Annotated in this window: 36 protein-coding genes, 1 tRNA gene and 1 other annotated feature; of the genes, 6 read left to right on the top strand and 31 right to left on the bottom strand. The window is 27.5% G+C overall.

Annotation, left to right across the window (positions count from 1 at the left end; all coding sequences use genetic code 11):
- The first annotated feature begins 263 nt into the window (after positions 1 to 263).
- Entirely contained in the window at positions 264 to 530 is a 267-nt protein-coding gene (rpsT, locus tag KGF52_RS09430; RefSeq protein ID WP_227432754.1) for a 30S ribosomal protein S20, read from the top strand.
- Between the two features lie 189 nt (positions 531 to 719).
- Here the strand turns inward: rpsT and holA are convergent, their stop codons facing one another.
- The 4 genes from holA to KGF52_RS09410 form a co-directional block, all read right to left on the bottom strand.
- A complete protein-coding gene (holA, locus tag KGF52_RS09425) occupies positions 720 to 1,763 on the bottom strand; it encodes a DNA polymerase III subunit delta (protein WP_227828195.1) in 1,044 nt (347 codons plus the stop codon).
- Positions 1,726 to 3,006: a ComEC/Rec2 family competence protein gene (locus tag KGF52_RS09420; protein ID WP_227839985.1), complete on the bottom strand. Its 1,281-nt coding sequence runs from the start codon at positions 3,004 to 3,006 to the stop codon at positions 1,726 to 1,728. The genes holA and KGF52_RS09420 overlap by 38 nt, the downstream gene beginning before the upstream one ends.
- A gap of 129 nt (positions 3,007 to 3,135) precedes the next feature.
- Positions 3,136 to 4,320 (bottom strand): GNAT family N-acetyltransferase, encoded by a 1,185-nt coding sequence (gene eis, locus KGF52_RS09415; RefSeq protein ID WP_227828193.1) that lies wholly within the window; start codon positions 4,318 to 4,320, stop codon positions 3,136 to 3,138.
- Between the two features lie 8 nt (positions 4,321 to 4,328).
- A complete protein-coding gene (locus tag KGF52_RS09410) occupies positions 4,329 to 5,234 on the bottom strand; it encodes a DUF2156 domain-containing protein (protein ID WP_227828192.1) in 906 nt (301 codons plus the stop codon).
- Positions 5,235 to 5,420: 186 nt separating this feature from the next.
- Here KGF52_RS09410 and KGF52_RS09405 point away from each other — a divergent pair, with 186 nt between their 5' ends.
- Positions 5,421 to 6,257 (top strand): ComEC/Rec2 family competence protein, encoded by an 837-nt coding sequence (locus tag KGF52_RS09405; protein WP_227839984.1) that lies wholly within the window; start codon positions 5,421 to 5,423, stop codon positions 6,255 to 6,257.
- A gap of 126 nt (positions 6,258 to 6,383) precedes the next feature.
- Here the strand turns inward: KGF52_RS09405 and KGF52_RS09400 are convergent, their stop codons facing one another.
- The 5 genes from KGF52_RS09400 to KGF52_RS09380 all read right to left on the bottom strand — a co-directional run bounded on the left by KGF52_RS09400 (position 6,384) and on the right by KGF52_RS09380 (position 9,770).
- A complete protein-coding gene (locus KGF52_RS09400; RefSeq protein ID WP_227839982.1) occupies positions 6,384 to 7,091 on the bottom strand; it encodes a tRNA threonylcarbamoyladenosine dehydratase in 708 nt (235 codons plus the stop codon).
- A gap of 169 nt (positions 7,092 to 7,260) precedes the next feature.
- Positions 7,261 to 7,357 (bottom strand) — tRNA-Sec (locus KGF52_RS09395).
- Between the two features lie 245 nt (positions 7,358 to 7,602).
- Entirely contained in the window at positions 7,603 to 8,442 is an 840-nt protein-coding gene (locus KGF52_RS09390) for a 3D domain-containing protein (protein ID WP_227839981.1), read from the bottom strand.
- A 241-nt stretch (positions 8,443 to 8,683) separates the two neighbouring features.
- Complete coding sequence (locus tag KGF52_RS09385; RefSeq protein ID WP_227432554.1) at positions 8,684 to 9,358, bottom strand: uracil-DNA glycosylase; 675 nt, start codon at positions 9,356 to 9,358, stop codon at positions 8,684 to 8,686.
- 40 nt (positions 9,359 to 9,398) lie between these two features.
- The gene (locus tag KGF52_RS09380; protein WP_227828187.1) at positions 9,399 to 9,770 is read right to left on the bottom strand and encodes a NusG domain II-containing protein; all 372 of its coding nucleotides are present in this window, start codon (positions 9,768 to 9,770) and stop codon (positions 9,399 to 9,401) included.
- A 66-nt stretch (positions 9,771 to 9,836) separates the two neighbouring features.
- Here KGF52_RS09380 and KGF52_RS09375 point away from each other — a divergent pair, with 66 nt between their 5' ends.
- Positions 9,837 to 10,892, top strand: a complete 1,056-nt coding sequence (locus KGF52_RS09375) for an FAD:protein FMN transferase (protein WP_227839980.1) — start codon at positions 9,837 to 9,839, stop codon at positions 10,890 to 10,892.
- Between the two features lie 177 nt (positions 10,893 to 11,069).
- Here KGF52_RS09375 and KGF52_RS09370 read toward each other — a convergent pair whose 3' ends face one another.
- The 9 genes from KGF52_RS09370 to KGF52_RS09330 form a co-directional block, all read right to left on the bottom strand.
- Complete coding sequence (locus tag KGF52_RS09370; protein WP_227828185.1) at positions 11,070 to 11,504, bottom strand: tellurium resistance protein TerC; 435 nt, start codon at positions 11,502 to 11,504, stop codon at positions 11,070 to 11,072.
- A 3-nt stretch (positions 11,505 to 11,507) separates the two neighbouring features.
- The gene (locus tag KGF52_RS09365; protein ID WP_227828184.1) at positions 11,508 to 11,705 is read right to left on the bottom strand and encodes a helix-turn-helix transcriptional regulator; all 198 of its coding nucleotides are present in this window, start codon (positions 11,703 to 11,705) and stop codon (positions 11,508 to 11,510) included.
- A gap of 251 nt (positions 11,706 to 11,956) precedes the next feature.
- On the bottom strand, positions 11,957 to 13,135 hold the full coding sequence (locus tag KGF52_RS09360; RefSeq protein ID WP_227839979.1) for an aminotransferase class I/II-fold pyridoxal phosphate-dependent enzyme: 1,179 nt from the start codon (positions 13,133 to 13,135) through the stop codon (positions 11,957 to 11,959).
- 56 nt (positions 13,136 to 13,191) lie between these two features.
- On the bottom strand, positions 13,192 to 14,256 hold the full coding sequence (locus tag KGF52_RS09355) for an aminopeptidase P family protein (protein ID WP_227839976.1): 1,065 nt from the start codon (positions 14,254 to 14,256) through the stop codon (positions 13,192 to 13,194).
- Between the two features lie 104 nt (positions 14,257 to 14,360).
- On the bottom strand, positions 14,361 to 15,623 hold the full coding sequence (locus KGF52_RS09350) for a PTS fructose transporter subunit IIC (protein ID WP_227839974.1): 1,263 nt from the start codon (positions 15,621 to 15,623) through the stop codon (positions 14,361 to 14,363).
- 24 nt (positions 15,624 to 15,647) lie between these two features.
- Entirely contained in the window at positions 15,648 to 15,965 is a 318-nt protein-coding gene (locus KGF52_RS09345; RefSeq protein WP_227432546.1) for a PTS fructose transporter subunit IIB, read from the bottom strand.
- A 55-nt stretch (positions 15,966 to 16,020) separates the two neighbouring features.
- The gene (locus KGF52_RS09340; RefSeq protein WP_227828180.1) at positions 16,021 to 16,476 is read right to left on the bottom strand and encodes a PTS sugar transporter subunit IIA; all 456 of its coding nucleotides are present in this window, start codon (positions 16,474 to 16,476) and stop codon (positions 16,021 to 16,023) included.
- A 14-nt stretch (positions 16,477 to 16,490) separates the two neighbouring features.
- The gene (locus KGF52_RS09335) at positions 16,491 to 18,380 is read right to left on the bottom strand and encodes a PTS sugar transporter subunit IIA (protein WP_227839972.1); all 1,890 of its coding nucleotides are present in this window, start codon (positions 18,378 to 18,380) and stop codon (positions 16,491 to 16,493) included.
- Positions 18,381 to 18,467: 87 nt separating this feature from the next.
- Positions 18,468 to 19,829 carry a Sapep family Mn(2+)-dependent dipeptidase gene (locus tag KGF52_RS09330; RefSeq protein ID WP_227839966.1) on the bottom strand — a complete coding sequence of 454 codons (1,362 nt, stop codon included), beginning with the start codon at positions 19,827 to 19,829 and terminating at the stop codon, positions 18,468 to 18,470.
- A gap of 172 nt (positions 19,830 to 20,001) precedes the next feature.
- Here KGF52_RS09330 and manA point away from each other — a divergent pair, with 172 nt between their 5' ends.
- Positions 20,002 to 20,946 (top strand): mannose-6-phosphate isomerase, class I, encoded by a 945-nt coding sequence (gene manA / locus KGF52_RS09325; RefSeq protein ID WP_227828177.1) that lies wholly within the window; start codon positions 20,002 to 20,004, stop codon positions 20,944 to 20,946.
- A gap of 126 nt (positions 20,947 to 21,072) precedes the next feature.
- Here manA and KGF52_RS09320 read toward each other — a convergent pair whose 3' ends face one another.
- From KGF52_RS09320 to KGF52_RS09300, 5 genes are all read right to left on the bottom strand, one after another.
- Complete coding sequence (locus tag KGF52_RS09320; protein WP_227839964.1) at positions 21,073 to 23,811, bottom strand: ATP-binding protein; 2,739 nt, start codon at positions 23,809 to 23,811, stop codon at positions 21,073 to 21,075.
- Positions 23,812 to 23,916: 105 nt separating this feature from the next.
- A complete protein-coding gene (selB, locus tag KGF52_RS09315) occupies positions 23,917 to 25,800 on the bottom strand; it encodes a selenocysteine-specific translation elongation factor (protein ID WP_227839962.1) in 1,884 nt (627 codons plus the stop codon).
- 74 nt (positions 25,801 to 25,874) lie between these two features.
- Positions 25,875 to 27,254, bottom strand: coding sequence for an L-seryl-tRNA(Sec) selenium transferase (gene selA, locus KGF52_RS09310; RefSeq protein ID WP_227839986.1), 1,380 nt, complete (start codon positions 27,252 to 27,254; stop codon positions 25,875 to 25,877).
- A 54-nt stretch (positions 27,255 to 27,308) separates the two neighbouring features.
- Positions 27,309 to 28,355, bottom strand: coding sequence for a selenide, water dikinase SelD (gene selD / locus KGF52_RS09305; RefSeq protein ID WP_227839960.1), 1,047 nt, complete (start codon positions 28,353 to 28,355; stop codon positions 27,309 to 27,311).
- A gap of 92 nt (positions 28,356 to 28,447) precedes the next feature.
- Positions 28,448 to 29,152 carry a DUF655 domain-containing protein gene (locus tag KGF52_RS09300; protein ID WP_227828174.1) on the bottom strand — a complete coding sequence of 235 codons (705 nt, stop codon included), beginning with the start codon at positions 29,150 to 29,152 and terminating at the stop codon, positions 28,448 to 28,450.
- Positions 29,153 to 29,231: 79 nt separating this feature from the next.
- On the opposite strand from KGF52_RS09300, the gene KGF52_RS09295 reads away from it, so the two are divergent.
- Positions 29,232 to 30,521 carry a D-alanyl-D-alanine carboxypeptidase family protein gene (locus KGF52_RS09295; protein ID WP_227839958.1) on the top strand — a complete coding sequence of 430 codons (1,290 nt, stop codon included), beginning with the start codon at positions 29,232 to 29,234 and terminating at the stop codon, positions 30,519 to 30,521.
- Between the two features lie 306 nt (positions 30,522 to 30,827).
- On the opposite strand, the gene panC is transcribed toward KGF52_RS09295, so the two are convergent.
- The 6 genes from panC to KGF52_RS09265 all read right to left on the bottom strand — a co-directional run bounded on the left by panC (position 30,828) and on the right by KGF52_RS09265 (position 37,001).
- Positions 30,828 to 31,676, bottom strand: a complete 849-nt coding sequence (gene panC / locus KGF52_RS09290) for a pantoate--beta-alanine ligase (protein ID WP_227828172.1) — start codon at positions 31,674 to 31,676, stop codon at positions 30,828 to 30,830.
- Between the two features lie 18 nt (positions 31,677 to 31,694).
- Positions 31,695 to 32,522 (bottom strand): 3-methyl-2-oxobutanoate hydroxymethyltransferase, encoded by an 828-nt coding sequence (gene panB, locus KGF52_RS09285; protein WP_227828171.1) that lies wholly within the window; start codon positions 32,520 to 32,522, stop codon positions 31,695 to 31,697.
- Entirely contained in the window at positions 32,497 to 33,435 is a 939-nt protein-coding gene (locus tag KGF52_RS09280; RefSeq protein ID WP_227850128.1) for a DUF2520 domain-containing protein, read from the bottom strand. The genes panB and KGF52_RS09280 overlap by 26 nt, the downstream gene beginning before the upstream one ends.
- A 429-nt stretch (positions 33,436 to 33,864) precedes the next feature.
- Positions 33,865 to 34,203 carry a DUF2325 domain-containing protein gene (locus tag KGF52_RS09275; protein ID WP_021385441.1) on the bottom strand — a complete coding sequence of 113 codons (339 nt, stop codon included), beginning with the start codon at positions 34,201 to 34,203 and terminating at the stop codon, positions 33,865 to 33,867.
- 283 nt (positions 34,204 to 34,486) lie between these two features.
- The gene (argH, locus tag KGF52_RS09270; protein ID WP_227839955.1) at positions 34,487 to 35,803 is read right to left on the bottom strand and encodes an argininosuccinate lyase; all 1,317 of its coding nucleotides are present in this window, start codon (positions 35,801 to 35,803) and stop codon (positions 34,487 to 34,489) included.
- 87 nt (positions 35,804 to 35,890) lie between these two features.
- Positions 35,891 to 36,101, bottom strand: a binding site (T-box leader).
- Between the two features lie 78 nt (positions 36,102 to 36,179).
- Complete coding sequence (locus tag KGF52_RS09265) at positions 36,180 to 37,001, bottom strand: Cof-type HAD-IIB family hydrolase (RefSeq protein ID WP_227828169.1); 822 nt, start codon at positions 36,999 to 37,001, stop codon at positions 36,180 to 36,182.
- Between the two features lie 359 nt (positions 37,002 to 37,360).
- Here KGF52_RS09265 and KGF52_RS09260 point away from each other — a divergent pair, with 359 nt between their 5' ends.
- Positions 37,361 to 38,464, top strand: coding sequence for a pyridoxal phosphate-dependent aminotransferase (locus tag KGF52_RS09260; protein WP_227839953.1), 1,104 nt, complete (start codon positions 37,361 to 37,363; stop codon positions 38,462 to 38,464).
- Positions 38,465 to 38,529: 65 nt separating this feature from the next.
- Here the strand turns inward: KGF52_RS09260 and KGF52_RS09255 are convergent, their stop codons facing one another.
- A complete protein-coding gene (locus KGF52_RS09255) occupies positions 38,530 to 41,169 on the bottom strand; it encodes a cation-translocating P-type ATPase (RefSeq protein ID WP_227839951.1) in 2,640 nt (879 codons plus the stop codon).
- Positions 41,170 to 41,494: 325 nt separating this feature from the next.
- The gene (locus KGF52_RS09250) at positions 41,495 to 42,142 is read right to left on the bottom strand and encodes a M15 family metallopeptidase (protein ID WP_227839949.1); all 648 of its coding nucleotides are present in this window, start codon (positions 42,140 to 42,142) and stop codon (positions 41,495 to 41,497) included.
- Positions 42,143 to 42,362: the final 220 nt, after the last annotated feature.

Here is a 42,362-nt window from a genome sequence, read left to right as displayed (position 1 = left end):
ATGTAAATAGTTTGTATTATCTCAAAATATTTGTTACAAAAATGAAATATTAATTTATATATTAAAATATTTAAAACACAAAATATACCAACCTAAAAACAAGATATTGCAAATTATTTATACACAATCTATAGTCTAAAAAATCAAAATAAAAAACATTATTAAAATATATAAATAATAATCCTTGATTTTTAGATTTATTTCTGTTAAAATCTAATATGTTGACGATGAATATGAGAAAAAAATACAGGGAGGTGAACACGGTGGCAAATATAAAATCAGCTAAGAAAAGAATAAGTGTTATCGAAAAGAAAACTGCTTTAAATAGAGTTAGAAAATCTCAAATAAAAACTGCAATAAGAAGATTCGAAGATGCTGTTGCAGCTGGAAACAGAGAGGATGCTGTTGTTAAGTTCCAATATGCTCAAAAGAGAATATACCAAGTAGCTTCTAAAGGAACTATACATAAGAATGCTGCAGCTAGAAAAGTAGCTAAATTAGCTCAAAAGTTAAACGGTATGAACGCTTAATTACCAGTTTATATTTCTTATATATAATAACCCCTATGTAGGGGTTTTTTATTTTGGAAATTTATACAATAAAAAATAAATAGTTAGACATATTATAGTGGATTATATACTCTTAGACTCAATTTAGCCTACTTGTATTTTGAACTATAACATATCTTGCTATTTATTTTTTATTAATATATAAGTTTTTTACATTGCTTGCCTTTTACAGTATCTACTAACCAACATTTCTACTGCTAAAGTATCCCTTATAAGTCCTGTTTTTATTTTATAATCGCTTTCTAATATATAGTTTAAAATTTCTATGATTATATCATCAGAGAAGTTTTTAGTCTGTTTTAATGCTTTTCCTATTACAAATTGATGCATTTTTAATTTATCTGCTATAAGTTTTGCTGAGTATCCCTCTAGTTGTAATTGTCTTACTTGCATAACTATTTTAAATTGTCTAGCTATCATAGAAAATATACCTAAAACAGATTCGCCTTCTTGTATCATATCATTCAATATTTTCATTGCATTAGAAGCACTTTGCTCTCCAATATAATCAATTAACTTAAATATATCATTTTCAACCTTTTTAGGAGATAATTTATCTATTACATCATTAGTTACACTATTTCCCTTTCCAACAAATGAACTAATTTTATTTATCTCGTTTTCTAAGTCTGATAAAGTCTTTTCACTACTTTTATCTCTATATCCTTCTTGTTCAATAAAATACATTATTTGAGAGTTTTCTATTATAACTTCATTTAGAGCAAAAGATTTTTTTATCCACTTAAATAAGTCCATATCAGAAAGCTTGTCACAATTAAAAACAATTCCATTATTACCTATCTTTTTAACTAAAGATTTTCTTTTGTCAATATCTCCGTATACAACAAAAACTATAGTGGTAGTGTCTGGAGTATTATCTAAATGCTCTATCAAGTATTTTTCGTCGCTATCTGTAAAATTCTTTTTCTTTCCTTTTAGTAACTCAAAGTCTTTTACTATTACTATTTTTCTATCATCCATAAAAGGAAGTGTCTCTATAGAGCTTATAAGCTGATTTAAGACTATTTCCTTTCCATCTATTATATCTAAGTTAAAATCGAGCATTCCTTCGTTTAAATTCTCTTTAAAGACTTTTATTGCATTTTCTATTAAATAATACTCTCTGCCATAAAAAAGATACATTTTCTCAAGTTTTTTATCTTTTATATTCCTTATAATATCCTTGTAATCCATTTTCTTGCTCCTTTATCTCTTTTCCTTCTATGTAAAATATGTAAAAAAATACTCCTATGTAATAAATCACTACAATATAAAGTTTAGGGTTATCTATATCAATATATGCAAAATTTAAATTGCTGAGTTTCTCTAGTAAAAAAAATATGATTTCTATCAATGTGCTGTTGAATAAAGCTATTATTTTAGCTATTACTACACTTATTTTAAATATTATTAAACTTGCAATACTCAAATACATTATTATACCTATAAATGGTACTATGATTAAATTTCCTATGATTGAAACCAATGGTATACCTTTAAATGTATAATATATTATAGGCAAGGTTAATATATTTGACGATATTGTCAATGATACCATACTTAATTTTATAATACTATTTATTTTATTGTAAAATATTAGTATAGAGAATGTAGCTAAAAAAGATAATTGAAAACTTACATTATATATAACATAGGGGTTATTTATAATTAAAACTATCCCTATTAGAGACAGTGTTGATATTCCATCCTTTTTTCTATTAATAAAGACTGATAAATAGAAAACCATAACAAATGCTATAGACCTAATTATAGATGGAGACGCACCTACCATTATACAATATAAAGATATAAAAATCGACAATATTAATAATTTATACAATTTATTTATACCTCTTAATAAAAAAGCAATTACAACACATAGTATGCCTGTATGAAGACCAGATATAGATATTACATGACTAGTTCCTGTCCTAGTGAACATTTCTTTTTGTTCATCTGTCAAATTTTCAACCTCTGCTAACAATATAGAATTTATAAAATCTGAATTTTTCTTATATAAATATCTATAAGTTTTATTTATGTAAAGCTTTATTTTACCTATTAAGTCATATATTTTATTTTTACCAATAATTTTATAACTATTTATATATATTATACCTTTATATCCAGTACTTTTTATATATCTTCCATAATCAAAATCTTCATATTTCATTTTACCTAAACTTTTAAATTTACCTGTAACATTAACTTTCTGACCAATTTTCAAATTTTTAGTTCTTGTGTAATCATTTATTAGGAAAGCTCCTACTTTATACTGATTATATCTAGGCTTTTCAAATCTTCCTTTGACTGTTCCTTGTATGGTTATTATCTTATCATTAAATTTTTCATCCTCTTTCTTCTTATTTGTGATAATAAAAGATACAGCTATCACAAATATTAATATAATTAGTAAAGGTCTTCTTATTTGAATCATAATCACTCCTCTATAAAACATATTATTTAGATTATTTTCAAATAAATATTTTTTAAACAAAAGAAATTATTCTATAAACAAAAGAATACGTCAAAAGATTTACTAAAATCTTTTGACGTATTTTCACTTCTATATATATTCATTTATATAATTGTCTTTTTTAGAAAAAATGCAATTAAGTATTTCTATTGTTTCTTTTGAAATACCTTCTATATTATTTAATAAAAGTGCTTCTTCAACGTCTGTATAAGAAAATGCCAATTGTGTTAAAGCATTTATATCTAATTTAATATCAAAACACTCTTGAAGCCCTTCTGTGCATTCTTTATTTAATTTTTCCACTATTACTTTCTTATTTTGTATAGAGACTTTGAATAGTCCATTATTTTCTTCTATAAATTTATCTTCTATATATAATTTTATAGAGCTATTAATATCCTTATCTATATCTATATCTTCAATAAATTGCTTTACATTTATAACTCTTCCCATCATAAAAGGTTTTATTTTTATCTCACAATCTTTAGGGTTGTCTAATATAAACCTTATCTTATCTATTGTAGGAGTAGCTATAGAAGCTATCTTACATTGAGTATTGTGATTATATATAAATTTAAGCATTGATTTAAGAGCATCTATGTTTTTATAAAATAGCTCTCTGACAAACATTTTATCTCCTTGAAGAAAATAAATTATATATCCATCTTTTTCATTACCTTCATGGATATATAAATGTCCGTCTTCACTTTGGATTTCTTTAAATAAGTTTTCATAATAATGTTCATCTTTTAACACATTACCATTAACCTCATTTAAAAATACTTTATCTATTTTAATTAAATCATCAATTTGTGATAAATCAGCTTTTATCATTTTTCCATTTGCCTTGAAATTTTTTAAATCATCTGTTTTGATAGTATATTCAATTTGGTCATAACAATGCTCATATCCAAATCTTCTATAAAGTCTATAGTCAATTGGCATTAATATAGATACTAGTTGTCCTTTCTTATACAACTCATTTAAAGTAAATTTAATAACTTTACTCATATAACCAGTTCCTCTCCCCTCAGGAAGTGTAGAAACCCCTACTACATACGATGTATTGTATACCTTACTATTTAAGCTTAATTTATACTGGTTTAGCTGAAGAGAGGAAACAATTTTTCCTTCATCTAAAGCTATTACAGTATTTTCATATTTATATTTATCATTAAAATAGTATTTCATGAAACTTTCACTGTCATTAAAGCAATAACTCCATATTTCTTTTATACTTTCTATTTCTTCGTCTTTAGCATACCTAATCTCCATATAGTTTATTAAGCCTCCCTAACACTGTACTTTTCAACAAATCTACAAGGGTGGTAAGAAAGTTTAGCTTTTCTCAGACCTTCAATACCTAAGTCTTCTTCTCTATTTACAAATTCAACATCTTCAAATTCACTTACTAAAAATTGTTGGTTTATAAATGGATATAAGCCTCTTATATCAGGATTGGCTTTTTCTATATGAATTAATGCCATGTTTTTATTTAAAAGCTCTCCGATACTAAATGCTTCTAATTTTCCATCCACATATACACCAAACACTTTTACTTTATCTTTTAAAATATCGTAATTGTTAAATATCTTTTTGATACCAACCAATTCATCATCCATGCTTTCATCAAATTCGTTATTTTCTTCTTTGTTACTTTCCCATTCTTTCATTAATACTAAACATTCATTGAAGTTTTCTTTATCTAATAATCTTGCTTCATATCTACCTGCATATTCTTTTAAGAAATAATTAATGTGATTTCTCTTCTTTTGATTCTTTTTTCCAGCTAATGTTCTTAAACTTTCTGCATCATAGATATAGTCAAATAAATCTCTTTCTTCTATATACTCAAATCTATTTGGGTATTTTTCTTTTAGAAATTCTACCACTTCAGTAGTAATACCTCTTAAGTATATTTTTTTGTTGTTATGTGAAAAATACTCAAGTACAAAATCTACAACTTCTGGAAGTTTGTCTTTTTTAGCAAGTGGTAATATTGAGAAACTATCTCCTTCGTATTCACCAACTAAAACAGCAAAATCTTCACCTATATAATATCCTGTCTTATAAACATGTTGCCACATATATAAAGTACTAAAACAGTACTCACAAGCTTCATAATCTACTAAATCAAAATAAGGGTCTAGCTCCTTTTTTGAATTTAGTTCAATATCTTTGAAAAACATAAAATCCTCCTACCTTTTTATTGCTTAATTTTTTAAAATTTTATTTTGTATCTATAAAAACTCCAATTTAGTTATGGTATTAATTTCACTTATATTGTCTAAAATATAAAATAGGATAGTTCCCATATATCTTATATTACCCATCATAAAATTATATAAACATGTAATGACTGGAGTGATTTTTTATTGAGAAATAAAATTTTTTTATTAACACTTATTATAATATCACTTTTAAGTGGTTGTGACAAAAAATCTCTACTATCTATACATATGATAGATGTTGGACAAGGTGATAGTCTTTTAGTACAAACACCTACAAAGAAAAATATATTAATTGATGGAGGTGATGAAGATAGTGGAAATATAGTTACTAGTTACTTGAAACAAAAAAGAATAAAAACCATCGATATAATAATAGCCACACACCCAGATTCCGACCATATAGGTAGTCTTGATAATGTCATAAAAAAATTTAATGTAAACTCCATCTATATGCCTGAACAATCAACAGAAAGTGAAGCTTATCAAAACCTAATAAGTTCTTGTAATGATAAAAACCTATCTATTCAGTATCTATACAGAGATGATGTTTTAAATATTGATAACAATATAAATATATATGTATTAAGTCCTTCATATATACAAGAAGAATCTAATTTAAATTCAATAGTTTTTAAATTAAACTTTAATGACACCTCATTTTTATTTATGGGCGATGCTGAAGAACCAATTGAAAAAGAAATTTTACATTATTTTAAATTAGATAATATCAATTTTATAAAAATAGGTCATCATGGAAGCAATTCATCAACTACGTCAGAATTTATTGAAAAAATTCATCCAGATATAGCCGCAATATCATGTGGATATAAAAATCAATACGGTCATCCTCATAAAGAAGTTATCAATAATTTAAAACAAAACAATATATCAATTTATAGGACAGATAAAATAGGTGATATTGTTTTTTATAGTGATGGTAAAATGATATTTACAAAACACAAATATAAAATAGACACTTAACATAAGAAATAAAACTGTAACTACATAACAGAACTAGGCTAAAAGCATCAACATAAAATGGTTTTATATTGATGCTTTTAGCCTTTAAAATGTGTCTATAAAATTTATAAATAAAACATTTAACATTTATTCCCCTAATAATTCATTAACTATTACAGATGCAATTACTAATCCTCCAACAGATGGCACAAATGATACACTACCTGGTGTTACCTTTTTACCATTAATAACTTTCTTTTTAAGTTCTATTGGTTGTTCAGTTGAATATACTACCTTTAATTTTTTAATTCCTCTGTCTCTAAGCTCTTTTCTCATGACTTTAGCTAGAGGACAAGTACTTGTTTTGTGTATATCAGTAACAACTATTTTAGTTGGGTCTAATTTATTTCCCATCCCCATAGAGCTTATTATTTTTAAACCTTTTTTTTCACATGTTTCAATTAAATGTATCTTTGAGCTTACCATATCTATTGCATCCACAACATAATCATATTTTTCAATTAATATTTCACTGCTAGTATCTTTATTATAAAGATTTCTTATTTTTTTTATATTAATATTAGGATTTATATCTAAAATCCTTTCTTCCATAACATCAACTTTATATTTTCCCACAGTTGAATGTAGTGCTGGTATTTGTCTATTTATATTTGTTATATCTACATCATCAAAATCGACAATAGTGAGATTACCCACTCCAGCTCTTGCTAAAGCTTCAACAGTAAAACTACCTACTCCTCCAACTCCAAATACTATTACATTTGAATTTTTAAGTTTTTCTATCCCATCATCTCCAACTAGAAAACTAGTTCTCGTTGTAAAGTTATTTTCCATTTTCCACTCTCCTAGACTTTTATATACATAATATTAGTATTAGATAATTTCCATTATATAATACTAAATATTATATGTCACTAAAAATATATCACTAAAAGTAAATTATCTCAAAATAATTTTTAAATTCAAAAGGGTATCTTTTAATATTAAAAGATACCCTTTATACTGGCGGGAATGCGTGGGAATCGAACCCACCTAAGAGGCTCTTAACCCCTCATACTAGTTTTGAAGACTAGAGGGCACACCGGCACCCATCCACTCCCATAATGAAACGTTTCTCAACGAAATCTATAATATCATATATTTTGACTCTTTGCAACAATTTTTATAGATTAATTTGATAGTAAATCATATTTTAAATAGTCTTTATCTATAACAATTAATATTTATATATCTGCTTATTATATTTATAGACTTAAAAACTGGAAACCATATTTTAATTATCTATAAAGAATTTTTCCTCTATTTAATCAAAATATAATTTCCAGTATAAATACAAATTATTTAATTATTTTAATATACGTATATCTATAGTTTTTCTTCCCCAGTTATAAACTGTTTTTGAATCATTCATAAATATATCAATTTTATTTCCTTTTATTGCACCACCACAGTCTTCAGCAGTAAATACCATATCAAATTGAGGTATATATACTTTCGTTCCATATGGTATAACCTTAGGGTCTACAGCTATTGTTCCCCACTTAGGCTTTGTTCCTGTTGCAGTTATACTATGACCAGAATATGCAGTTGCTACAACTCTCATACTTCTACCATTGTTACTACTACTGCTACTTGAAGAAGATGAAGCCATCCTTCTTGAACTTTCTCCCCTTGATGAAGCTACTTGCATTTCTACTTTTGTTCCTTTATTTACAACTTTATTAACTGGCTCAGATGTAACAACTTTTTTCACAAATTCCTTTTCTACTTTCTTACCATTGTGATAAGTTTCTTTATATACTAATTCACTTTTACCAGATTTTCCTTCTTCTTTAACTTTAGAATCTCCTTTTGACAAAGAGCTATCTTCAACAACTGTAACTTCAAATGGAATGTCTTTAGTCTCTACAACTGTTTTTTCCTTAACATCAATTACTTCTATTTTATCTCCATTAGATAACTTTGAATTTACATCCAAACTAACTATATCATTTCCATCATAGCTAATGTTTTGAGCTTCCAAAAGGTCTCCTACATTAGAGCTAAATGTAGATACAGTTCTCTCTTCTCCTTTTACTACCAATGTTACTTGTTTATTAAGTGCAGAGTATCCTGATAAAATTCCAACTGATAAAACAACCGCCATTGCCGAGACTTTAACATTACTCAATTTCTTTAAATTCATATAAAATTTCCTCCCTCAAATTTTTTACACTATATATTTTGCTTCGTAATATTCTGCTTCGTAAATTTCTTTTTTGTTTTTTGTGTAACTAAATTGTAACTATTTTTTCAAGAGTTGTCAACTTGACAAAAAAATAGAAATATGCATATATAGTATTTTCAACTATTAAAGCATATTTCTATTAGTTACAACAATGTCATTGTTTATTGTTGTTTTGTTATCGTTTTGTTACCTTTTATCTTTATATATTTTCTATCTGCCAATTGATAGGTTCTTTTCCTAGCTTTTCGAGAATTTCATTTATCTTGGAAAAGTGCTTACATCCAAAAAAACCTTTACTTGCTGATAATGGACTTGGATGAGGTGCTTCCAAAATATAATGCTTACTTGTATCAATCAATTCTACTTTTTTACGTGCATTACTTCCCCACAATACAAAAATTACTGGGTCTTCACGGTCACTTAAAATAGAAATCACTCTATCTGTGAAAATTTCCCACCCTTTATTTTTATGAGAATTAGCTTCATGTGCTCTAACAGTAAGTGCTGTATTTAAAAGTAAAACACCTTGGTCTGCCCAAGGCATTAAGTATCCATTATTAGGTATAAAACATCCTAAATCTTCTTTTAACTCTTTGTACATATTTAATAGAGATGGTGGAGTTTTTACTTGTGGTTGAACTGAAAAAGCTAAACCATGAGCTTGATTATCTCCATGGTAGGGGTCTTGTCCTAGTATTAAAACTTTTGTATCTTTATATGAAGTGTGTTTTAAAGCTTCATATATGTTATGCATATTAGGAAAAATTTGACGTGTCTTATATTCATCTATAAGGAATTTTCTTAAATTTAAATAATATTCTTTTTCAAATTCTTCTTTTAATAATTCATTCCAATCGTTTCCTAAATTAACCATAGTTATCACCAATTCCTTTCAGCTATTTTTATTTATTGTTTTATTTAGAAATTATATCCTCTTGATTGTCATTTTTTTCATTAGTATTTATTTTTATGCTCACTCTGTTAGGTATACAAACTATACTTTGGCTTGGTTTGTTTATAAAACCTGTATGTACACACACCTTATCAGGACATGAAGCATCTATTATCTCTACACCTTTGTCGTGAATTTTAACTATATTGTACCCTCCTCTATTTTCTATTTTAAATTCTTCTTTGGCATTTATTGAAACAGTCTTATACAATTTATTATCTACATAAATTTCAATACTTCCAGCATTTTTAGAATTTATAACAGTTATTATTCCATAACATGCTGTGATAACAATCAAAACACCTAAAATAAGAAGAATGTCTTTTTTCTTCATTTTTTGTCCTCCTATGAAATTATGCTATAATAAGATAATAACACAATTTCATAGGAGGAATATACCATGAATAAGAAAAAAATCACATTTATTTTTGTGATATTGATTTTAGCATTAATTTTATTTTCATTTTTTAGGAGTTCAAGTCAAAATACTAAATATAGTAAGACAAGCTATTACCTTGGTACAGTAAATGAAGTTACTATATTTAATACAAAAGAATCAAAAAGTGATAAAATTTTAAATGAATGTGATTCAATTTTAAGATATATTGATAACAAGATGAGTACTCATATACCAGGAAGCGATGTTTCTAAAATAAATGATAATGCTGGTAAAGATTTTGTCAAAGTTTCTGATGATACATTTTTTGTTGTACAAGAGGCTATAGAATACTCTAAGTTGTCAAATGGATACTTTGATATAACAATTGGTCCACTATCCAATCTATGGGCAATTGGAACAGACAAGGCTAAAATCCCAAATGACTCTGAGATAAACGAACTTCTTCCTCTCATTGATTACAAAAATATTATATTAGATGAAAAAAATAAATCTATAAAATTAGCTAAAGAAGATATGAAAATTGATTTAGGGGCAATAGCTAAAGGATATGCTGCTGATAAAATCGTAGGCTATTTGAAATCAGAAGGTGTAAAAAAAGCTTTAGTAAACTTGGGAGGTAATATATTTACTCTAGAAGATAGCAAAAATAACAAACCTTTTAAAATTGGTATTCAAGACCCAACTAGCAAAAATGGAGAATCTATAGGAAATATAGAAACTACAAATAAATCTGTTGTTACATCTGGAATTTATGAGAGATTTATAGAAAAAGATGGCAAAATATATCACCATATGTTAAATCCATTTACAGGATACCCTTTTGAGAACAACTTAAGTAGTGTTACAATAATATCTGATAAATCTATTAATTGTGATGCTTTATCCACTTCTACATTTGGACTTGGACTTGAAAAAGGCATGGTTTTAATTAATAGTATTGATAATGTAGATGCTATATTTATAACCAAAGATAAAAAAGTATATTTAACTAATGGCATACAAAATAATTTTAAACTTACAGACAAGGCTTTTTCTATTGAAAAGTTCAATAAATAGTGAGTTTAAATAATAACTATATCTATTATGCATACAAATTTATACATACAAATTTAAATAACTCTAATATAACTAATGTAAATTTAAGTTTTATATAAAATATGGTATATACTAAGTAGTCTAAAACAAATTGTACTTATGTATATACCATATTTATAGTTTAATTTATATAAAACACTACCCATTATTCTTTAACTTTCGATAATAAATAACACCTACAACATACAAAACAATCCATAAAACAGATAGATATATAATGATTACCAATGAGTTGTATATATCTAAGGCATGTAGTACAGAGAAAACAAAAGCAGATATAGGAATTATTATCATACACACAATATAAGCATATCTTCCTGCTTTATCTCTATACATAACATTCCTTTCATCATGAAGATTGATGTCTTCTGCTTCAAGCTTTTCTTTGTATTCCTCTTTATGCTTATTCCAGTAAAAATATCGATAAATTGCAGAAATTCCACCAAATCCAAATCCTCCTGCTAATCCAGCAAACAAAGAACCTAACTTATTACCAGTCATTAAACAAAGAAACAAGAAAGTAACACCTAAAACTACAAATACAATTCCTATTCTTAAATTTCTCTTTTCCATGAACTATATCTCCTTCCATAAAAATATTTCTTCAATCGACATTTCAAAAAAATCAGATATTTGAAATGCAAGTTCTAAAGATGGATTATATTTTCCATTTTCAATAGAACTAATCGTCTGCCTTGAAACCTTAAGAATTTTTGCAAAGTCCTCTTGATTAAGACCTTTTTTCTTTCTTAAATCTTCTACACGGTTTTTCAAAAATATTTCCTCCTTTTTGTAAAGTTTCCTTTACATCTATAATATAGCACTTGCTTTTATTTTTGTAAAGGAAACTTTACAAAACATATATAAAAATAGACATTTCATCAGAAATGCCTATCATTAAATATATTTACTTTTACAATTGAATTACATCTTGTTGTCTATAAACCTTATTTTTTGATGTTTTTTAGTATATCCCTACAACAACCTACATTTTTATATTTTCAATAAATAATACAACTAACTTTTTATAGTGACTTTACAAACAAATCCATTCTATTTAAAGCTTCAATTACGTTTTCTTTTTGAGTTCCTAAATTTATTCTAACATAGTTCTCACCATCTTTTACAAAATGACTTCCATCTTCTAACAATACTCCTGTATCTATAGCCAACTTATCTGTAAACTCACTTGCACTTATACCTAATCCACTTATATCCATCCAAGCTAAGTAAGATGATTCCATCTTCATCAATCTTATCTTACTATATTTATTTACCCAAGTTTCTAAAAGTTCATAATTTGATTTTATATATTTATTTACACCACTTAACCACTCTCTACACTCATCATAAGCTGTTATTAATCCTATTATTCCAAACACATTTGGAGAAGTTATAGAATTTTGTTTTAATTTATTTCTAAAAGTATCTCTTATATCCTTATTTATGACTATTGAATAAGAAGTCTTTAATCCTCCAAGATTAAAACCTTTATTTGGTGATGTCAATAGGATAATATTTTCTAAAAGTTCCCTTTCAAGCTTAAGAATAGAATTAAATTCTCCATAATGAATATGCTCTGCATGTACTTCATCTGCAACTAAAATAACATTATTTTCTTTACATATAATTGCTACTTTCGTCATTTCTTCAATTGACCAAATTCTTCCTGATGGATTATGTGGTGTACAAAACATCATTAGCTTAGGTTTATTTTCTTTAATTTGAGATTCTAATCTATCAAAATTTATATAATATCTATCATTTATCACATCTAATGTATTACAAACTACATTTACACCCTGCTTTTTAGCTGATGATTCAAATGGGTCATAAACTGGTGTATTTAATATTATACTATCTCCTTTTTTACAAAAAGCTTGTACTACATAGTGAAGTGTTGACACAGTTCCATAAGTCAATGTAATCCATTCTCTCTCTACATTTACTTTATGCATATCTTTTTGCCACCCAATAACTGAATCATAAAATTCGTCATAACAGTATGTATATCCAAATACACCTCTTTTTACAGCTTCAATAAATTTATTTTCTATTTCTGTTGGTATTTTAAAATCCATATCAGCAATCCACATTGGCACAAAATCTTCTTTAATATCTCCAAATTTATCTTTTATAATGTTTAAGTCCCACTTTCTACACTTTTCACTTACTCTATCTGGTCTATCATCAAAATTATACATTTAAATTTACCTCGTCTTTTCTTATTATTATAAAAATACTTAGCTATAATTTATTTTTAATTTATTACTATTAAATCTTTGGTAGATGTAGTAAGTCTCATACATCCATCTTGAGTTATAAGTACATCATCTTCAATTCTTACTCCTCCAAGTTCTGGTACATATATACCAGGCTCTATAGTTACAATCATACCTTCTTTTAATACTTCATTTGATTCTGGAGCTAATGCTGGATACTCATGAACCATAATACCTACTCCATGCCCCAAATTGTGACCAAAATTATCACCATATCCATATGAACCAATTATATCTCTTGCAACCTTATCTATTTCACCAGTAGTCATACCTGACTTTAAAACCTTTATACACTCTTCATTAGCTTTCTTTACTATATTATATATTTTTTCAAGCTCCTTATCTGTAGTTCCCATACAAATAGTTCTAGTAATGTCTGAACAATAATTATTGTACTTTGCTCCAAAATCGAATGTAACAAAATCTCCATACTCTATAATTTTTTCACTTGCTTTTCCATGAGGTAAGGCTCCTCTCAAACCAGATGCAACTATAGTATCAAATGACTCTTTTTGTCCACCTAATTCTTTTATAAATCGTACAATTTCATTTTCTACTTGCATTTCACTCATACCAACTTTTATAAAGTCAATTATATGATAAAATGTAGCATCTACTATTTTACAAGCTTTTTTTATATATTTTATTTCATCTTCATCTTTCTCTTTTCTTAGAGTAGATAAATCAACTGATTTTAAAGTTACATTTAACTTGTTACTCATACTTTTATATGAGTCAAAAGATACTTCACTTCCTTCAAAGCCAATTTCTTTTATATTTTTATTTCTACAAATATCATTAATTATGTCAAAATACGTTCTATTTTTATCCATTAATATAACATCAAATAAATCTGATTTTCTTTTAACTTCTTCAAAGTACCTAAAATCTACTATTATATATTGTTTATCTTTCGTTATAAAAACATAACCTGATGAACTAAATAAATTTCCAATATAAAACTTATTGGTAGAACTATTAATAAGAATTCCATCTATATTATACTCTTTAAGATACTTTCTTATTTTTTCTATTTTATTCATAATTTTATCTTCACCACCCTTAATTAGTCATATAGGTAAGGCTGGTAATATTGTTTCAATCAATATTACCAGCCAAAGTTATTCTAGATAGTAAAATTTATAAATTAATCAATATAATCTACAACAAGTTTACCATCTTTTATTAATTTATTTCTGTAAAATACATTCCCTACAGCTATGAATATAGCACCAACTGCTATACCTATTACATATCCAAATAAGTTATCTACTAAAGGCCATGCCCATATAGCCGACTCTGGGAACCACTGAATTGCCCCTAAAATTATACCTGTAATAGCTCCTATTATACTTCCTACTATATTTAAAGGTATAACAAAACCTGGTCTCTCAAGTGCAAATGGTATCGCTCCCTCTGATATACCCATAAATGATAGGAATATAGAAGTTTTTCCTGCTTGATAGAATTGTCTATCATATACTCTTCTTCCTACTAATCTTTTATCTAATAAAGTTGTAAGTCCTAATCCAATTGGAGGAACAACTATAGCTATTGTTCTTGCTGTTATTGGTAATACATTTTCTGTAGTCAAACCAAGTGCAACGAATCCTGCTGCTTTATTTATTGGTCCACCTAAGTCAAATGCTGTAGCTGCTGCTAAAGCTGTTGCATATACATACTCTCCTGCTGCTCCTGCTGCTGTTAAGAAGTTTTTCATACTTTCATTAATTAATCCACCAAATGGAGTTATTATAAATATCATCAATACCATACAAGTTAATGATGCTATTAGTGGTATTAAAAATGTTGTTTTAAAAGCTAACCAGTTATGAGAAACTTTTATAGATTTATTTAACCATTTTACAAAATATCCTATTATAAATGCTATTAATATTGCACCTAAGAATCCTGATGCAACTGGTACAACTTCTGTCCATTGTCCATCTACGAATTGTGGTACCCCTACAGGTTTATTAGCTACATATCCACCTATAAATCCTGCGATTAAGGCTGTTTTTCCACCTATAGAATTTGCACAGAATGCTGCAAATAGTGGTATTGCAAATCCAAACAGAGTAAATCCGAAGTTTGACATTAATTGTGCCATGTTTAAAAGACTAAGCTTAAATCCTGTAAATTCACCTGAGTTCATAGCATCAACTATACCTACAGATGGGTCAAGTCCTAATATTGCATATGGTATTAATTGAGATAAAGCTCCTATAAGTCCACCCATTACTAAGACTGGTATCATATACGATATACCTGTCATTATATGTTTACTAACTTCTTTCCACTTTCCATTTCCCTTTGATTGAGTTGGATTAGATGGAGTAGTTTTTCCTGCGTTATTGCCTCCTGTTGTAGAAGCACCTGAACTGTTTATAACTTTTTTCTTGATTGCCATTCTATTTCCTCCACAGTAAATTTATTATATTCCTAAATCCTCTTCTATTTCCTTTATAACACCTTCTGCATTCTTTATAGCTTCTTGTAATTCAACCTCATAAACTTCACAACCATCAAATCTTTCCATACCTTCTGGTGTTATTGCTACTGCATGTATTATCATAGTTGCTCCTAATATGTCTTCTCTTGTTAATTCATTTTGCACACCATCTGCACCTTGAGTTTCAACTTTTGCTTCATAACCTAATGCCTTTGCAGCTTGCTCTATTGCTTCTGCTGCCATAAAAGTGTGAGCTAGTCCCATTGGACAAGCACATAATGCTACTAATTTTTTATTCATTTTAAATTCCTCCTATTTACTTTAATTATTTTTTTATTTTAACCTTAGTATTTATCTATAAACCTAAAGCTTCATTTATTAAATTAGCGATTTCTTCCACATTATCACTCTTTAAAAGAGAATCTTTAAAATCTTTATTTATTAATTTTCTTGAAAGAGATGATAATAATTTAAGGTGTATGTTTTCTTTACTTTTTCCTGGCATAAGTAAACTTATTGCCAATTTGACATTGTCCTCACCTTCGTTCCAAACAACATCATCATTAAACTTTAGTACCACTACTGCTGGATTTTCAATTGCATCATTTTTAGTATGAGGTATTGCTATAGATTCTCCTAGATTTGTAGTAAATTGCTCTTCTCTAGCTATTAAACCTTCATATACTAGATTTTCATCTTCTGTTAAATTTAATTCTTTAGCTTTCTTTGCTATAAATTTTAAAACCTCAACCTTAGACTTAGCCTCAGTATTTAAAAATACATATTCTTTGTTAAATATGTTTGTTCCCATTGTTAATTTCCTCCTTAATTACCTATTAGTGCCATTAATTTATCAAAGTCACATATTTTAATAATTCCTCTTACACCACCCTCATCTTTTATAAAATTGTAAAGGTATTTAAATATTGAAAAATTATGTTTTTCTTTAGTATTAAAAAATACCATAAATACTAGTTGAACTTCTTGTTTATCCCAAATTATTGGATTTTCAAGTATTCCAACTCCGATTATAGATTTTTTATCTCCCTTCACTATTGTGTGAGGTATAGCTACTAGATTTCCTATTTCAGTTGATGAAATATTTTCTCTTTCTATTATGCTTTTTATTGAACTTTCTTCTATAAAGTCTCTTTCTTTTAACTTGTTTGAAAGCGAAAGTATAACTTCTTCTTTTGTATTTGCTTTTATACTGAAAAAAGCTCTTTCATCAAACATATTACTTATTATTTTTCTTCTTTCTTCCTTTTCATAAAAGGCTTTGTTTACGTTTTCAATTACGCTATCATCAAAAATATTTTCTATATATAGTACTGGCTTTTCATATCCTTTTAATTCAACCGTCGATACTACCAAATCAACATCTTGACTTATTGCCATATCAAGATATCTAAATGGATAAACACCTACAACATTTAAATCACTTATATTTTGCTTTAATTTTTCAGAAAGAAGCTGACCTGTACCTATACCATAGTGACAAACTATACAAATTTTCTTACTTGTATTTTTTTTCATTCTTTCATTTGAAGCAGCAAAATGAATAGCTATATATCCAAGTTCATCCTCATCTAATTTTAAATTAAATTCAGTTTCTATCTTATTTGATAAAAACACAGCTAAGTTAAAAGCTATTGGAAATTTCTCTTTTATTTGATGAAGTAGTGGATTATTAGATTTTATATTAGCTTTTGCTCTATTTAAAAACCTCTTTATATGGTCAGATATCGCTATCATAAACTCTTCATCTTTTGTATAATCACTTCCTGAGATAAGTAGTATATCTTGAAGAGCACTACTTATAACACAACTTATTCTTTCTTCAATTTCACTTGCATTTTTTATTCCCTGTGCACCTCTATATGCTATTACACCAGAATAATTTGAAATATAAATTACTTCATCTTCAATAAGTTTAAATCCAACCTTATCAGATATTTCTTTCATAAGCTTTTCTATAAAACTGTAATTATGAAATCTATATCCTGTATCTATTAAATTTATATTTTTACTATGACCTCTCTTACTTCTAAACACAGAAACTATTATTTTTGAAAGTAAAAGATTAAAATCTTTATCTGAAATTATTGTTTCTTTTTCTCTTAAATGCTTTTCTAAAATACTTTCTATGCAATTTATATCGTTTTCACTGATATCATCCAAAAATACTTTGATTTTACTCTTCTCATCCAACTTTATTGCATAATCAGTAATCAACTGTCTTATATTAATTTCTTCACCATATATATAGCTTCCATAATAAGGTTTAGATTTTATAACTAAGTCATACTTTTCAAGTTTTCTTTTAAGCTTACTAGACAATTTATTTATGGCTGCTATACTTAGATTTAATTCTTCTGCCATTACTTCTATACTCATATAATTTCTGTTAATCAGCATACATATTATATTTGATATCCTTGCTTCTTCAGAATCATCCAAGAAACCATTTATATATTTATTTGCTTCTTTAACAGCCTTTGCTATGTTAGTTTTAGAGCCACTTAACTTATATCCTATGCCTCTTGAAGAATCGATTTCTAAATCATACTTACTCAAAATACCATTTAAATCTGCTATATATCTTTTAATAGTTTTAGTAGATACATCTAATTTAATAGCTAGTTCATTTGATGTCATATATCCATCTTTATTGCTTAAACTTTTTACTATTACTGCATGTTTCTTAGTTATCATTGTATCACCTTCTCTTTGATTTCAATTATATATCAAATAAAATTTTAATTGTATATATAATATGTCTATATAAGGGACATTTTGTATTTATATATTATTACATAATGTAACTATTGCCTCCGCATAGATACCTATCGCAGTTATAAATCTATCTAAGCTGGCAAATTCATTTGCACTATGAACATTTCCAAAACTACCATCAGGAAATTCACACCCAAATATTACTGAGTTCTTCATTTCAGCTGCATAGCTTCCTGCACTGGTTACTCTAACAACACTTTTTGAGTCTCCAGAATACTTTACATATATCTCATGTAAACTCTCTACAAGTTTTGAATTCTCATCTATATAATTTGCTTGCTTTAAATTTTCCCCAATAAACTCAAATTTATTAATATTATTTCTTTTTATATACAAATCAAATTTTTCTATTATCTCTTCAACTGTCAATACTTCAGGATATCTAACACTTAAAATTACTTCAAGCTTTCCATCTTTTATATTTATTATTGTCGGAACCATTGATAGAATTCCACATTTCCCTTCAACATTTAAGCCAAACAGTTTTCCATCTATATTATCTTTATTTATTAGCTTATACAAGTCTTTTGCCCAATCTTCATCAAGATTTTCTGCTAAAACTTTAATTGTATCTAATATGGGATTTATTGCTTTTTCAGGTTTAGATGAGTGTCCACCTTTCCCATTCACAATATACTTACCATCATTAAAACTTATTGAAACATTATTAAAATCAAAATTTATATAGTCATTACTTAAATTTTTAATATTTTTTATATACACTTTATCTGGAATTGTATTAAACTCTATTCCACCACTTAAATCTAGATATTTATCATCTATATCCAGCATTAGCTTTATTATTGCTCCACCCTTTTCTCCATTTAGTACAGGAAATTTAGCATCTGGGGTAAATCCATATACACCATGTGGTTCTTTGCTATAATAGTGCTTTATGCACTTAAATCCACTTTCTTCATTTCCTCCAGCAATTAATCTAACTTTTCTCTTTAAATCTATATTTAGACTTTTTATCATTTTTAATGCCAAAAAATTTGCTATCATAGGACCCTTATTATCTGAAACACCTCTAGCAACTAATTTATCACCTATAATATCTAGCTTAAATGGCTCACTATCCCATCCTTCTCCTGGATTTACAACATCACAATGTCCAAATATATCTATATAATCTTTACCATCTCCATATTCAATATAAACAGCATGATTATCTATATTTTTAACAGTGAAATTGTTTTCTCTACCTAAATTTTCAAACCAGTTTAATGCATCATATACACCTTTTCCAAAAGGCATATCTTTAGATACAGTATTTTTATCATAAAAGGAAGGTATACTTACCCATGCCTCCAACAATTTCAAGAATTCTTTTTTATATTTTTGATTTTCTTCTTTAAATCTCTCCATGATTATCACTCCAATTTAAACCTTTATATTATATATCATAGTTTATCTTGTTTCATAACTCCTTATACTTTATGTCATTTCAAGGGACAAAACTTTTTTACTATTGATTTTATAATCTATTTATATATAATTATTTGTAGGATAAATTTAATATCATAGGAGGAACAATATTATGGAACCATTATTTTTAAAACCTATTTTTATGGATAGAATATGGGGTGGCACTGCACTTAGAGATAAATTTAACTATGAGATAAAATCACCAACAACAGGTGAATGTTGGGCTATAAGTTCTCATAAAAATGGAGATTGTCTGATAGAGAATGGAGAATATAAAGATAAAAAGCTATCTGAATTATGGGAGAAAAATAGAGAATTGTTTGGTAATACACCTGGAGATAAATTCCCTTTACTTACAAAAATACTAGATGCCAATGACAATTTATCGGTTCAAGTTCATCCAAATGATGAATATGCTCAAAAAAATGAAAATGGAGAATTAGGTAAAACAGAGTGTTGGTATGTAATAGACTGTTCTGAGGATGCAGAAATTATAATAGGTCACAATGCAAAATCTCGTGAAGAATTTATAGAAATGATAAATAATAATGAGTGGGACAAACTGCTTAGAAAAGTTAATATAAAAAAAGGTGACTTTTTCTATGTTCCAAGCGGAACTATACATGCTATATGTAAAGGAACATTAATTTTAGAAACTCAACAAAATTCAGATACCACTTATAGAGTTTATGATTATGATAGAACCGATAACTTAGGAAATAAACGTGAACTTCATGTTCAAAAATCAATAGAAGTTACAAATGTCCCTCATACAAATTTTGATACTGATTATAAAACTGTATCAACACCAAGCTTTAAATGTACAACATTTGTATCAAATGAATTTTTTAGTGTTTATAAATTAGACATTTTTGGAAAATGTAATTTTACTCACAACACACCTTTTTCTTTGTACAGTGTACTTGATGGAGCTGGTAAATTGATACACAATTCTATAGAATATGATTTAAAAAAAGGTATGCATTTTATATTACCAAATAGCTTTGGAGATTTTGGATTTGAAGGTAATTTAGAAATTATATGCTCCCACATATAGATACAAAATACATTTAACTTTAACAAAAGCTAGACTAACATAAAAACTCCTTTTTATGATAGTCTAGCTTTTATAGTATACTATACTAAATATAGAATATGTTATTTTTACAATTATAATAAATTTTTAATAATATATATCAGAAAATTCTATTTTTATTTTTTCCTGAAGATTATATATTCTCTTATCTTCTGTATAGTACTCATTACTAAAACTTTTCATTGGCAGTGAAATTAAGAATTCTGTACCCTTATTAACTTCACTTATTACTTCTATATCTCCACCATGAAGACTTACTAGGTTCTTAACTATAGCAAGTCCTATTCCACTTCCTTCAGTGTTTCTAGATAAAGTCTTGTCAACTTGTGAAAACTCTTCAAAAATCAACTCCAATTTATCTTGAGGTATACCAACGCCAGTATCTTTAACACTTATGATTACTTTATCTATTTTATAATAAATGTTTACATATATCCATCCTCCATTATCAGTAAATTTAATACAGTTTGATAATAGATTTAGCATAATTCTCTCAATTTCAGCCTTGTCTACATAAACATTGATTTCTTCAAGCTCTGTATCAAATAGAATTCTTATATCTTTTCTACTTGCATACTCTTCTATATTCATAAACAAATCTTCTATTACAGATACAATATTGTATTTTGCAAGTTTAAGTGTATAAAACCCTGACTCCATCTTTGTCAAATCTATAATATTATTTATCAATCTTTGAAGTCTATAGGAACTTTGTCTAACTAAATCAACATGAGATTTAATATTATTATTATAGTCTTTTATTTTTTCGCTTCTATAAAAAGAATCTACCAATTGATTTGAACTTGATATAACATTTAATGGTGTTTTTAACTCATGAGACATATTTGCGAAAAACTCAGTTTTTATTTTATCTGTTTTAAATCTTTCAAGCAACTCTTTTTCAGCTTGTTCAGAGTATTTTTTATGTGCTAAATCTTTTATAATAAGCATTATATATCTAGTGTTATATATCGCAAAAGGTAATGCACTTAATTCTACTTCTACTATATCATCATAATTATTTATTAATTCATATTCTAGTAGAAGTATACTTTTATTTTCATTTAAAACTTTAGTCATATTTTCAGTAAATTTTATTTTTTCTTCAGTATTTGCATTCATTAATATCTTAATATTAGAATCTTTTACATCATCTATACTTGTAAAAGATAGCATATCTAAAAATGACTTATTTGCATAATTTACACTTAAGTCTTCTCTTAACAAGCATATACCATCAGGTAGTATATCTATAAATCTTGAATAAGATGATTGACTTTCTTCAAGTTTTATTTGTGATATCTTTCGAGAAGTTGTATCACGTATTACAATAATAGTTTTATAAGTTCCTTCATTATTATAATGAGAAAAACTCATCTCTACATATTTTACTTCACCCTCTATTACATACCTTTTTTCTATACTTTCTTCACTTTTACATATTGATGAAAAATCGATATTTTCTAACGTCTCTTTAAATATTTGTCTACATGCATTATTTACATATATTTTATTACTACCTTCAAGTACTACTATACCATCTCCAACACTTTCTAAAAAGTCTTCACTTCTCTTATTTGCTTCAATAAATTTTCGTTCATATTCCTTTTTCTTAGTTTTATCCTTTAATACACATAAGACTCCTTCTATTTGTGTAGCTATGATTAAAGGAGCAAATATAGCTTGGTAAACCTTATTATCACTTGTATCAATAAATTTTTCTATATTTTTTTTATTGATAAATACATAATTAATGCTTTCTATTAAGTCATTAAAATTTTTAACTTTATTACTTAATTTACCTTGTTCTTTATAATCTCCAAAAATATTTCTAAAACTTTTATTTGCATATGTAATTTCTCCATCCTTACTAAACACAACTATACTATTTACAGCAACATCTAAAGTAGACTGTAATCGTAATTCTCTTTTTATAAGTATTTCTTTAAGTTCTTCTATTTTTTCTGTTTCATATATTAATTTTTTGTTTTTTTCTTTCAAACTTTCCGTTTTTATTGTTAATTCTTCATTTGTATCATGTAATTCCAATGCTGTTTTCTTAATATTCTTAGATACTATATAATTATATAAATAGTATAATGATACATTTATTATTATTTGTGATAACATACCTTCTATATGCCTATTACCAATTACTATATGTAGTAAATTTGGAACTCTTGATAAGATTGTTATTATTATTATTCTATTAAAAAACTTTTTTTCACTATATTCCCATTTATTTACGTTTGAACTTGAGTTTAGTTCAATTCCACTCATAATAGAGGCAATTATCATAAATATAGATGTAACAACCCCTAAGGTATAGTGTAATGTCCCTCTGTCTAAAGAGTTACAAATTCCAGATATTATGAATAAAGATGATGTTGTCAAAACTACAGCTACTACAAATAAAATTATGCTCGAATGAATTTGTTTATTATCCTTAACAAATTTAAAACTTAAATACACACCTAGTATAGGAAATAAATCTGTTATTGCTGATATTGTAATGTTAGTTCCAATTATAACTTCTTCTCTAGCACCTAAACAATTAAATAAATATATACACTCCAATACTCCAGTTGCTGCAAATACTAACCCCAAAAATGTAGAAAATGAATCTACCTTAAATTTTGTAGTATTAAATATAATCATCCCTGTAGCTATTAAGAATGTAGCATATACAGCATGCAGTAAAATTTCATATTTATTTGTATCTTTTATAATAAATAACAAAAGCACTGAGCCCATTATTATAAATAAAAGGCTCATGTCTTCTCTTTCTTTTATATCTGGTTTCACAGCAGGTATTATATTCTTCAATACTTTACACTTCCTCTTAATTAATATTTTATACTAATTAATTTATACGATACTCGACATTATAATTCCTTCTTTATACCTCAAAGCAAAAACAGACATTTTCCGCTAAAACAAAATTCTTTTGTTTTCTATTCTCTTAGTTATTTTATTTCTATCAAAGTTTTCTAATATAATCATACAATTTTTTCTACTAGAATCTATCAAATCTCTGTATTCTCCTAGTGTTATTTCCTTATTTTCTTTTATATAATTTATTAAAGTATTCTTTGCATCTTCATAAATATCTTTATCCATTATATACAAATCATCCAATTTCTCTACTTTGTTACCTATCATTGACTCTAATACTTCAGCATAGTTATGATTTCCTTCAGAAACTTCATCTATTGTCAATATTGAAGAAACTCCACATGATTTTAGCCTTTTTTCTATTTTTTTTGCTATTTCTCTTTGTTTGTCATTTAAGATAACTTCAAAATCAAATAATGATATTATATTATTTTCTATTTTTATAATATTTTCTGTAGATAATTTTTCTAGTAAAATATCCATTTCTCTAGTCTTAAAATTACTTTCTACCTTGGACCTTACTTCTTCTTTTAACATACCTTTTCTCAATCTATACTTCTTATGGTACTCACTTAAAAGATTTATCGTGCTTTCCTTCAGTTTATTATATTGATTTATATGCATGTACATGTTTCCAATAGGCAATACTTTATTTTCTGATATAAGTATCTCAATAGCTCTTTTTACATGTTCTTCATGAGCACCACTATAGCTCATTATTGCTTTTATATTTGGATAATTTTTTAGGTTTCTCTTTAAGTATTCTTCTATTATATCTTTAAGTTCACCTTTTTCTTTTATTTTTAATGCCTCTATAGCTTTTTCATCAAATCTCTTATGCTTTTTAGGAGATGGGTCAATTATCACACCTCCACCTATAGTTTCCATTGGAGAATAGCGTCTGACAACAAAAGTATCACCCTTCTTAGATACTATACTTTCTTCAAGTCTTAGCTGAACATATCCATTCTCTCCATTTTCAATTAAATCTTTATCTAGTGGAACTGCTCTACAAAGTATTTCTCTAGTACCATGATACAATCTCAATCTATCCCAATGTCTTATCCCTTTTTCTAAATGATTTACTAATGATAATCTTACATCTAACATCATTGATTCTTCTAATGAATTTGGAGCCGCCAAGACATCTCCTCTTTTTATATCATCTACCTTTACATTTGATATGTTGATTGCTGTCCTTTGTCCTGCATAAGCTGTATCTTTATTTTCCCCATGAACTTGTATACTTCTTATCTTTGTTTTTAATACTTGTGGATATATAACCAAATCATCCTCTATACTTATCTTTCCTTCTATTAAGGTACCTGTTATTACAGTACCAAATCCCTTTATAGAAAATACTCTATCTATATTAAGTCTTGCTGGAGAATTTTCGTTTTTATCTTCTATTGCCTCACTCATCTTATCTATTTTTTCAATAAGAGTATTTATTCCTTTTTTAGATACAGAATCAACTTCAATTATTTCTGCACTTTCAAGAAAAGTACCTTTTATTTTTTCACAAATATCTTCTTTTACTAGTTCTCTAAATTCTTCGTCTACAGTATCAGATTTAGTCAAAACTACTATTCCATTTTTTATATTTAAAAAACTTAAAATATCTAAGTGTTCAACTGTCTGTGGCATAACGCCCTCATCTGCTGCTACAACAAGTAAAACTATATCAAGTCCTGATGCTCCAGCTAGCATGTTTTTTATAAATTTTTCATGTCCTGGTACATCTACGATACCAGCTCTTCTATTATTTGGTAAATCAAAATAAGTAAACCCTAGATTTATTGATATACCTCTCTTTTTTTCTTCGTCTAATGTATCAGTTTCTCTTCCAGTCAATGCTTTTATAAGAGTTGTTTTTCCATGGTCTATATGACCTGCTGTTCCAATTACTACGTTTTTCATTTTTTGCCCCCTATCAAAGCTTAAATGCTTCTAATTTTCAATTAAAATTAACAGTATTACTATCTCAAATTTAGTTAATTAAAGGCTTTTCTTAATTCCTCAACTACTACATCAAATTCATCATCAAATATAGTTCTTACATCTAAAACATATTTATTATCATATACTCTAGCTATTATATGAGCTTCACTGAGTCTTAATTTTTTTTCTAAATACGAAACATTCATATGCTCAGGAGTTATTGTTATTACCTTTGTGGCTATCGTTTCAAGAGGCATAGACCCTCCTCCCACCTGAGAAAATCCATCTTCTATGTTTATTTTAGCATTTAGATTCAAGGTAGTTATTTTTTCAAATAATTTGTTTGCCTTTGCTTCTAATTCTTCAATGGTATATGTCAACATTTTTAAAGTAGGTATGTTTTCCACAGCTTTTGTTTCATCTAGGTACATTCTTAAAGTTGCTTCAAGGGCACATATTGTAAGCTTATCGACCCTAAGAGCTCTAGTAAGTTGATTTTTCTTCATTTTTTCTATATACTCTTTTTTCCCAACTATAATACCTGCTTGTGGTCCACCAAGCATTTTATCTCCACTAAAAGTAACTACATCCGCACCTTGTCTTATAGAATCTAATACAGTTGGTTCATAAGATAATCCATATTTTGATAAATCTATAAATACTCCACTTCCTAAGTCTTCTATTACAGGTAACTTATATTTTTTACCCAAATTAACTAGCTCTTCTATAGATACACTCTCTGTAAATCCCATAATTCTATAGTTACTTGTATGAACTTTCATCAATACATTAGTTTCTTCTGTAATAGCTTCTTTATAATCTTTTAAGTGTGTCTTATTAGTTGAACCTATTTCCACTAATTCTGCACCACTAAGAGCCATTATACTTGGAATTCGGAAAGAACCTCCTACTTCTACTAGCTCTCCACGTGATACAATTGCTTCTCCTCCTTTGGCCATTGTACTAAGTACAAGAAGCACTGCTGCTGCATTATTATTAACAACTAGTACATCTTCTGCACCAGTAAGTCTTTTTATTGTATTAGTTAAATGAGAATATCTTGAGCCTCTTTCTCCATTATCCAAATCATATTCTAAGTTTGAATATCTTGAAGCAGCACACCATAATTCATCTTTTATATCTTCACTAAGTAAAGACCTCCCCAAGTTTGTATGAATAACTGTACCAGTTGCATTTATAACTTTTTTTAATGATAATGAGTAATTTAATTTAACTCTCTCTATTGAAGATTCTATTATTTCATCAAATTCTATTGTTACAGAATTAGATGCATCTTCTTTTAATCTTAATATAAATTGTCTCTTAAAATCTATCACTTCTCTTACAGATTCTAAAACTAAACTTCTAGGATATTCCTCTATTATTTCTACTATTCTATTATCACTTAATACTTCATCAACTGAAGGTAACATTGCAAATAATTCTCTTTTGCTCAAAATAATCACTCTTTCTCTATATATAATATTTTATAAAACTGTAATATATTTTTCCCCTTTTGTCACTACAGAACCTATGATTTTTGCTTCTATTGCTCCATTTAACTTCATATCTCTTACAAGCTCTTCTGCTAGTTCTTCTTTTACAGAAATCAATAACCCTCCAGAAGTTTGTGGGTCATATAGAATATCTTGAACTGCAACTTTTACATCTCCTACAACTTCTACATCCTTTGATACATAATGCATGTTTTTATACATTCCAGCAGGTATGATTCCCATTTCTGCCATTTCTATAGCACCCTCGATAATTGGAACATGCTTTGAATCAATTTCAAGACTTACCTCAGAAGCTTTAGCCATTTCTAAGGCATGCCCAAGTAAACCAAATCCAGTGATATCTGTAACTGAATTTACATCAATTCTATCAAAACTCATTGCTGCATATTTATTTAAATGTATCATTATTTCTACTACTTTATCACATATATGTTGTTCTACCATACCTTCTTTCATGGCTGTATTTAATACACCCACACCGATTGGCTTTGTTATAACTAACTTGTCACCAGGCTTTGCAGTGGCATTTGATAAAACTTTATTTGGATTTACAATTCCAGAAACTGAAAGACCATATTTAGGTTCTTGGTCATCTACAGTATGACCTCCAACTAATAGGGCACCACTTTCTTTTACCTTATCAAATCCACCTTTTAATATTTCTGCAAGTACATCCATATCATGACATGATGGAAAACAAACAATATTCATTGCAACTAAAGGCTTTCCTCCCATAGCATATACATCTGATAGTGAATTTGATGCAGCAATTTGACCAAACACAAACGGGTCATCTACCATTGGTGTAAAGAAATCCAGTGTTTGAATAAGTGCCATATCATCATTTAATTTATACACAGCAGCATCATCTGCTGTATCTAATCCTACTAATAAATTTTCTATATTATCATTTTTAGGCAGTTGAGATAAAACTGATGCCAGAACCTCTGGCCCTATTTTAGCTGCTCATCCACCTGCTGTTGTCATCTCTGTAAGTTTTTTTTGTTCCTTCTTCATAAAAGTACCTCCTTTACTAAATTTCCACATATACACACATATACATACATATTTATAATACCATATCTATAAGTGAGTTTTGTATTATATTTTTAGTCTGTACAAATTAAATCTTTTAGATTTTCGTATTTTTTATCTCCTATACCATTCACATTTTTTATATCTTCAATTGAAGCAAACTGTCCATTTTCTTCTCTATGTTGTAAAATTTTATTAGCTGTAGCCTCTCCAATTCCAGGTAAAGCATCCAGTTCTTCTAATGTCGCTGTATTTATATTTATTTTTGATTTATCAGATAGATTTTTACTATTTTTACTTTCAGATTCATTTTTAGGTTCTTTTTTTAGACTTAATTTATTAGAATCACTACTACTTGTAACAGATATTGTTTCTCCTATTTTAGGTATTATGTAATGTTGTTCATCTTCTAACTTTAGTGATAAATTAATTCCATTTAAATCAGCTTCTTTTGTTGTTCCACCTAATAATTCTACAGCATCATAAAGTCTCTTATCTGATTCTATAGTTACAATCCCCGGTCTATTTACTGCTCCACTTATGTATATAGTTATTTTATTAATTTGAATATTTTTATCTATTTTCCCCTCATCTTTATTATGCTGATTACCTTCATTTTTAACTATTTTGTCTACCTTATCTGTTTTTTCATTATGTGAATTATTTTTACTTACAACATAAATATCTTCTTTAAAGATATCTAGCCGATTAATGATTATTGCTGATAATGTTAAAAAACATATGATGGAAAACAAAATAATTTTTACCTTTTTTTTCATATATTAATCACTCCTTTATTTTAATTATTGACAAAAATATGCTATACTAAAAGATGAATTTAAATTTTGGAGGCTCACAATGAAAAGAAATTTATCACTTTTATTAATCTGTTTCTTGATATTTGCTTCATTTTTAGGAAGTTCTGATATATCTTTTGCAGATGATGAACCAGCTATAGTTGCCAAACATGCCGTTTTAATGGACTATGAAACTGGAAAAATATTATATAATAAATCTGGAGATTCTAAGCTTTATCCAGCTTCAACAACTAAGGCATGGACAGCTTGTTTAGTTTTGAAAAAGGTTAAGGATTTAAATCAAGTAATAGAAATTAAAAACCTACCTCAGATAGAGGGTTCTAGTATGTACCTGAAAGAAGGAGAAGCTTTCACTGTAAGACAATTATTAAACGCTCTTTTAATTCATTCTTCTAATGATGCTGCATTTGTATTAGCTAGATATGTTGGTGGAGGAGATGTACAAAAATTTGTTGACCTTATGAATTCTGAGGCAAAAAATATTGGAGCTACTGGCACTCATTTTAACAATCCTCATGGATTACCAGACCCAAATCATTACACTACAGCTCATGATATGGCTCTTATGGCTAGAGAAGCTATGAATAATGATGTTTTTAGACAAATTGTAAAAACTAAGTCACTTAAGTTTGATGCTACAAAAGCATACCCTTATGAAAGATATTTTGTAAATACTAATAAATTTTTAACATCACATGATAAGATTACATATAAAGGTCAATCTATAGATATAAAATACGACATAGTTGATGGCATAAAAACAGGATATACTGATGCTGCTGGTAAATGTCTTTTATCTAGTGCAGTAAAAGATGGAAGAAGAGTCATTGCTGCTGTATTTAATTCAACTAATTACGATTTATATTTAGATTCACGCATCTTAATTGATTATGGATTTGATAATTTTAAATGTGCTACTATTGTTGATAAAGAAAAATATACTGATACTAAAAAAGTATTATTTACAAAACAGCATGAATTAATTTATGAACCAAAACATAGTTATAAGATAACTTTAGGACAAAATGAATCTCAAGGTGACTACAATACTAAAACTGAACTAGATAAAATTGATTTGCCTGTAAAAAAAGGTACTAAGGTTGGTATTTTAAATATATATAATAGTGGTAAACTAGAAAAGAGTATAGATTTAGTTGCTAAAAACAATCTTGATAGTAGTCTTCCATTTATAACTGAAAATAAAACTTTGATGATTTTTATTAAAATTATTATAGCTATTTTAGTACTCTTAGTTATATTTATAATAGCTTCAAATATTAAAAAGAATAATAAAAAAAAGTCTAGAGGAAAAAGAAATATGAGAAAATAACAATTATTAATGATAAAACTTAAGTGTATTTCTTATTATAAAAATAGACGATATATTTATTTGATTTTTAAAGTTTTTAAATTGAAAATATAAATTCTAAAATAAAAAAATTTAATTAGAAATAGATTAGGGGTTCTTAAGAACCTCTTTTCTTTTTTTATACAAAAAAGGAGATACCCAAATTTTTATTTTGAGACATCCCCATATAATTACAACTAATCATAATCTTAAACGAATCTGATTTTTAAATTTTCCTTTTTATAAAATATCATTTTTTAAATCATCTATACTGTATAAAATAACAGCCTATATATCAAATTGAAATGTAAAGTTATCAATTAATCTAGTTTTTCCTATGAAAACAGCACTTGCTACAAGTACAGAATTTTCTATATGTTCAACAGGTTGTAATGTCTCACTATCTACAATTTCAACATAATCTATTTTTGTTGAATCTTCAGAATTTATTTTAGATGTTATTAATTCTTTTATTTTTTTTACATCTAGATTTCCTTTTGCCAGTTCTTTTTTTGCTAAGCTTAAACTTTCATTTAAAACTAAAGCAGTTTTTCTTTCTTCTTTTGAAAGATATGTATTTCTTGAGCTTTTTGCTAAACCATCATTTTCACGAACTATAGGGCAACCTATTATTTTTGTGTCTATATTCAAATCTTTAACCATCCTTTTAATTACTGCTAGTTGTTGAGCATCTTTCTCTCCAAAATAAGCTTTATCAGGAGTTACTATATTCAGAAGTTTTGAAACAACTAGACAGACACCACCAAAATGAACAGGTCTTTTAGAACCACAAAGAAAATCTGTAAGTCCAGACACATTTATGGTAGTACAATGGCCTTTCAAATACATTTCTTCTGATGATGGATTAAAGACTACTGATGCACCACTATCTATACAGTATTTAAAATCTTTTTCTATATCTCTCGGATAGCTGTTAAAATCTTCGTTTGGTCCAAACTGAGTTGGATTTACAAATACACTTACTACTACCTTATCATTTTCTTTTACAGCTTTTTTGATAAGGCTTTGATGTCCTTCATGTAAAAATCCCATAGTAGGAACAAGGCCTATAGAATAGCCAGCTTTTTTCCAATCTTTAACTATATTCCTTAGTGATTTTATTTCTTTTATAAGCATTTTGTACCATCCTTAATCTTAGTATAATTTTTCTAATTCAGATTCATTTATTGAAAAGCTATGCTTTTCTTGTGGAAATGCACCAGTTTCAACTTCTAGTATGTAATTTTTAATTGAATCTTTCATTATATCTCCTATATTTGCGTATTGCTTTACAAATTTAGGTACAAAATCTCCAAACATCCCCAACATATCTTGATAAACTAAAATTTGACCATCACAATTAATTCCTGCTCCTATCCCTATTGTAGGAATTGAAATAGAATTAGTCACCATCTCAGCTATTTTAGCAGGAACTCCTTCAAGGACAATAGAAAAGGCTCCTGCTTTTTCTATTAATTTAGCATCTTCAATAAGTTGTTTTGCTGTTTCACTAGTATTTCCTTGAACCTTAAATCCACCAAATGAATTTACAGATTGAGGTGTTAGTCCTAAATGGCCCATTACAGGTATTTGAGCATTTACAATGTTTTTTATTTGTTCTATAACGTTTGAGCCACCCTCTAATTTTACAGCATGTGCCCCACCTTCTTTTACAAGTCTGCCAGCATTTTTAACAGCATCTTCTATAGAAACATGGTAAGATAGAAATGGCATATCACTTACGATTAAGGCATTTTTTGCACCATTTTTTACAGCTTTTGTGTGATATATAATTTCATCTATAGTAACAGATAGAGTGTTTTCTTCACCTTTTACTACCATTCCTAATGAATCTCCTATTAAAATACCATTTATGTTACATTCATCCATTATTTTTGCCATTGAGTAATCATAAGCTGTAAGCATAGACAGCTTCCTTCCTTCACTTTTAGCATTTTTAAAAGTCAGTATAGTATTTTTCATTGTTTTTTCCTCCTAAAATTTTGTAAATCTCTTTGTATTTTTCAGATTTACTTATTAAATTTTCGACTGCATTTTCTATAGAAATATTTTTTGTACATTTTAATGAATCTTCATTTTCCAAGGCAATTATTTTTAGTAGATTTAAGGAGAGTATTTTGTAAATATCTTCATCTTTTTTATCTAATGCTGATAAATGTTTTTTTATTGGTGTTATATCCCCACGAACAACAGGTCCAGTAAGGGATTTAGTAAATCCATTATCAAGTATGTTTTCTATATTTATTTTGACCAAAGGATTTATAGCTTTTAAAGCTTCTTCTTCAGATAAACCCAATTTAATAAAGTAACTTACTCCTACATCTAGTAAAGATAACACTAAATTTGAAACTAAAACATTAGCTACATGATAAGTGGATGAAGTATTTTTATCTCTTATAAAAAACTGATTTCCTAAGCTATTTATAAAATTTTGAATAAATAAATCATCTTTTTCATTATCACCTTCTATGGAAAAACAAATGTCTTTCATTTTTTTAATATCAGTATTTTTATTGGAAAATGCAAATATAGGATGGACAGAATAAATTAATGCACCTGCTTTTTTTGAACAGAACAATATACTAGATTTTAAAGAACCACTTGTGTGGCAAATGTATTTATGTTTTAAATTAAATTTGGAAAGTTTTTTGTCTATGATTTCAATAGAATCATCTGATGTTGTAATAAATAATATATCATTTTCATAAATAATGTCTTTCAAGTTACTATAAATCTTTGTTTTTGTTAAATCTGTTGATTCTAATAAAGATAATTGATTTCTTCCATAAAAGCCTGTTACACAATAATCTTTTGACAAAAAATAATTTGCTAAAGATGTACCAACTTTTCCAGAACCAATAAATCCTATTTTAATAGTATCACCTCCAACTTGTGATACAACATCTTAATTTCCAATCTCATTCATGAAGATATGAGTTATATAAGACAAAATAATTAAAAACATTTAAAGTATAGTTCTTATAACAAGATACCATCCATGAATATTCTACCATTTAAATAAAAAATTGACAATTAATTCTACAAAAATTAAGTAAATGTGTTTTTATTTATATTTTCTTATTTTACTAAAAATGTACTTAACTTAAAAATAATTAAAATAATATTTTTATCATATTCTTCCATAATCTCTTTAACATTTTAGTTTTGTTAAAAATTAAAAATGTGCTCCTTCCTTCTATATTGTGATATTTTAATTATCACAACTTTTTGGAAGAATACACACTTTATTTTACACACTCAATTTATATTGAGTATGTATTCTCAAACTTATTAAATTATATATTTATGTATTTTTCTGTTTTTGCTTATCATTAAGTTTACATTTTGAACAGTTTCCTAGACATTCATCAACCATATCTAGACATTCATTAAATGCTACTTTACTACTATTTTTATGTCTTACGATTAATATATCTTGTTTTTTAGCCTGAGACTCAACTGTTCTAGACATCTTATGTGAAACTGTTGATGTAAGTATAACAACGGCATCAGGTTTTCCTATAGAGTTATTTAATTTAGATGACATAGTAGTGTATACTTTTGTTTTATAACCTTTTTTCTTGGCCATAACCATATAATCTTTTTCCATTCTTTCATGGCCACCAATCACTAATAAGTTCATTAGACTGCCTCCCGCCTTATTTGATATTGATTTTCATTATTATTTATATTATATATAATAATATCTAGAAATAAATTTGTCAACACTTATTGATATTAATTATCATTTTAATAATAGAAGGTTTTATTTTTAGTAACTTTTCAGTGTTAATAAATTTAAATTTATTGACACTAAAAAGTTATTGATATTGCATTATAAATAATGTTTTATATAATAAAAAGCTGTGAAATTTGATGATATCACTCATCAAATTCACAGCTTTTAAAAACTTAATCTATTACTATTATTTTAAATTCTTTTTTATTCCTTTGTTTAATATACTTTCATAATCGATAAAGTCATAAATATCTTCCTTAAATACAGCTGAAAACTTATGTAATTCTTCTAGTGTTAAATCTTCTATTGCTTTTTTATTGTCTTCACAATATATCACAATACTTCCAACTATTCCATGTGCATCTCTAAAGGCAACATTATTTTTAACTAGATAGTCAGCAACTTCTGTGGCATTTAAAAAACCATTTTTAACTGCTTGTTTCATTTTATCTTCATTTACCTTTAATGTAGCTATCATTCTTTCCATTATTTGTATACACATTTCAAGAGTGTGTACACTATCAAAGAATCCTTCCTTATCTTCTTGCATATCTTTATTATAAGCTAGTGGTATACCTTTCATCACTGTAAAAAGACCAAATAAATTTCCATATACTCTACCAGTCTTACCTCTTATAAGTTCTGCACCATCAGGATTTTTCTTTTGAGGCATTATACTGCTTCCAGTAGTATATAAATCATCTATTTCAACAAACCCAAATTCTTGTGAACTCCAAAGTATCAATTCTTCACTAAGTCTACTTAAATGCATCATTATAATTGAAAAATCACTCATTAGTTCTAATAAATAGTCTCTATCACTTACACCATCCATAAAATTATCTACAACTTTTTTAAACCCTAATTGCTCACAAGTTATATTTCTATCTATATCATGTGTAGTTCCTGCCAAAGCTCCACAACCTAAAGGTGACTCGTCCAATATCTCTATAGCATTTTTTATTCTTTTTTCATCTCTATCAAACATACTATAATATGCCATCAGGTGATGTTTAAAAGTTACCACTTGTGCTCTTTGAAGATGAGTATATCCTGGCATCATTACTGAATTTTTATCAGCAACATCTTTTATAGTTTCTTTAAATCCAGATATTAACTCCACTAAATCGCTTGCCTTTTCTTTCGCATATAATCTCATATCAACTGCAACTTGGTCATTTCTACTACGTGCTGTATGAAGTTTCTTCCCAACATCACCTATTCTTTGAATTAAGTTTATCTCAGTAAAACTATGTATATCTTCATAATCTCCATCTAATGCCAATTTTCCATTTTCAATATCTTCAAGTATTCCATTTAGACCTTCTGTTATAGCTTTTCCCTCTTCATCTGTTAAAAGCCCACATTTTACTTGCATATAGACATGTGCTATACTTCCTTCAATATCTTTTTTGTACAGCGCACAGTCATACCCAAAAGATTTATTAAATTCTTCCATAAGTTGATTTTCAGCTTTTCTAAAGCGTCCACCCCATAATTTCATATTTTTCACCTCATATTTTAATTTTTTATATTTTAATTGTAATATTTTTACTTTAGCTAAAAATAAAAAATCTCTTGGTCAAAAAGACCAAGAGACGAAATATTCCGTGTTACCACTCTAGTTGATAAACAATGTTTACCCACTCTATTCTCTTAAGGCGAGATTACCTATTACCATACTGAATTTCAAGTAATATTCTCCAAAGCTCTCTTCAATATAAAGTATTATCATTAGGCTTACACCATCCCTAACTCGCTGAGACTTGCTTTATATCTACTCTCTTCTTCACTGAATCTAAATTTTTATATTTTACCTATTTGTATTATAATTACTATCTATAAAATAGTCAACCTATTTTTTCCTTTAAATGCCCTTTTTAAGAACTAAGTGACTCTTCTAACTCAAAAAACTTATAAATTGCTTTTGCAACTCCACTCTCTTGGTTGCTGTCTGTCACATAATCGGCCTCTTGTTTAATCAATTCTTCTGCATTTCCCATAGCTACACCAAGACCAGCAAATTTTATCATTTCTATATCATTGTAATTATCTCCAAATGCAATTATATCTTCTCTATCTATGTTCATTTTTTCAGCTAAAATTTTAACCGCATTGCCTTTATCAACACCAATATTCATAACTTCAATATTATTTGGCCAAGAAGAAGTTATTTTTATGCCTTGAACTTTTTTTAATTCTTTTCTTATTTCGTCTAAAATAGCTGGATTTTTTTCTTCTATTATTACAAACTTTAATATGTCATTTTTAGAAATCTCTTCTCTTAAATCATCTCTTACAATGACTTCTGTTTCAGAACCCAAAAACACACTTATTCTATCTTCACGTCCTTCTATTTTTTTTGAAAGCATAGAATCTATACTATTACATTGATAGTAAATATTGTATTTGTCTAGCACATCTAAAATATCTAGACATGTTTTTGTATCAATTTTATTTGAATATATTATATTTCCATTTTGTTCCCTTATCAATGAACCATTACAAGCTATTATTGGCATATCTTCTTTAAGAAAATCTACATTGCATTTAGCTGAATCGAAAGCTCTTCCTGTTGCTAAAGTTACATTAATACCACTTTTAATAACTTTTTGTAGTGCAGTTTTATTTTCATCAGTAACTTTATGGTTATTCCCCAATAAAGTTCCATCCATATCTGTTACAATCAATTTATATCCCATCATCCAACTCCATAACATTTTATTGTATACTTATATTTCCTTAATCTAATTTAAAGAATTACCCTTATTAAATTATATCATAACTTTACACTTAAACTATTCCAATTTATAAAATTAATAACATTCCTATACCTCCATATCAAAGCAAAATAAATCGTTTCTTGTAGTATTTTTCTGAATATTTTCAATTTATAGTCTTATAACGCTAGAAATTTTACAATATATGATATATAATCATATTAAATAAAGTGAGCTATTATAATATTTATATTCGTTTTTACTATTATGTATTTTCACAATATTTTAAATCTAGCAACTTTTTTAACATTTATTATTGACTAAATAAGGAGTGATAAACTATGAAATTAAAAATTAACAAAGCTATTGAAATGCAGTTGAAAAAAAGTTATGCCATAGAATCTGGTCATTGCGAAAATGTATTCGAGATAGATTGTGGCGAAGGTATAAACACAGTATCTTTCTCAAATAAAGCTGTGGAAGCTTTTAATGCTTTAGAATTTGATATGATAAGAGGATACCCGCATTCAATTAGTCTAAAAGACAATATAGTTGATTATTGGAAAGACTTTACAACACTAACTACTGATAGAATTTGTCTAGCTGATGGTTCTATACATGTTATTTATCTTTTAAATAGATTATTTATTGAAAAAGGAGATAAAGTTTTAGGATGTTCACCTCAATTTTCAGAATACGAAACAGACATAAAAATGCATGGTGCTACTTATGACTATGTTCTTTTAAAGAAAGAAAATAACTTCAAATTTAATGAAAAAGAATTTATTGAAAAAATAAATTCAGAATATAAAGTAATTTACATAGATAATCCAAATAATCCTACTGGACAAATTATACCTCTATCATCAATTGAAAATATAGTAAAAGAGGCAGAAAAATATGGTATAGCTGTTATGGTAGATGAGGCTTATGGTGAATATATGCCAAAAGAAAATTCAGCTGTAAAACTTTTAAATGATTATGACAATGTAATTGTTTTAAAAACATTCTCAAAAGGTTTTGGTTTAGCAGGACTAAGAGCAGGATATGCAGTCCTTCCTGAACAACTTGTTAATCCTATTAAAAAGATTTCTACTCCTTACGAAATATCTGAAATCTCTCGTAGTATTGCAGCTAATTTATTAGACGATGTTCAATTTATAGAAGAATTAAAAGAAAAAACAAAAGCTATAAAAAATCAACTATTGATTCCATGGAAAAACCTTAACATAGCTGAGACTAGTGATACTGTATCTATAATGACAGTTGAACATAAAAACAAAGATATAGATTTACAACAAGAATTTGCAAAATTAAAAATAAGAGTTATATCTGGTAGCGATTTTACTGGACTTGATAAAAACTTTATAAGATTTAGAATGCCTGAAGAAAAAGAACTTCCTGAAGTTATAAAAGCATTCCAAATAATCGATAACTTAGAATAAATCTAACTATATATAAGGGACATATTGATTTTATCAATATGTCCCTTTAGTTTTAGTATTTTTAATTATTTTACAGTATTTCTATTCATTAATTTATTAAGTTCCATCAATATTGATGAAAGTAATGCTAAACCTAAACAAATTCCTAATTCATATAAACCAAATACTGTTGGAATAGAGAATATTCCTCTCAAAACTGGCATTAATGTTAAAGAGTAAAGTCCAAAACATATTAAAACTGCTCCTATAACATATTTATTACTAAAAAAGCCTAGTTTTACTATTGTCTGATTATTAGAACGTGCAGGCAATGTTTGCATTATTCTCGCTAATATTAAAGTTGAAAATGCCATCGCTACACCAAGTTCTGGTGATACTTGTAGCCCTATATATTGTGCAATTATTGTAACTATACCAATTATACACCCTCTTATAGCCACTGCTTTTAATGTTCCTCCTGCCAATATACTTTCATCTGGATGTCTAGGAGGTTTATTCATTATATTTTTTTCTGATTTTTCAAACCCTAATGCTATTGCTGGTAAAGAGTCATTTACTAGGTTTATAAATAAAAGTTGTAAAGCTGTAAATGGATTTGACCATCCTGAAAATACTGCAAATAAGATAGCCACTATGGCACCCAAGTTTCCTGCAAATAAATAAGTTATTGCTTTTATTATATTGCTATATACTGTTCTACCAACTTCAACAGCATTTACTATACTTGCAAAGTTATCATCAACTAATACCATAGCAGAAGCATCTTTTGCTACATCAGTACCACTTCCCATACCTATACCTATATCTGCTTGTTTTAAAGCTGGTGCATCATTGACACCATCACCAGTCATAGCAGTTATGTTATTCTTATGTTGCCATGCTTTTACTATACGAATTTTGTTTTCTGGAGAAACTCTGGCATATACACTTATATCTTCTAATTTTTTATTTAATTCTTCTTCACTTAATGCATCTAACTCTTTCCCTGTAAGTGCTAAATCTCCATCTTCCATTATACCTATTTCTTTTGCAATTGCTGCTGCTGTTGTTTTGTGGTCTCCAGTTATCATAACGGTTTTTATACCAGCACTCTTCGCTTCTTTTACTGCATCCATTACTTCTTCTCTTGGTGGGTCTATCATTGCTATTATACCAACCAATATCATATCATGTTCATCATCAATTGAAGGTGTAAAACCTTCTTCTGGAACATCTTTTATTGCAAATGCTAATACTCTAAGGGCTCTATTTGAAAACTCTTCATTTTTCTTCTTGTATTCTTCTATTATCTCATCTGTTATGTCTACTTTTGAACCATTTTTTAAAGCATATTTACATCTACTAAATACAATATCTGGAGCACCTTTTGTAAACATTATATAATCTCCATATATACTATTTACTGTAGACATAAGCTTTCTATCTGAATCAAATGGTATTTCATTTATTCTAATATATTTACTTCTTAATTTATCATAATCTAAATCGTTTTTGCTTGAATAATTTATTAATGCAACTTCTGTTGGGTCACCAACTTCTTTTCCATCACTAGTTATATGAGAATCATTACATAATGTAGAAACCATAGTCAACAATTTAGCATGATAAGAATAATTTATATTTTCTTTATTAAGCTCATCATTGTTAGTTCCATACATATAACAGTCCACAACTGTCATTTTATTTTGTGTAAGAGTACCTGTTTTATCAGTACATATAACACTTGTTGAACCTAAAGTCTCGACAGCTGGTAATTTCCTTATTATAGCTTGTTTCTTTGCCATACTATTTGTTCCAACAGCCAGTACTATAGTAACTATTGATGATAAAGCTTCTGGTATTGCTGCTACTGCTACAGCTACAGAAAACATGAATGAATCGAGAATAATTTGTGTCATTTCTCCATTCCCAGCCATCATGTAATTTCTTGCTACCTGAATTATAAATATTAAGAGTGCAAGTACTACAATACCTACACCAAGCTTTTTACTGAAAGCTTCTATTTTTTGTTGTAATGGTGTCAACTTATTTTCGGCAGTTTCTAAAAGACCAGCTATTTTACCCATTTCAGTCTCCATACCTGTTCCAGTTACTACAAATGAACCTCTACCATAAACTACTACAGCACCACTAAATACCATGTTTTTTTGGTCACCTAGACTTACATCTTCGTTTATTTTTTCTGTATGTTTTAGAACTGGTTCTGATTCACCAGTTAACATCCCTTCTACAACCTTTAATGATTGTGCTTCTATAAGTCTTCCGTCTGCTGGTATGTAATCACCAGCTTCTAAAAATACGATATCTCCAACTACTAAATTTTTTGCTGGAATTGTCATTTTCTTATTGTCTCTTATTACCTTTGCATTTGGTGCAGATAAATTTTTTAAACTTTCTAATGAACTTTCTGCTTTTTTTGTTTGTACAACACCTAAAACAGAGTTGATAATAATAACTGCAAAAATTATTATGGACTCTACAGTTTCACCTAAAAATATTTGTACTAAAGCAGCTATCAATAGAATTATTACCAGTGGGTCTTTAAAACTTTCTAAGAAAAGCTTATACGTAGGAACCTTATCTGCTTCCTTTAATTCGTTAGTTCCATTTTTTTCTAATAGCTCTTCTGCTCTTTCTTTGCTCAAACCATTTAAGCTTGAGTCTAAATTTTTAATTATTTCTTGATAAGTACTTTTGTAAGACATTTGTTGCCCTCCTCTTTAATAAATTTATTTTATGTTTGGGGACTCTTATGTATACTTGAAATTTGAAATTTTTCAAATAAAAAATTCCTTGAATAAAAAAAGCCCCCAAAACAAACATACTTAATGCTTATTTTGAAGGTCTTGCTATCAAGGAATTCCTTGCTAATTAACCGAGTATTTCTACTGTCCTGACGATTAATTACCACTTTCGTGTAAGCTACTCCCCTTCGAGTAGTTATCTTTAATTGTATCTACATTATAACACTTTACACAATTAATAGTCTAGCTTATTTTTTATTTTAACCTAAATTTAACAAATTATGGCTTAATCTATATGCAAATATTCTTCTAGTGTTAGATTGTTCATTGCAAAGTTTTTACTGTGCTCAGTTCCAACATATCTATAGTGCCATGATTCATACATGTATCCTGTTATATTTTCTTTTCCCTCTGGATATCTAAGTATAAATCCATACTTATATGCATTTTCATACAGCCACTTAGCTTCTTTTGTATTATTAAATTTTTTATTTGCCCAACAAGATTGGTCGTCTCCTCCAATATCAAATGCAAGTCCAGTTTGATGTTCACTTTCTCCTGGCTTAGCTGAAAATCTGTTTGCTTCCTTCTCACCATATTTTTCTGCATATGAGTTAAATAATTTTTCTTGATATTTGTAACTTCTATATGTACTGAAGGCTTTTAGATTTAATCCTGCTTTTTGAGCATCTTTATTCATTTTATAAAAAGCATCTTTTGCTTCATTACTTTCTTGTGGAGAATAGTCTTCAGGTAAACTATACTTTTTGTTTGCTACTACAATATTATTTATTGATAGAACGTTCACACCTTTTCTATACTTACTTATTTCATATGCCATAATTTTATTTTCTCCACTAGAGATATTAATAAACATTTTTGCGAAAACTAGAAAAAATGCAAAAGCTATAATCAAACCTCTTTTCTTTTTCATATACTACACCCCCATAATTTAGATTTAATACCTAAAAAATTTAAAGACATTTTACTTCATAGTATAATCATATCATTAATTTATTGCAAATTCTTTAAACAATTCTTAAGAAACTCTTAAATTCTCCTTTATATTACTAAAACTAACAATATTTTTTCAATTTTTTTATATCACAGGTCCAGATATTGATTTTTTTTCCAAATGATGTATAATGTATTTA

Origin of the sequence: Clostridioides sp. ZZV15-6597 (genome assembly GCF_020657815.1) — a bacterium.
In the GTDB taxonomy this organism is placed as follows: Bacteria; Bacillota; Clostridia; order Peptostreptococcales; family Peptostreptococcaceae; genus Clostridioides.
The sequence above is the reverse complement of the archived record's forward strand: the minus strand, read 5'-3'. Positions and strand labels throughout refer to the sequence as shown.

Excerpts from the sequence above, each read along its gene's own strand:
- KGF52_RS09350 (WP_227839974.1), bottom strand. The coding sequence starts at position 15,623 with ATGGCAATCAAGAAAAAAGTTATAAACAGTTCAGGTGCTTCTACAACA.
- KGF52_RS09255 (WP_227839951.1), bottom strand. The coding sequence starts at position 41,169 with ATGTCTTACAAAAGTACTTATCAAGAAATAATTAAAAATTTAGACTCA.
- KGF52_RS09390 (WP_227839981.1), bottom strand. The coding sequence starts at position 8,442 with ATGAATTTAAAGAAATTGAGTAATGTTAAAGTCTCGGCAATGGCGGTT.
- manA (WP_227828177.1), top strand. The coding sequence starts at position 20,002 with ATGGAACCATTATTTTTAAAACCTATTTTTATGGATAGAATATGGGGT.
- KGF52_RS09360 (WP_227839979.1), bottom strand. The coding sequence starts at position 13,135 with ATGTATAATTTTGATGATAGACCAGATAGAGTAAGTGAAAAGTGTAGA.
- KGF52_RS09400 (WP_227839982.1), bottom strand. The coding sequence starts at position 7,091 with ATGGAAAATAACTTTACAACGAGAACTAGTTTTCTAGTTGGAGATGAT.
- KGF52_RS09340 (WP_227828180.1), bottom strand. The coding sequence starts at position 16,476 with ATGGGAACAAACATATTTAACAAAGAATATGTATTTTTAAATACTGAG.
- KGF52_RS09260 (WP_227839953.1), top strand. The coding sequence starts at position 37,361 with ATGAAATTAAAAATTAACAAAGCTATTGAAATGCAGTTGAAAAAAAGT.
- panB (WP_227828171.1), bottom strand. The coding sequence starts at position 32,522 with ATGAAAAATACTATACTGACTTTTAAAAATGCTAAAAGTGAAGGAAGG.
- KGF52_RS09335 (WP_227839972.1), bottom strand. The coding sequence starts at position 18,380 with ATGATAACTAAGAAACATGCAGTAATAGTAAAAAGTTTAAGCAATAAA.
- KGF52_RS09380 (WP_227828187.1), bottom strand. The coding sequence starts at position 9,770 with ATGAAGAAAAAAGACATTCTTCTTATTTTAGGTGTTTTGATTGTTATC.
- KGF52_RS09275 (WP_021385441.1), bottom strand. The coding sequence starts at position 34,203 with ATGAACTTATTAGTGATTGGTGGCCATGAAAGAATGGAAAAAGATTAT.
- KGF52_RS09250 (WP_227839949.1), bottom strand. The coding sequence starts at position 42,142 with ATGAAAAAGAAAAGAGGTTTGATTATAGCTTTTGCATTTTTTCTAGTT.
- selB (WP_227839962.1), bottom strand. The coding sequence starts at position 25,800 with ATGAAAAACGTAGTAATTGGAACAGCAGGTCATATAGACCATGGAAAA.
- KGF52_RS09300 (WP_227828174.1), bottom strand. The coding sequence starts at position 29,152 with ATGAAAAAAAAGGTAAAAATTATTTTGTTTTCCATCATATGTTTTTTA.
- KGF52_RS09355 (WP_227839976.1), bottom strand. The coding sequence starts at position 14,256 with ATGAATAAAATAGAAAAAATAAGAAAGTATCTTAAAGAGTATAATATA.
- KGF52_RS09345 (WP_227432546.1), bottom strand. The coding sequence starts at position 15,965 with ATGAATAAAAAATTAGTAGCATTATGTGCTTGTCCAATGGGACTAGCT.
- panC (WP_227828172.1), bottom strand. The coding sequence starts at position 31,676 with ATGCTTATAAAAGAAATAAAATCACTAAGGAATATAGTTAAAGATTGG.
- KGF52_RS09265 (WP_227828169.1), bottom strand. The coding sequence starts at position 37,001 with ATGGGATATAAATTGATTGTAACAGATATGGATGGAACTTTATTGGGG.
- KGF52_RS09385 (WP_227432554.1), bottom strand. The coding sequence starts at position 9,358 with ATGGTTAATTTAGGAAACGATTGGAATGAATTATTAAAAGAAGAATTT.
- KGF52_RS09295 (WP_227839958.1), top strand. The coding sequence starts at position 29,232 with ATGAAAAGAAATTTATCACTTTTATTAATCTGTTTCTTGATATTTGCT.
- KGF52_RS09375 (WP_227839980.1), top strand. The coding sequence starts at position 9,837 with ATGAATAAGAAAAAAATCACATTTATTTTTGTGATATTGATTTTAGCA.
- eis (WP_227828193.1), bottom strand. The coding sequence starts at position 4,320 with ATGGAGATTAGGTATGCTAAAGACGAAGAAATAGAAAGTATAAAAGAA.
- KGF52_RS09330 (WP_227839966.1), bottom strand. The coding sequence starts at position 19,829 with ATGGAGAGATTTAAAGAAGAAAATCAAAAATATAAAAAAGAATTCTTG.
- selA (WP_227839986.1), bottom strand. The coding sequence starts at position 27,254 with ATGTTACCTTCAGTTGATGAAGTATTAAGTGATAATAGAATAGTAGAA.
- argH (WP_227839955.1), bottom strand. The coding sequence starts at position 35,803 with ATGAAATTATGGGGTGGACGCTTTAGAAAAGCTGAAAATCAACTTATG.
- KGF52_RS09370 (WP_227828185.1), bottom strand. The coding sequence starts at position 11,504 with ATGGAAAAGAGAAATTTAAGAATAGGAATTGTATTTGTAGTTTTAGGT.
- KGF52_RS09410 (WP_227828192.1), bottom strand. The coding sequence starts at position 5,234 with ATGTTTTTCAAAGATATTGAACTAAATTCAAAAAAGGAGCTAGACCCT.
- KGF52_RS09420 (WP_227839985.1), bottom strand. The coding sequence starts at position 3,006 with ATGATTCAAATAAGAAGACCTTTACTAATTATATTAATATTTGTGATA.
- holA (WP_227828195.1), bottom strand. The coding sequence starts at position 1,763 with ATGGATTACAAGGATATTATAAGGAATATAAAAGATAAAAAACTTGAG.